Genomic DNA, 56,839 nt, shown 5'->3' with positions numbered 1-56,839 from the left:
GCCTCCCGGGCTTGCTGGAACATCCGCCAGGCCAGGTAGTCGCCGACGACCTGTTGTTGGTGAAACGGTGGATTGCACAGCACCACCTCCAGCGACTGGGGTTCCTGCCCGGCCAAGCCATCGCCCGCCCGCACGATCACCTCCCGCTCACCCAGCGTGGCGCGCCAGTTTTCGGCGGCCGATTGCACCGCCATAAAGGATTCATCGACCAGCGTGTAGCTTGCTTCGGGGTTTTGCAGGGCACTGGCGATGGCCAGCACGCCGTTACCGCAACCGAGATCGGCGACCCTTGCGCTGCCAAGGTTCCTTGGCAGGTGCGGCAAGAAGGCTCGCGTGCCGATGTCCAGGCCTTCACGGCAGAACACGTTGGCGTGATTGAGCAGTTCGATCGCAGGATCATCAAGTCGATAGCGGGTCGGGTAGGGCGACACGACGGCGGCTTTGGCTTGAGTCGTGGCGATCAACAGCCGGGCTTTTTTTACCGCCAACGAGGCCTGCACTGGGCCGATATAGCGCTCAAGCAGGTCGCCGGCCGCGCGCGGCAGATGCTTGATCATTGCCCCGGCAATCACCTGGGCGCCAGGAGTCAATTGGCCTTGCAGGCGGATCAGTTGTTCTTCCAGTAACGCCAGTGTCTTCGGCACCCGGATCAGCACCCGGTCGAACGGCCCCGTGAAGGGTTCACTGGCCGGCACGTGGGGTACGGCATCAAACGCCTGGCTATTACGGGCCAGGTTCTTTTCCAGCCCCTGTAAGGCCAGGAACGAATCGCCACTGCTGGTCACATTGACCTTGCCTGCCAGGCTGACGGCCAATGCGCCAAAACTGTCATTCAGCACCAGCACCCGCGTATTTGCCGTGGGCAGCTGTTCAGCCAGGTGATTGAGCAAGTACTCATCTGCAGCATCAAAGGCTTGCAGCGGTTCGTTCTGCTGTTCGGGCTGGCGGATCAGGTCGAGCTGGGCGAACGGGGTGTCGAGCAAGGGCATCGGGCAGGAGGCTCTGATAGATGGACGAGGATGTTCCGCGGCCCTGAGGCGTTGTTGCGGGCGGGACCGTCCGAGTGAACTGCGGCATGATGTTTTACACGTCATCACTCAAGAGGGGATGCAAATGGTACGTTTTTTTCTTTTGGATTACTCGCAGGTTTTGTGATCAGCGCAGCGCGTTGCTGCTGAGATAACCGGCCTTGACCGCGGCAATGACTGCCGAAATCTTGTTATTGACGCCCAGTTTCCCAATCGCACTCTGCACATGGAAATTGACGGTGCGTGCACTGAGATTGAGAATCCTGGCGCTCTCGAAGGCCGTCTTGCCATCAGCTGCGAGTTTCAACACGTCGATTTCCCGCAGCGACAAGTGCGTAGTAGCCAATTTTGGCGAGCGTTTTGGAAGCGATTGTGCAACCAGTGCATGCAGATGCCGTCCCATGAAGACGGAAAAGCCAAGATTCTCGTACAACTCAAACGCACTGATTGGACAATGGCTTCTGGCCAGGCTCAGGATGCTGCACAGACCGCTATCATCGTCCTGCACCGATTGCGACCAGCCATGCTGAATTCCTTGCAGCCCAAGCGCTTCCCACATCGATGGCACCTTGGAAAAGAGCTTTTCACTCCAAAGAACAGGCAGCATAGTTTGATTGCAATGAGCCACTATCGGGTCGATGTCTCTGAATTTTTTTTGTTCGTACTCGGTGTTCCAACTTGCAGGGTAATTGTTGAGTTTCAGGGTGTTTACTTGCTCCGATTCGGTTTTGTAAGTTGCTGAAAATTCGAAAAATTTATATCCGATGTTTTTCGCGAAACGCAGCGATACCTTATAGGCAGTGTCGATCTCCATTGCGCTGCCTAACTGCCTGAGTTGTGATTCCTTCCACCTTTCCATCTTTGAGCTCCCACTTGTATTAGCCTGGGTGTGTATGGATCCAATGTCCACTACGCACGGATTGTAGGATGTTTCATACGCAGTGGTGAGAATTTTTTGTTTTGTTTGAATTTCTTAATAAGGTTTATGGTTCTAATGTGATTGAGTTCAAAAGATGTATTGAATGTCGATGTTAATGTTATTGCGGGTGTCCTTTTTGTGTTAACTAAGTGGTTAGATATGCGTGAGGTCATTGGGGTATGTATGCATTCGATAGTGTTTGGCTAAAGACATTACAAATCGCCGGTGTTTATGGGAACCGCTTTGCGAGACACTGCGGTTATGTGTTGAAGGGAGCACCCCATGACCGCCAGTGAAGAGAAATTTACCCGTCAAACCTTACTCGACGTCCAGCCGTTGACGCCGAACCTGTTCACCCTGCGCACCACGAGGGACGCAGGTTTTCGTTTTCGCGCAGGGCAATTCGCCCGGCTGGGCGTAGTCAAGGCAGACGGCAGTACGGTGTGGCGCGCCTATTCCATGGTGTCTTCACCCTACGACGAGTTTCTCGAGTTCTTTTCCATCGTCGTACCCGGCGGCGAATTCACCAGCGAGCTCAGCCGGCTGGGCGTTGGCGACACGCTGTTGGTCGATCGACACGCGTTCGGGTACCTGACACTCGACCGCTTCGTCGACGGGCGTGATTTGTGGCTGTTATCCACCGGTACAGGTCTGGCGCCGTTTCTATCGATCCTGCAGGACTTCGAGGTCTGGGAGAAATTCGAGCGAATCATCCTGGTGTACAGCGTCCGGGAGTCCAGGGAGCTGGCATATCAGGCACTGATCGCCGGATTGGCGCAGCGCGACTATTTGAGGGAATTTGCCCACAAGTTGCAGCTTATCAACACCGTGACTCGCGAGTGGCACCCGGGCGCCCTGAACGGACGGATCACCACCTTGATCGAAAACGGCGAGCTGGAGCGGGCGGCTGGCGTTGCGCTGACGCCTGAACATTCGCGAGTGATGTTGTGCGGAAACCCGCAGATGATTGATGACACGCGCAAATTGCTCAAGCAGCGCGACATGCATCTGAGCCTCAGCCGGCGGCCCGGTCAGGTGGCGGTGGAGAACTTCTGGTAAAAAAAACGGCGCCTGGAAGGCGCCGTTGGATTCAGGGTCGATTGTTCTGGGTCTTGAGCAAGTCGCGAATTTCACCCAGCAACTCTTCTTCCTTGGTCGGAACCGGCGGCAGGGTGGGCGCCACGGCTTCTTCGCGCTTGAGGCGGTTGATGGCCTTGACCCCCATGAAAATCGCGAAGGCGACGATGACGAAGTCAATCAGGGTCTGGATGAATTTACCGTACGCCAGGACCACCGCCGGGGCATCGCCCTGGGCGGCCTTGAGCGTAATGGTCAAGTCGCTGAAGTCCACCCCGCCGATCAGCAAGCCGATGGGGGGCATGATCACATCGCCGACAAACGACGTCACGATCTTGCCGAAAGCAGCGCCGATGATGATACCGACGGCCATGTCCATCACATTGCCTTTGACCGCGAAGGCCTTGAACTCGTTTATCACGCCCATAGGTCATTTCCTTGTTACAGATGAGGTTGGTGAACGCAGTGTAAATCAGCAAATCGCTTCCTGCTCGAAACGACTGCGTGCGGGGTTCGCCTGCAAAGGACCTGACCTGTGGCAAAAAGTTTACAAAATGCCTCTCCTCCATGCGACATCATTACTTCGCAGCTGCCTCTCGGCGCTTGGCACCCTGGCGAGTTGAAGGCGAGAAAGTCGCAATGGGTAGCACTGTGTGATTTGATAAACAACTCAGTTGGAACTAAAAGTAGGTGGCTATATTCGTATGGCGATTTTCAAGAGGCTGTTGTTGTACGTCATGGAAGGTAGTGGTTAATGTTTGTACAGGTTTTTCTACAGTTGTTAAGGGGGGCTCAGGTGCTTTGGGTGTCTGTGTATAGATAACTTGTGTTTCGTTTTAGTGTTGAGCATGTGCTTTGTAGGTGTGTGTTGGAGTTCTGTTGGACAAGATTAGAAGTCTTCAGGTGTAACTATTCACTTGAGATAACCTGGTATCAATCGCGGCGTACCAAGACAGCTGACCTGAGCTATCATCGCGGTTTTTGCCGGGAGTTCAGATGGCCAAGGCCAAGCGCATGTACGGCTGCACTGAGTGCGGCTCAACCTTTCCAAAGTGGGCCGGACAATGTGGCGAATGCGGCGCCTGGAACACACTCACGGAAACCATGGTGGAAAGTGGCGGGGCAGCCGCACCCAGCGGTCGCACCAGTTGGACCGGCCAGCAGGCGCAGATCAAGACCCTGGCTGAAGTCAGTGTCGAGGAAGTCCCGCGTTTCTCCACGGCTTCCAGTGAGCTTGACCGGGTACTGGGTGGCGGCCTGGTGGACGGCTCGGTGGTGCTGATCGGCGGTGATCCCGGCATCGGCAAATCCACCATTCTGCTGCAAACCTTGTGCAATCTCGCCAAGAGCATGCCGGCGCTGTATGTCACGGGTGAAGAGTCGCAGCAGCAGGTGGCCATGCGCGCCCGACGCCTGGGGCTGCCACAGGATCAGTTGCGGGTCATGACCGAAACCTGCATAGAAACCATCATTGCTACCGCCCGGCTGGAAAAGCCCCGGGTCATGGTGATCGACTCGATCCAGACGATTTTCACCGAGCAACTGCAATCGGCACCAGGTGGTGTGTCTCAGGTTCGCGAAAGTGCGGCGCTGTTGGTGCGTTACGCCAAGCAAAGTGGCACCGCGATTTTCCTTGTGGGGCACGTGACCAAGGAGGGCGCCCTGGCTGGGCCCCGAGTGCTGGAGCACATGGTCGACACCGTGCTGTATTTTGAAGGCGAATCAGATGGGCGCCTGCGCCTGTTGCGGGCGGTAAAAAATCGTTTCGGCGCGGTTAACGAATTGGGCGTGTTCGGGATGACCGACAAGGGCCTGAAAGAAGTCTCCAATCCTTCGGCAATTTTTCTGACCCGTGCCCAGGAAGAAGTCCCAGGCAGTGTGGTCATGGCAACATGGGAGGGCACACGGCCGATGTTGGTGGAAGTGCAGGCGCTGGTAGATGACAGTCACCTGGCCAATCCGCGCCGGGTAACGCTGGGCCTGGATCAGAACCGACTGGCAATGTTGTTGGCAGTCTTGCACCGGCACGGCGGCATACCCACCCACGATCAGGATGTGTTTCTCAACGTGGTCGGTGGGGTGAAAGTACTGGAAACGGCATCTGACCTGGCATTGATGGCAGCCGTCATGTCCAGTTTGCGTAACAGGCCGCTGCCCCATGATCTGCTGGTGTTCGGTGAGGTCGGTCTGTCCGGCGAAGTGCGTCCGGTGCCAAGCGGTCAGGAGCGCCTGAAGGAAGCGGCCAAGCATGGCTTCAAACGTGCCATCGTGCCCAAGGGCAATGCACCGAAAGAGGCGCCGCCGGGTTTGCAGATCATCGCTGTCACTCGTCTGGAGCAGGCCCTCGACGCCCTGTTCGAATAACATCAAGCCCCTGTAGGAGCGAGCATGCTCGCTCCTACAGGGGTTCATTCAGATTTCGATGAGTGCGCCCAGTTCCCGCTCAAGCTCTTGCGGATCACCCAGATTGAATTCGATCAATCGCCGCAGACGTTCAATCGACTCCAGGCTGATATGCCTGCAAACGAAACCCAATTGTCCATGGTCTTCATGGGTCAACTGCACATCCATTTCGATGTAGATGTCTTCGCTCAGATGGATGTCGACAAAAAAGTCCTCCTGCGGATCGCCCAGCCAGGGTTCCGGTCGCTCGATCAGCAAGCCCTTGAGCGACAGATCGATCAGCTTCACCGGCCAGATGAACGCCCCCTGGCCCAGCTCGGTTCTGGCATCGAACGCAATACGTTTGAAACGGCGACGTTCGGCAGGGTGCTCGCTCATGGCAAGGTCCTCGGAAATGTACGCTGACTATAGACCGGCATTGCAAAAGGCTGCCAGCGCCGCCAGGTGTCTAGATCAATGTCGGGGTATGGCCTTTGCTGTCAGGCGAGCTAAACTCGAGGTGGCTGTCTTTCTTGTCCACTCTGGCTGGAATAATAAAATGAAAAATAATAATAGCCCGCTACGCCACTTACCCTGGCTGCTGCTGGCAATCGTTGGGGCGTGCGCCCTGGGCGTCGTGGCACTGCGCCGAGGTGAAGCAATCAACGCTTTGTGGATAGTGGTCGCTGCCGTGGCCATCTATCTCGTTGCGTACCGTTACTACAGTCTGTTCATCGCTAATAATGTCATGCAACTCGATGCTCGGCGGGCCACCCCCGCAGTGCTCAACAACGACGGTCTGGATTATGTCCCGACCAACAAGCACATTCTCTTCGGTCACCACTTCGCGGCCATCGCCGGCGCGGGGCCGCTGGTCGGCCCGGTGCTGGCGGCGCAAATGGGCTACCTGCCCGGCACGCTGTGGCTGATTGCCGGCGTGGTGCTGGCCGGTGCCGTGCAGGACTTCATGGTCCTGTTCATGTCCACCCGCCGCAACGGTCGCTCCCTGGGCGACATGGTCCGTGAGGAAATGGGCCGCATCCCCGGCACCATCGCGCTGTTCGGCTGCTTCCTGATCATGATCATCATCCTCGCGGTGCTGGCGCTGATCGTGGTCAAGGCCCTGGCCGAGAGCCCGTGGGGGATCTTCACGGTGATGGCGACCATCCCGATCGCGATGTTCATGGGCATCTACATGCGCTACATCCGCCCGGGTCGCATCGGTGAAATTTCCGTGATCGGCGTGCTGTTACTGCTGGGGTCGATCTGGCTCGGCGGGCAGATTGCTGCAGATCCGGTCTGGGCCAAGGCCTTTACCTTCACCGGTGTGCAGATTACCTGGATGCTGATTGGTTACGGTTTCGTGGCAGCCTCTTTGCCTGTGTGGCTGATCCTGGCACCCCGTGACTACCTGTCTACCTTCCTGAAAATCGGCACCATCGTGGCCTTGGCGATCGGCATCCTGATCACCATGCCTGAGCTGAAAATGCCGGCCCTGACCCAATTCGTCGACGGCACGGGACCGGTGTGGAAGGGCGGCCTGTTCCCGTTCCTGTTCATCACCATTGCCTGTGGTGCGGTCTCGGGTTTCCACGCACTGATTTCTTCCGGCACCACGCCGAAGCTGCTGGATAACGAGGTCAACGCCCGTTACATCGGTTACGGCGGCATGCTGATGGAGTCCTTTGTGGCCATCATGGCCATGGTCGCTGCCTCGGTGATCGAGCCAGGCGTGTACTTCGCCATGAACAGCCCGGCCGCCGTGGTCGGCGGTGATGTGGTGGCAGTGGCGACCGCGGTCAGCAACTGGGGCTTTGCGATTACCCCGGAGGCGCTGCAAGCGGTGGCCAAGGACATCGGTGAAACCACCATCCTGGCCCGTGCCGGCGGTGCGCCGACCCTGGCCGTCGGCATCGCGCAGATCCTGCACAGTGTGCTGCCGGGTGAAAATACCATGGCGTTCTGGTACCACTTCGCGATCCTGTTCGAAGCGCTGTTCATCCTGACCGCGGTGGACGCCGGGACCCGTGCCGGGCGTTTCATGCTGCAGGACCTGCTCGGCTCTTTCGTGCCGGCGCTGAAACGTACCGAGTCCTGGACTGCCAACCTGATCGCCACCGCCGGCTGCGTGACCATGTGGGGCTGGTTGCTGTATCAGGGCGTGATCGATCCGCTGGGGGGCATCAATACCCTGTGGCCGCTGTTCGGCATCTCCAACCAGATGCTGGCCGGTATCGCGCTGATGCTCGGCACCGTGGTGCTGATCAAGATGAAACGCCAGCGTTATGTCTGGGTCACCATGCTGCCTGCCGTGTGGCTGCTGATTTGCACCACCACCGCTGGCTTCATCAAACTGTTCGACGCCAACCCGGCGATCGGCTTCCTGGCCCTGGCGAAAAAATACAGCGATGCCCTGGCCAACGGTCAGATCCTCGCCCCGGCCAAGGACATCACTCAGATGCAGCACGTGATCTTCAACGCCTACACCAATGCCACGCTGACCGCGCTGTTCCTGTTCGTGGTGTTCAGCATCCTGTTCTATGCGCTCAAGGTCGGTATTGCCGCCTGGGGTAAAAAAGAGCGCACGGATAAAGAATCGCCATTCCAGGCGCTGCCGGATGCGTAACCAGAGGATTGCAGCATGTTCAATGACCTTAGTCGCCTCGGCAAATACCTCGGTCAGGCCGCGCGCCTGATGGTCGGCATGCCCGACTACGACAACTACGTCGAGCACATGCAAAGCAAGCACCCGGACAAACCGGTGATGAGCTACGAGATGTTCTTTCGGGAACGCCAGGAGGCTCGTTACGGTGGCAAGGGTGGGCCGAAGTGCTGTTGATGCACGGCAATTAGGCAAACATTGACTCTGTAGGAGCACGGCTTGCCGGCGATGGCGATCTTTAGGACGCCATCGCCGGCAAGCCGTGCTCCTACAGTTTTTTGCGCATGGGAGATTTCTATTTTGCTCACTCCAATCCCGGTAACGATCCTCAGCGGCTTCCTCGGCGCAGGTAAAACCACGCTGTTGCGCTACCTGCTCAAAGCCGAACATGGCCTGAAAATCGCCGTGATCGAAAACGAATTCAGCGACGCCGGCATCGACACCCAGCTGTTGGGTGACGAGCCGGTACAGGTCATGACGCTGTCCAACGGCTGCGTCTGTTGTACCATCCACACCGACCTGACCAAGGCCCTGTATCTGCTGCTCGAACGCCTCGACAGCGGTGACATCGCCTTCGACCGCCTGGTGATCGAATGCACCGGCCTCGCCGACCCGGCTCCGGTGGCACAAACTTTCTTCATCGACGAGGAGCTGCGCGAGCGCTACATCCTCGACGGCATCATCACGTTGGTGGACGCGGCACACGCCGAACAGCACCTGACCCAGACCATCGCCCAGGCGCAGATCGGTTTCGCCGATCGGCTGCTGGTGAGCAAGCGTGATCTGGTGGACGAACCTGCGTTCACGGCGTTGAGCGAGCGCCTGACCCGTATCAATCGTCGTGCACCGATCCGCGTGGTCGACCATGGCAAGATCGACCTGGCCGAACTGCTCGACGTGCGTGGGTTTAATCTCAACGCCGATCTGGGCGGCGGCGTGAGTTTGCGCCCAGTGGGCCAGGCCCCGTCCATCGACCGTATTTCCAGCCTGGTGCTGCGCACCGAAAAACCGCTGGATATCGACAAGCTCAGCGAGTTCATGAACGAGCTGCTGGAGGAGCACGGCAAGCAACTGCTGCGCTACAAAGGCGTATTGAACATCCTCGGCGAGCCGCGGCGCATGGTGTTTCAGGGCGTGCTGAAGCTTTACGGTTTCGACTGGGACACGGAGTGGGCGGCCGATGAAACCCGTGAAAGCGTGATCGTGTTCATTGCCGATGATTTGCCGCAAGAAAAGATTCGCCAGGGGTTCGCGCGAGTGGCGGCGAGCTAACCGGCAATACGATTCTGACTGGATAGCGGTTGAGCATTCAGCAATACCGCCTCCAGATGCTCCAGATGCTCCAGATGCCGGTTCAGTGACGTCACCGCCATCGCGGCATCCATACGCGTTAGCCTGTCTGCAGTTCGAAGCGGATTCAACTGCTGAGGTTGTCGTCCGGAATGTTCAGTTCGATGCCCATGCGCTGGCCTTCGCGCAAGATCAAGAAACCGTCGAGGTTGAACGAGTAACCGGTGGGAATAGACCGGTCTGACCGGTTGCGCTAGCTTATTAAAAAATCAAATCTTTACGACAGGCAAAAAAAACCGGCCATCACTGGCCGGTTTTTCATGCTGCAGATTTAACGTCGCAATTAAGCGCCGTATACCGGCAGCTTCTTGCAGATGGCTTTAACTTTCTCGCGAACGGCATCGATCACCGCTTCGTTGGAAAGATCTGCCAGGATGTCGCAGATCCAGCCGGCCAGTTCCTTGCACTCTGCTTCCTTGAAACCGCGAGTGGTCACAGCCGGAGTGCCGAAGCGCAGGCCGGAGGTGACGAACGGGGAGCGTGGGTCGTTTGGCACGGAGTTCTTGTTCACGGTGATGAACGCCTTGCCCAGAGCGGCGTCGGCATCTTTACCGGAGATTTCCTGCTTGATCAGCGACAGCAGGAACAGGTGGTTTTCAGTACCGCCGGAAACCACGTCGAAGCCGCGCTCGATGAATACGCTGGCCATGGCCTTGGCGTTTTTCACCACTTGTTGTTGGTAGGCCTTGAACTCAGGTTGCAGCGCTTCCTTGAAGCAGATCGCTTTAGCGGCGATCACGTGCTCCAGCGGGCCGCCCTGGGCGCCCGGGAATACCGCGGAGTTCAGCTTCTTCTCGATGTCGGCGTTGGCGCGAGCCAGGATCAGGCCGCCACGTGGACCGCGCAGGGTCTTGTGGGTAGTGGTGGTCACCACGTCGGCGAATGGCACCGGGTTCGGGTAGACGCCAGCGGCGACCAGACCGGCCACGTGGGCCATGTCGACGAACAGGTAAGCGCCAACCTTGTCAGCGATTTCACGGAAGCGCGGGAAGTCGAGGATCTGCGAGTAGGCAGAGAAACCGGCCACGATCATTTTTGGCTTGTGCTCGACCGCCAGGCGCTCGACTTCGTCGTAGTCGATCAGGCCGTTGGCGTCGATACCGTACTGAACGGCGTTGTACAGCTTGCCGGAGGACGAAACGCTGGCGCCGTGGGTCAGGTGACCGCCATGGGCCAGGCTCATGCCCAGAATGGTGTCGCCCGCTTGCAGCAGTGCCAGGTAAACGGCGCTGTTGGCTTGCGAGCCGGCGTGTGGCTGAACGTTGGCGTAATCGGCGCCGAACAGTTCTTTTGCACGGTCGATGGCCAGTTGCTCAACGACGTCGACGTACTCGCAACCGCCGTAGTAGCGCTTGCCTGGGTAGCCTTCGGCGTACTTGTTGGTCAGTACCGAGCCTTGAGCTTCCATCACCGCAGGGCTGGTGTAGTTTTCCGAAGCGATCAGCTCAATGTGCTCTTCCTGGCGCTGAGCTTCTTGCTCCATGGCGGCAAAGAGATCGGCGTCGTACTTGGCAATAGTCAAATCACGGCTGAACATGGCGGTCCTCAAGGATCGGGGGCAGAAAAGGGAGGCATTCTAACCCAATGGGTTTTGGAAGGCATATGAAACGACATCATGTCGCAGACAAGTGGGCTTCATGAGGGGATTAGCGGTGAATGTGCCGGCCTCATCGCGAGCAGGCTCGCTCCCACAGTAGATCTTCAGCGCTCCAAAAATCTTGTGTACACCCAGATCCCTGTGGGAGCGAGCTTGCTCGCGATAGGGCCATCAGCAGCAACGAAAAACTTCAGTCGAACATGAACAGCGCATCATTGCAGAACTGCCCTTCGAACTGACCCGCTGCCATCGGCCGGCCGAACAGGTAACCCTGGACCTCATCGCAACCGTGTTCCCTGAGGAAATCAAGCTGCTCCTGGGTTTCCACACCCTCGGCGATCACCGCCAGGTTGAGGCTGTGGGCCATGGCGATGATCGCCCGGGCAATCTGCGCATCCTGTTCACCCGACGGCAGGCCGTCGACGAAGGTGCGGTCGATTTTCAGTACGTCGATCGGAAACTGCTTGAGGTAGTTGAGCGATGAATAGCCCGTGCCGAAGTCGTCGACCGCGATGCTCAGGCCAAGGTTTTTCAACCCGGCGAGAATCTGCATGGCTTCGCTGACTTCGCGCATCAGGATACTTTCGGTCAGCTCCAGCTCAAGGCACGCCGGCGGCAGGCCGGTTTCCCTCAGGATGGTGGCAATCCGCGTGCCGAGCTGGCCGTCGGAGAACTGCCGGGTGGAGATGTTCACCGACACCTTCGGCACGCGCACCTTGGCCTGATGCCAGGTCTTGAGCTGACGGCAGGCCTCGCTGATCACCCAGTCGCCGACATCCACCACCAGGCCGAGCTCTTCGAGCACCGGGATGAAATCCCCCGGCGGTACCAGGCCACGGCGCGGATGACGCCAGCGCAGCAAGGCTTCGGCGCCGGTCAGGCGTTTGCCGTCGCCGCTGAACTGCGGTTGGTAATACAGCACGAATTCGTTTTGTTCCAGGGCATGTCGCAAGTCGCTTTCCAGTTCCAGGCGCTCCAGGGCGCTGGCGTTCATGTCCGCCTGATAGAACTGGAAGTTGTTCTTGCCGCGTTCCTTGGCGTGGTACATCGCGGTATCGGCGTTCTTCATCAACTGGCTGAGTTCATTGCCGTCCTGCGGGCTCAGGGCGATGCCGATACTGGCCGTGACGAAGAATTCGCGGCCTTCGAGCACGAAGGGTTTGACCAGGCTGGCGAGGATCTGCTCAGCCACGTGGATCGCCCGGTTCAAGGCGATTTCACGGTTGGCCCGCGGTTGCAGGAGCAAGGTGAATTCATCGCCGCCCATGCGCGCGACCGTGTCGTCGTCGTCGACGCAACCGAGCAGGCGCGTGGCCATTTCCTGGAGCATGCGATCACCGGCGGCATGGCCCAGGGAATCGTTGATCGGTTTGAAGCGGTCCAGGTCGAGGAACATCAACACCACCCAGGACCTCTGCCGTTCAGCCGCTTGCAACGCCGTGTGCAGGCGATCCTGGAACAGCGTGCGGTTGGGCAGGTGGGTCAGGGCGTCGTAGTAGGCAAGGCGGTGAATCCGTTGTTCACTGGCCTTGCGTTCGCTGATGTCGCTGAAGAAACACACGTAACTGGCCAGGTCGCCTTCGTCATCCAGTACCGCGGTAATGCCGACCCAGGCCGGATAATGCTCGCCATTGCGGCGACGCAGCCACACTTCGCCTTCCCAGGTGCTGTGCTGGTTCAGTTGCTTGAGCACGTAGCGCAAATGGGCTTCCTGCTGCTCGTCGACGGTGAGCATGTTCGGCAACTGGTCGAGTACCTGTTCTACGGCATAACCGCTGACACGACTGAACGCTTCGTTGGCCTGGACGATATAGCCGGCCGGGTCGGTGATGAGGATCGCCGAGGTCGAGTGTTCGAATACCGTGGCGGCCATTCGCAGGTCTTTCTCGGCCCGGCGTTGCTGGCTGATGTCGCGACCGACCCCCAGCACGCCTTCGAATGCACCGTGTTCGTCCCAGACCAGCACCAGCCGCAGTTCGATAGGAATCTTGCGTCCGTCGGCGCGCAGGCAGTCGAACAGAAACAGTTGGGTCTGCACCTGACTGCGTAACAAGGCCAGCTGTTCGGGTTTATCCAGCGCTTTGCTGACGCGATCCATCAGGCTGTAGATGCCGCTCAACTGTTGCGGATTGGCAATGGTCGATTGCCAGCCGTTCTGGAAAATCCAATCGACTTCGTAGCCCAGCACCGCCTGCACCGAAGGGCTGACATAGTTGAGCGACATGCGGCTGTCGGTGGAGAAAATCACGTCGCTGATGCTTTCGGCGAGCATTCGGTAGCGCTGCTCGCTGTCGCGCAGCGACTCACTGGCTTCGATCTGCTCAGTAACGTCCTTCGCCACGCCGATGATGCGGGTGACCTGGTCATGCTTGTCCCGCGCCAGTGCCTGCTCGCGAATGTCGAAACACCGCCATTCCCCGTCACGGTGGCGGAAGCGCAGCTGGCACTGCATCAATTGGCTGTAACCGCCTTGCCGCTGGCTCTGGCGCGAGCGGTGGTAATAGTCGGCATCGTCGGGGTGCAGGAGGATTTCCCAGAAGTACTCACCCATCTGTTGCAGTTCAGTGCGGTTGTAGCCCAGCGTCTGGCCCAGATGGTGGTTGCTGAAGAGCATTCGCTGGCTGATCACGTCTTGCACGTAAAGGTGATCGGGCACGGTCCGCACGACGTCGGACCAGAAACCTTCGCGCTCTTGCAGCGACAGCTCGATGAGCTTGCGGCTGGTGATATCGGTGATGCTCAGGATCACCGCCTTGAAGTCATCAGGGTTTTCCGGCAGGCGCAACACCAGCCACAGATGCTGGTCACGACCCGTGGCATCCTGGAGTTTGATTTCCAGTTCAAGCTGTTGCTGTTGCTTGTGCACCGCTTCGAGTACCTGATTGCCGATGGCGCTGCCCTCCACAGGGTCGCCATCGATCAGCAGTTTCCAGACTTGATCACAGGAATTGACGTTAAGCAGTTGCAAGGCGACCTGATTGACCTCGGTAATGCGCAGCTCCTGCAGCAACTGCCGGCGTTGTTCCGGAGCCGCCAGCCATGCTTGCAGTTGCTCGTCGCGCAGCAGCTGGGCCTTGTCGAACACGCTCCGTAGGCCGGACATGTCGAGTACGCACAGTGCCACGCCGGTGCCTTCGAAAATCTCCTGGTAGCGTCGGCGACCTTCGTGCAGCTGTCGCTGGCGACGGCGCATGTTCAGCAGGACGATGAACGGCAGCATGGAAAAGGCCAGGCATAGCAGGCATTTGCCGATGAAAGCCGGCAGCAGTTCTTCGAGCACTCGCTGGCGATCGAACAGCCCGCGTAGTTGCCAGTCGCTGCTGCTCAGCGCAACGGTCAGTACGCTGTTGGCCACATCGTCCTGGGTCAAGGTGCCTGGGTTGACCTGCGGCAACGCCTCCTCGCGGCTGATGATCTGGTGATTGAAGCGGTTTTCCACCAGCCACAGCGGGGCAGTGCCCGTTTCGTGCAGTTTGGTCAGTGAGGCGAAAAAAGTCGGTTTGAAGCGCAACGCCCAATAGCCGCGAGTACTGCCGCTTGCTTGATGCAACAGCAGGTGCACCCGCGAGCCGTCGATGGCGTTGCTGTAATAGTGGGGTTGGGCGCGACTGCGTCGGACCAGTTCCCCCAGATAGTCGGAATCGTCGCTGGTGCCAGCCGTGTCACTGAGGATTCTTCCCGAGGGGCTGAGCAGTGCCAGGCTTAGCAGGTCGGGCAAGGACTTTTGCAATTTGCGCAGCAAGTCCTGCAGCTCGTCAGCATTTTGCGGCTGCTCGACAATCGGTAGCAGGTTGAGGGCGATCTGGGCGTTGAGCGCCATGTTCAGGCTGACTTGTGCTGCCAGGTCGGCAGTGTGGTCGATGGTGGCCTGGCGCTGGCTCTTCTGGGTTTCCCGCAGCTGATCGAGCAGTTGCCAGAACAACAATGCGAGCAGCAGCAACACGAGCATCGCCAAAGCGCCCTTGAGTGTGCCGCGCATGGGCGAGCCGGGTGCAACAGTCGGTGCACGGGTGATCAGGGACGGAGGGACACTGGGCAAACTGTAATCCTGCGGTTTGGCTGGACTGGCGCGACGTGCACTATAAGCCGGACGCCCGAAGGGCAGCTAGCATGCCTTGAGTTGTGGCGAAGTGCCAGTCCCGCTCGGCTGGACTGCCATCTGTCATTAAGGTAGCTTTGCCGGTTACGCGGGAGCGTTCCAGCTCCTAGAATCAGACTTTTTCAGCGCATACGCATTGGCCTCGTCAAGCGTACGACGCGCATGGTCTGGCCGGGCATCGCCTGCGCTCTATTCATTCATCAGTCACTGACCCAAGGTTCTCCATGGCTCAATACGTATTCACCATGCATCGGCTGGGCAAAGTTGTGCCGCCGAAGCGGGAAATCCTGAAAAACATCTCCTTGTCGTTCTTTCCGGGCGCCAAGATCGGCGTACTCGGCCTCAACGGTTCGGGTAAGTCCACCCTGCTGAAAATCATGGCTGGCGTCGACACTGAGTTCGAGGGCGAAGCTCGTCCGATGCCGGAGTTGAACATCGGCTACCTGCCGCAGGAACCGATCCTGGACCCGACCAAGACCGTGCGTGAAGTGGTCGAGGAAGCGGTCAGCGTGATCAAGAACGCCCAGGCTCGCCTGGACGAGGTCTACGCGGCTTACGCTGATGAAGATGCAGATTTCGACAAACTGGCCGCTGAACAGGCCAAGCTCGAAGCCATCCTGCAAGCCAGCGATGGCCATAACCTGGAGCGCCAACTGGAAGTCGCCGCTGATGCACTGCGTCTGCCGGCGTGGGATGCCAAGGTCGAATTCCTCTCCGGTGGTGAAAAACGTCGTGTGGCCCTGTGCCGCCTGCTGCTGTCCGCACCGGACATGCTGCTGCTCGACGAACCGACCAACCACCTGGACGCCGATTCCGTTGCATGGCTGGAGCACTTCCTGCATGACTTCCCGGGCACCGTGGTAGCGATCACGCACGACCGTTACTTCCTGGACAACGTTGCTGGCTGGATTCTGGAACTCGACCGCGGCGCGGGCATTCCTTACGAGGGCAACTATTCGGGTTGGCTGGAAGCCAAGTCCGATCGTCTGGCTGCCGAATCCAAGCAGCAGTCGGCTCACGAAAAAGCCATGAAGGAAGAACTGGAGTGGGTGCGCAAAGGCGCCAAGGCCCGCCAGTCGAAATCCAAGGCACGTCTGCAACGCTTCGAAGAAATGCAATCGCAGGAATTCCAGAAGCGCAGCGAAACCAACGAGATCTACATCCCGGCCGGTCCACGCCTGGGCGACAAGGTCATCGAATTCAAGAACGTCTCCAAGGGCTATGGCGATCGCGTATTGATCGACAACCTGTCGTTCTCCATGCCTAAAGGCGCCATCGTCGGCGTGATCGGCGGTAACGGTGCGGGTAAATCGACCCTGTTCCGCATGCTGATGGGCAAGGAAACACCGGATTCTGGCAGCATCGAAGTTGGCGAAACCGTGCAGCTGGCTTGCGTGGACCAGAGCCGCGAGGACCTGGACGGCAGCAAGACCGTGTTCCAGCAAATCTCCGACGGTTCCGACCAGATCCGCATCGGCAACTACGAGATCCCGTCGCGCACTTACGTGGGCCGCTTCAACTTCAAGGGTGGCGACCAGCAAAAGTTCGTCAAGGACCTGTCCGGTGGTGAGCGCGGTCGCTTGCACCTGGCCCTGACCCTGAAAGAGGGCGGCAACGTCCTGCTGCTCGACGAACCGTCCAACGACCTCGACGTCGAAACCCTGCGTTCCCTGGAAGAAGCCCTGCTCGACTTCCCGGGCGCCGCCATTGTGATCTCTCACGATCGGTGGTTCCTTGACCGCGTCGCGACTCACATCCTGGCGTACGAAGATGATTCGCAAGCGGTGTTCTTCGAAGGTAACTACACCGAGTACGAAGCCGATCGTCGCAAACGCCTCGGCGAAGCGGCTGCCCAGCCGCACCGGGTACGGCACAAGAAACTGGCCTGATCTGGGGTTGGTTGCATGAAAAAGCGGAGCCTTCGGGCTCCGCTTTTTTTCGCGTTTTTTCCGATACACCGAGTTGCGGCCTTCGCGAGCAGGCTCGCTCCCACAGGGTAAGCATTTCACAATGTGGGAGCGAGCCTGCTCGCGAAGGCGGAGTCGTTGGTGGTGCAGAATCCGATATGTGAATCCCTGTTTAGGTGCAAGGGTGGCCGATAATCGGCCTGAATTTATATTCAATGCACCATTTAATTTCATAAATGCGACATTCCGCTCTGTTCCTGTGCGCGACTCGTTTGTTAAAGTCCGGCTCAATTTCTTCCAACGACAAAAATTTGCCGAGACTTTTCCATGATCGAATCCGTCGAATCCTTCCTTGCCCGCCTGAGAAAACGCGATCCGGACCAGCCTGAATTCCACCAGGCCGTCGAAGAGGTCCTGCGTAGCCTGTGGCCATTTCTTGAAGCCAATCCACACTATCTGACCTCCGGCATTCTTGAGCGTATCTGCGAGCCTGAACGGGCCATCGTGTTCCGCGTGTCCTGGGTCGACGATCACGGCAAGGTGCAGGTCAATCGCGGTTTCCGTATCCAGATGAACAGCGCCATCGGCCCGTACAAAGGCGGCCTGCGTTTCCATCCGTCGGTGAATCTGGGTGTCTTGAAGTTCCTCGCCTTCGAGCAAACCTTCAAAAACTCGCTGACTTCATTGCCCATGGGCGGCGGCAAGGGCGGTTCGGATTTCGACCCCAAAGGCAAAAGCGACGCCGAAGTCATGCGCTTCTGCCAGGCCTTCATGAGCGAGCTGTACCGTCACATCGGTGCCGATGTCGACGTGCCGGCCGGTGACATCGGCGTCGGTGCCCGCGAAATTGGCTTCCTGTTCGGTCAGTACAAGCGCCTGAGCAACCAGTTCACCAGCGTGTTGACCGGCAAGGGACCGAGCTATGGCGGCAGCCTGATTCGCCCTGAGGCCACCGGATTCGGTTGCGTGTACTTCGCCGAGGAAATGCTCAAGCGTCGCGGTGAAACCGTCGAAGGCAAACGCGTGGCGATCTCAGGTTCCGGCAACGTTGCGCAATACGCCGCGCGCAAGGTCATGGACCTGGGCGGCAAAGTGATTTCGCTGTCTGACTCTGAAGGCACGCTGTACTGCGAAAGCGGGCTGACCGAGGCGCAATGGCAGGCCGTGCTGGAATTGAAAAACGTCCAGCGCGGACGCATCAGCGAACTGGCGGGTCGATTTGGCCTGGAGTTCCTGGCTGGCCAGCATCCATGGGGGCTCAGTTGCGACATCGCGCTGCCGTGCGCCACGCAAAACGAACTGGATGCCGATGCGGCACATGCGTTGTTGCGTAATGGCTGTACCTGTGTGGCAGAAGGCGCGAACATGCCGACCACCCTCGAAGCCGTGGACCTGTTTATCGAGGCGGGCATTCTGTTCGCGCCGGGCAAGGCGTCCAATGCCGGTGGTGTTGCCGTCAGCGGTCTGGAGATGTCGCAGAACGCCATGCGTCTGCTATGGACCGGAGGTGAGGTGGACAGCAAGCTGCACGCCATCATGCAGTCGATCCATCACGCCTGCGTGCATTACGGTGAGGAGAGTGGCCAGGTCAACTACGTCAAGGGTGCAAACATCGCCGGCTTCGTCAAAGTCGCCGACGCGATGCTCGCTCAGGGCGTGGTTTAACCCGGTTCGATGCGGATGATTTCGATCAGTTGATCGCCGGCCGGGCGGTTCCATAGCACCTCGTCACCCAGTTGCGCCCCGAGCAACGCCCGGCCCAGCGGTGACCCCCAGTTGATCAGGCCGGCAGACGCGTCGGCCTGATCTTCACCGACCAGTTGCACGGTCAGCTCCGTGTCCTGTTCGTCGGCGAATGTCACTCGACTGCCGATCTGCACTTTTTCCGTTGAGCTGGCGGGCGGTACAACCTGAGCGCTTTGCAGGCGCTGGTTGAAATACCTCAAGTCGCGCTGAAGATCTGCTTCTCGCTGCTTGTTGGCCAAATCTCCCTGTGCGCTCCGTCCTCCCAGCAGGTTCTGCAACTCGGCGACCTTCGCTTGTAACTGGGCGAGGCCCGTGGGCGTAACGTAATTGGGCTGCGCGCTGACCTGTCGTTCGACCGGCTGATCGGCTTGCGCGGCGGCACTGTCTTCATTGACGAAAGCCCGGCTCATGGTTTTCTCCCGTTATAGGGTTTGGGCCATGCTCGCAGGCATTTGGTTGCACTGGATGTCTGAAAGCGACTTATGGCGAGCGATAGGCTCGTGCGGCGTCCTGATCCTTCTGTTGTTGCCAGGCTTTGTCACGGTCGTCCCAATGGCGATTGCGATAGTCGTCGCGGTCCTCGCTTTCGCGCATGGCCTGACATTGGCGGAATCCATCGCTCCAGCCTTCGGCGTAGTTTTTGTCCGTGAGATAGCGCGGGACGTTTTTGCGAAACTCGCCGGTGATGGCTCCGGCCGCTTGCCGGCCACTGCTGCAGCCGTCATCGAAACCATCGGCAAAGGCGGGTGGGTAACCCTTGGCGATCAGGTCCTCGTGGGTTGTCTGGCAACCTGCGATCAAGACCAACAAAAAAACCACGCCTGCACAACGCCACATCTTGGACTCCCAAGCCGCAATACGGCCTATAAGGGAAGTCTAGAAGCGGGTTCGTGAGCGGGATGTGAAAGAAAGATCAAAAGATCGCAGCCCCTGTAGGAGCACAGCTTGCTGGCGATGGCCTCCCCTCGGTATGTCTGAATGACCGCGTAGATGCCATCGCCAGCAAGCTGTGCTCCTACAGGTTATGGGTTAGTAGTGATACCACTTCACCTCAAGCATCACTTCATTCTCAGGCGTGGCCAGGTGGCTGAATTCGCGCTGGGCACTCAGGCGTAAACCGAGGTTGCGCGACAATTCCCACTGCTGATTCAGGCTCACGCTGCGGCGTACTTCACCATTGGTGAAGAAATCTCCTTTTGCTTCCAAGCTCAGATTGCCCAGCGGGTTTTTCCACAGCAGGCCTGTGTTGAAACCCGCCGCCGGAGATATGAATTCGGCGAAGTCATTGTTGTGTTCCACGCGCACGGTGCCCAGGGTAAAACCGAGCAGGTTGTCGGCCAGTTGCCAGGTTCCGCCGCCGCCGCCATTGACGTGGCTGACCAGGGTTTCGTCGTCATGCTTGCCCGGCACCCGCTCCAGGCCACCAGTGACCTGCCACGACAGCGGTTGCAGCAACTCGTTGCGCGGGGTCAGGGAGCGAATCGTCGCCAAGTCCAGTTGCTGCACTTGCCAGTCATTACCTTCGTACTGGCGCAGTTTCAGTTGCAGGATTTCGATCTGTGCGCCGAGAGGGAAGCTTTCGGCGTTGTCGTTGAGGTCGTGATAGGCCATGCGCAGGCCGTACTCGCCAAAGGCGCGGTCGCCGCGGGTGCCGACGCCGGCCTGCCAGGTGCGCGATTCGTGGCCATCCTCGGGCAGGCCAGGCTGCGGGATGTCCAGTTCCGGCGCGGGGTTCTGGTTGATCGCCCGCAGCAACTCAAAGCTGCGTTGAGCCCGTTGCGGGTCGCGTTCCTGACCATTGGCGCGATAGCGTTCCAGGCGATAGGCCGCATCGATGATCAGCGCCTGACGGTCACGGGGTTGTGCCTTGAATTCGGACGTTTGCAGTTGCTTCTGGTCGGCGCTGACTTTTAGTACCCACTGTTGTTCTTCATCGGTCAGAGGCTCGGCGCGGCTCAGCAGTTCGCGCTCGCGGGAAGGGCGGTACTGGATGGACTCCACCAAACCCGCCTCTTTCACGGCCTTGACGGTGTCGGTGGGAATGGCAGTCAGTGGGAATTGCTCGGTCAGGCGCAGGCTCGGACGCGCCACTTGCAGCAGTTCCAGCAGGCGATAGGAGCAGTTTTCGTCGAAGAAGAAATAGTCGAACTGAATCTGTTTCAGTTCCCAGACGTGCTCGACCATGCGCGCCGTTTCTTGCTGGGTCAGGTTCAGGCGGTACTCCCACAAGTCACGGTTTTCGAGACTGCGGTATTCCGAGAGTTTTTCCTGATAAGGCACCAGCGCAAACAGTCCCGGATATCCACCCATCAAGCCTTTCCAGGCGTACAGGATGCTGTTGTCGGAGCCCTCGATGTAAGCGCCGAAGTTGATCGCGTAACTGAGCAGCGAGGTCTTGTCGCTTTGTACACCGGCCTGATCAATGCGCAGCAACGTGTGGCCGAACATCGATGACGGGCTGTTCAGGTAGGCCGCCGGAAAGATCATCACCGCGCTGTGGGGCGAGACGTCCTTGAACCATTGCTTGAACTCGGCGCAGGCAAGCGTCGGCAGGTCGGTCAGATTGAGTTGCGCTTTGAGCCAGCGGGTACGTGCCGGGTAAACGCACTGCGCATGCTGTTCGCCAGCACTGGCTGGGGCGTACAACGCTTGCACAGTGGCCGCCAGTTCACGGTCCGGATGTTCGTTACCGTCGGCGGCGACGAAGAATTTTTTGTCGCTGACGTAGCTGCGCCAGCCACCGAGCTTGGCGGTTTCGTAATGACCCAGGGAAATCCAGAAGGGGTCGTTGGCCAGTTGCTGCAAACGTTGAGGATCGATGTGAGGCGCGGCGGACAGCGGGGCGCAGACACAGAGCGCCAGCCAGGCAAGACGTTTGAGCATAAGTGGCAACTTAAGTCGAAAGAAACAAAGACCCAAATTAGGGCAGTTCCAAAAAAACAAAAACCCGCTTCCCGAAAGAAGCGGGGCGGGTCGAGCTTAAGCCTGAGTTGCGTACTTGGCCAGACGAGGATCGCTCTTCAGAACGGCCAGGGTGTTGGTATGCACATCTTCCGCGGTCACGTCAGCCTTGCTGAAGATCTGCTGGAAGTGCTCGTGAGTGACGGCGGCGAAGTGCGCACGGTCTTCCGGCGCCACGCCCAGTACCACGGCGTAGGTGGTCAGCGCTTCGCCCTGACCTTTAGCCATGTCTTCGGACAGCTCGTTCATCATGCCATTCATGGCAATCCAGGATTTGCCGCCATAGGTCAGCGATGCGTTGGTCGAGCAACCGTTGGTACCGGAGGTCATACCAAAAGTTGCATTGCCGGAAGTGCCGTTGGTGGTGGATGCCAGGAAGTGAGCCGGGGTGCCACGCTGACCTTCGAACAGCATGTTGCCCCAACCGCAATCCGGGCCGCCTGGCGCCTGAGCCATGGCGTTGATGGATACAGCGGTGAAGAGAGTACCAAGAAGAATCCGTTTCATAGCTTTGTTCTCTTTATGTGCATACCAATGGACAAGGGTTCTGGCGCCTATCTCGCCAGTTTGGACCGGTTATTAATCCAGTCGCGCAGTTTGGAGTTTAGGCACGATCACAGGGTTCCGTGATTTTTTGCAAAAGATTCACCGCAAACATTGATTTGGCCCCGGCCCGCCTGGGGCTGGTGGTTTGTCTATGCTTTGCCTTTAGGCGCGCCTTGCAAGTGAGGCATGGGCAGCGCCAGAATGCCGCTATCTGCCCCGCCTGATTGTTAAGGAAGCCCGATGCCTGATCCTGTTGCTGCCAGCTTGCGTCTAGCGCCTGAAGCGCTGACCCGTCCGTTTTCCGCTGAACAGTTCAGCTTCTCTACCACCAATGATCTGGAGCCCTTTCGCGGTGTGCTTGGCCAGGAACGCGCGGTCGAAGCCTTGCAGTTCGGTGTGGCCATGCCACGCCCCGGTTACAACGTATTCGTCATGGGCGAACCCGGCACCGGTCGCTTCTCGTTCGTCAAACGCTACCTGAAGGCCGAAGGCAAACGCCTGCAGACTCCGGCGGACTGGGTCTACGTCAATAATTTCGATGAGCCGCGCGAACCGCGCGCCCTGGAGTTGCCGTCGGGCACCGCCGGTGCCTTCATCGGTGACATCAACATCTTGATCGACAATCTGCTGGCGACCTTTCCGGCGGTGTTCGAGCACCCGTCCTACCAGCAGAAAAAAAGCGCCATCGACCGCGCCTTCAATCAGCGCTACGACAAGGCGCTGGACGTGATCGAACGCCTGGCCTTGGAAAAAGAGGTCGCGCTGTACCGCGACAGCAGCAATATCGCATTCACTCCGATGCTCGAAGGCAAGGCGCTGGACGAGGCGGAATTCGCCCAGTTGCCGGAAGCCGAGCGCGAGCGCTTCCACGAGGATATTTCCAATCTCGAAGAGCGCCTGAACGAGGAACTCGCCAGCCTGCCGCAATGGAAGCGCGAGTCGAGCAATCAACTGCGCCATCTCAACGAAGAAACCATTACCCTGGCCCTGCAGCCATTGCTGTCGCCGTTGTCGGAGAAATACGCCGAGAACGCGGCGGTGTGCGGTTACCTGCAAGCGATGCAGGTGTATTTGCTCAAGACCGTGGTCGAGCAATTGGTCGACGACAGCAAGACCGATGCGGTCGCCCGCAAGCTGCTGGAGGAGCAATACGCGCCGAGCCTGGTGGTCGGGCATTCGGCCAGCGGTGGTGCCCCCGTCGTGTTCGAGCCGCATCCGACCTATGAGAACCTGTTCGGCCGCATCGAATACAGCACCGACCAGGGCTCGCTCTACACCACGTATCGGCAACTGCGACCGGGTGCGTTGCACCGGGCCAACGGCGGTTTCCTGATCCTTGAAGCGGATAAAATGCTCGGCGAGCCGTTCGTGTGGGACGCGCTGAAGCGTGCCCTGCAATCGCGCAAACTGAAAATGGAATCGCCACTGGGCGAGATGGGCCGTTTCGCGACCGTCACCCTGACGCCGCAGCACATTCCATTGCAGGTCAAAGTCGTCATCATCGGGGCCCGCCAGCTCTACTACACGCTGCAAGACCTCGATCCGGACTTCCAGGAAATGTTCCGCGTCCTGGTGGATTTCGATGAAGACATTCCGATGGTCGACGAGAGCCTGGAGCAGTTCGCCCAGTTGCTCAAGACCCGTACTTCCGAGGAGGGCATGGCGCCGTTGACCGCCGATGCGGTGGCGCGCCTGGCAACATACAGCGCGCGCCTGGCCGAGCATCAGGGACGGTTGTCGGCGCGCATCGGCGATCTGTTCCAGCTGGTCAGCGAGGCGGATTTCATTCGTCACCTGGCCGCGGATGAAATGACCGACGCCGGTCACATCGAGCGAGCACTCAAGGCCAAGGCCACCCGTACCGGACGCGTGTCGGCGCGGATTCTCGATGACATGCTGGCGGGGATCATCCTGATCGACACCGCGGGCGCGGCGGTCGGCAAGTGCAACGGCCTGACCGTGCTGGAAGTCGGCGACTCGGCCTTCGGTGTACCGGCGCGGATTTCCGCCACGGTGTATCCCGGCGGCAGCGGCATCGTCGACATCGAGCGCGAGGTCAACCTCGGTCAACCGATCCACTCCAAAGGGGTGATGATTCTCACCGGTTACCTGGGCAGCCGTTACGCCCAGGAGTTTCCGCTGGCGATCTCCGCGAGCATTGCGCTGGAGCAGTCCTATGGCTACGTCGATGGTGACAGTGCTTCCCTGGGCGAGGCGTGTACCCTGATCTCGGCATTGTCGAAAACCCCGCTCAAGCAGTGCTTTGCGATTACCGGCTCGATCAACCAGTTCGGTGAAGTGCAGGCCGTAGGCGGCGTCAACGAGAAGATCGAAGGTTTCTTCCGTCTCTGCGAAGCCCGCGGGCTGACTGGCGAACAGGGGGCAATTATTCCCCACGCCAACGTTGCCACGCTGATGCTAGACGAGAAAGTGCTGGCCGCCGTGCGCGCCGGTCAGTTCCACGTCTACGCCGTGCGTCAGGCCGACGAGGCGCTGAGCCTGCTGGTGGGCGAGCCGGCGGGCGAGCCGGATGAAAATGGCGAGTTCCCTGAAGGCAGCGTCAACGCACGGGTGGTGGAGCGCCTGCGGGTGATCGCGGAGATGATCAGCGATGATGATCTGAAAGAGGCCGAAAAGGAAATGGCGGTCGAGGCGCTGGTGGAGGCCAAGCCGGCCTGACATAAACCGCCGCCCCCTGTAGGAGCAAAGCTTGCTCGCGATGACGGACTGACATTCAAAAAATTATTATGAATGAGCGACCGCTATCGCGAGCAAGCTTTGCTCCTACAGGTTTTTGGGTGGTATCGAAATTCAAAAGTGCCATCACTCTGGCGCCAATATTCACACAGTGACCATTCGGCGCCTTCTAGTCTTACTTGACGTGCTAGTCAGACTTTTCCTCTATTCTCTGCTCAAGGATATCGACAGTATCACTGGATCGAGACAGCCTTCCCGTGAAGGCTGAATACCGGATCTACCGAGGGTCGCCGCCATGCCGCGCAACCTCTGCCTAACTCGTCAATGTCTAGGTCTTGTGACCCGTATCGAATGCGCCATCCGCCCCCTGGCGGGCGATACGGGGATGTGGACCTTGCTCTTCGCCGCCGGAATGGCCGGTGAACAACCTTCAGCCATTAAAGCCCAAGGCCCGTTTCATGGTCCTTTTGTGGCCGAATCCATCCTCGATACCATCGTTGAAAGCCTGACCCTGCACGGCTATGAACTGGCCGATGACCCGCAGATCTGGTGCCTGCATCTGCAAGCCCAGTTGCGGGAAATCAACGGTGGCCGTTGTCGTAACGTGGGTGGCTTCGAGTTCCGGCCCGAACACTGACAGCGCTATTGGGCCTGGCTGGACATGTCAGCCTTGTCGAGCTTGACCTCAAAACCGTATTGCACGGTGGCGAGGTCAGTTCGTTGATAGGTTTCCAGGCGCGTGGGTTGCCCGTAGAAGTAATGCACGGCGAATAACGCGGGGCCTTCTGTGCTCGCGTCATGGCTGACCGCAAGAATTTCCTTCAGATAATTGCCGCTGTCATCCTTGGCAAAAAAACGCCAGTCCTGATCGGGAAACACTTTCGAATCCACCACCAGTGCATTGCCCTTGAGTTCAAGCCCCTTGGGCAATCGATGGGCATCGAAGGTCTGCTTGTCGACGGTGGCCAGAAACAGCGGGATGGAACCGACCACAAAGGCCGGCGTTTGTGGAAACAGGTTCAGGTCGTAGGTGATGGTGCCGCGCAGGGGGTCGACCTCATATGCCTCTGTTGGCAATTCGATCGGCTCATCGCGGTTGCCGTTACTGTCTTCGGTGAAGAAGCTGACCGGGCTATCGCCCGGGTTGAAAGAGGTACCCAGCAGTTCATCATTGAAGCTGCGCAGGTGGGTGAACTCGACGCGCGCAGCGCTGGGGTCCTCGACCGATTGATTGATCCTGACACCTTTTTTCAACTGATCCTCTGTCAACGTCGCGCCCTTGAGCCAGGCCGGGGCGTTGTCGTCATACACCACCACCGGCAAGTCCAGCGGCTGGATGGTTTTCGCCGTGGTATGGCGGTCGAAGCGGCGTACCGGCAGGTCCAGATCCTTGCGGGTCAGGGTAACGCTGGAGAAATCCAGCAGGCTGATTTCAAGGGTTTCGATGGTCCCGTTGAAATACACCTTGGAGTAGTGGCGTTTCTGTTGTTTCTCGAAGGTTCGCTGCTCTTCATTGAGCTGTTTTTCCAGCGACTCGCTCCAGTGCGTCTGTTGCTGCATCTTCGTCAGCTGCTTCTGGTAGAAGGCAATTTGCGCGGCGGTCTCATTGATCGAGCCTGAGCGCGACAGAAACTGCCCGGTGGCATCCCTGGCCTGGACGATCAGCGGATTCAACGGTGTTTCAGCGATCTCGGGGGCCAGCGGTGCACTGTTGCTGAACTCGATTTCGGCGTAGTTGTCCGCAAGTTTCAATAAGGTGACGCTCAAATTATCATTGGTGCGGGTCTGGCCGATGTCCTTTTTCGTCAGGTCGAAGCTGTAGAGCCGGCGCGGTGCAATGACTTCCACCTTGCCTTGCAGGCTTACCGGTTGTGGCTGGTTCTTGATATCGACGTCCAGGCCTTCAATGAACGGATAGGTCACGGTCAGGTCGTCAGGGTTGGTCACGTTGGAGCTCGATGGGCTCAGTTGAATGCCTGGGTCGGTTTCCGACCATTCCGGCTGGAAGGGAATGACCCGTTTGTTGCTCAGGGTGACCGACTGCCATTGCAGGCCATGGGGGAACAGAAACGCCGCCGGGATGCTGAAGTTGAAGGGAAACACCGGTTGCAGGTCCGTCAGGTAGTCGGAGCTGGAGTCTTTGTGCAGGACGAACAGGCCGTTGATGTAGGTGTCGACCAGGGCCTGTGGCGTTGGGTAGTGTTTGAGCACGGCGAGGGCGTCTTCGCCGTACTCGGTTTCCACGGGTTTGCTGTCGAGTTTGAGTTGCGCGCGCTCGAGCAACAACAGCGAGCCGCCCAGTTCGGCCACCGCATCCTTGAGCTTCGGGTCCTCGATGGCATCCAGGGACTTCTCGAACTGCGCAGTCTTTTCCTCGAGGCTGACCTGACGCTTCTCGTCGCTGGGCGAGCAGGCGCTGATCAGCAGAGCCAGGCAAATCCCGGCACTCGTTAACGGCAATCGCCCATCCATTTCCAGTCTTCCTGTCCGATGTCATTTTGCTGTCAATGGCTTGGACACTAGCAGAAAAAATTGGACACACACGCGCAGGTGGCGGATTTTTCGATGGTTTTGGCTGTAACGGGCGGCTGTTATACTCGCGGCCATTTCCAGTCCACATGTGAGATTCAATGGAACGCTTTATCGAAAATACAATGTACGCCTCGCGCTGGCTGCTGGCGCCGATCTACTTCGGTCTGTCCCTTGGGCTGTTGGCACTGGCGCTGAAATTCTTCCAGGAAGTCTTCCACGTCATCCCCAACGTCTTTTCGATGGCCGAATCGGAGCTGATCCTGGTGCTGCTGTCGCTCATTGACATGGCGCTGGTAGGCGGTTTGCTGGTGATGGTGATGATTTCCGGCTATGAGAACTTCGTTTCTCAACTGGACATCGACGACAGCAAGGAGAAGCTCAACTGGTTGGGCACCATGGACTCGTCGTCGCTGAAAATGAAGGTGGCCGCGTCGATCGTGGCGATTTCGTCCATCCATCTGCTGCGCATCTTCATGGACGCCAAGAACGTCGATCCCGAGCATTTGCAGTGGTATGTCATCATCCACATGACCTTTGTGGTGTCGGCATTTGCCATGGGTTACCTGGATAAATTGACCAAGCACTAAACAACGGCTGTCCCGTTCTTGCGCTCCGCCCGTCTGTTGCAAAACAGACGGGCGGCGTCGTTTATGGCTTGTGCTTTGAGGCGCCGAGGCATATCCCTGTAAAGGTGTTGGCTGGTCACTGCGTGAGGTGCGTTCATGAACCTGCAAGAGTTGAATGCCTATGCCGTCGCCGGGAAGGTCGATGAGCTGAACCTGATCTCGATGGAGGGAGGTATCTACCTGCTGGAGGCGCGGATGCATGGCGCGGCGTATCCATTGAATGATGCGCATGGCCAAACGATGAGTCTGCGCTCCGTGGAGCATGCCCGTGATGTGCTGCGTTCCTTTCCCAAGTTGCACTTCAACCTGGTGCATACCGTGGTTCATGACGAAATGTGCGGGTTGGTTGCCGATCTCGAAGAAAACCTGAAGGTGCCGATCGCCTGACGCCTCTGATCAACGCCACGACAACTGTGCTAGTCTGCTGGCCCTTTTGGTTCCGGGCGCTCCGGGACGCGCTGTGCACGCACGGCCAGTTCCCGGGCCGTCCGCACAGCGGAGCAGTGTCATGTCCGAAGTAAATCTGTCCACCGACGAAACCCGCGTCAGCTACGGCATTGGCCGTCAGCTGGGCGACCAGCTGCGCGACAACCCGCCACCGGGCGTTAACCTTGACGCGATCCTGGCAGGCCTGACCGACGCGTTTGCCGGTCAGCCAAGCCGTGTTGGCCAGGAAGAAATGTCCGCGAGCTTCAAGGTGATTCGCGAAATCATGCAGGCCGAAGCTGCAGCCAAGGCTGAAGCGGCCGCTGGCGAAGGCCTGGCCTTCCTGGCTGAAAATGCCAAGCGTGATGGCATCACCACCCTGGCTTCCGGCCTGCAGTTCGAAGTACTGTCCGCCGGTGAAGGCGCCAAGCCATCCCGTGAAGACACCGTGCGTACCCACTACCACGGCACCTTGATCGACGGCACCGTGTTCGACAGCTCCTACGAGCGCGGCGAGCCTGCAGAATTCCCGGTCGGCGGCGTGATCGCTGGCTGGACCGAAGCCCTGCAACTGATGAATGCCGGCAGCAAATGGCGTTTGTACGTGCCGAGCGAACTGGCTTACGGCGCTCAAGGCGTTGGCAGCATCCCGCCGCACAGCGTGCTGGTGTTCGACGTCGAGCTGCTTGACGTTCTGTAACATCCGGCCCGATATGACATCGGGCTAATGTGGGCGAGCCTGCTCGCGATGCAGTCAACTCGGTTTTCCTGTGAAATCGAGGTGATGCCTTCGCGAGCAGGCTCGCTCCCACAGTTTTTTTTGTGCTTTCATATTTCGATCTTGTGATGCAGCTCACTGGTCGGGCGCAATGCCCGGGCATAGCAGAACAGAAACAGATTGCGCACCACTTCCTTGAGCACCACCGGCTCGCTGGAACTCAAGCCATTGACGTCCAGGTCACCCTGATCCTGCAATTCGTTCAAGGCTTCTTCTTCCAGCACCGCACAGACTTCCCCGGTTTCCCGATGCAGGATCCTGAGGTAGGGGTGTGGGCGGTCCAGCCAGGCATCGATCAAATAAGTCATGGGTTCTCATCTCCATTGATTGAGACCAATGAGAATAATTCTTATTCAGTAAATAGCAAGGGCCTATTGGCGGATCCGGGGTTTTTCCGGGCAAAGATTGCGCAAGGTCAAAACGGCTGGCGTTTGGCTATTGCGAGGATTCATTGGGCGAGGCGGGGTAGGGCGAAGCACCACCCCACGTCAGGGCGCGGGATGGCGTACAGCAAAATCAGACTTTTCTGACGAATTCGGATTTGAGCTTCATCGGGCCGATGCCGTCGATCTTGCAGTCGATGTCGTGATCGCCATCGCACAAGCGGATGTTCTTGACCTTGGTGCCGACCTTGACCACCAGCGACGTGCCCTTGACCTTGAGGTCCTTGATCACGGTGATGGTGTCGCCGTCCTGCAGGACATTGCCGACCGAATCCTTCTTCACCGCGTCATCGGACACCGCTTCGGCTTCACCGCTGGCGGACCATTCGTGGGCGCACTCGGGGCAGATCAGCTGGGCGCCGTCTTCGTAGGTATATTCGGAATTGCATTTCGGGCAGGGTGGCAACGTGCTCACTAAGGCTCCTTGGATTCAGGATCGCTAAAAAACGCACATTGTATAGGGTTTTTCCAGGGAGGGGCTAACGCTGTAGGAGCGAGCACGCTCGCGATGGACGTTAACGATGACGCGGGAAATCTGAATGCCCGCGTTTTCGTTAACGTCCATCGCGAGCATGCTCGCTCCTACAGAAAAGCGCTTAGTGCGTGCGGGCTACCGCAAACTCACTCAATTCAACCAACGCATCGCGATATTCACTGGCAGGCAGCGCATCGAGGCACTTGATCGCACGGGTCACGTAGTCGCGGGCCAGCTGTGCGGTGTACTCCAGCGAACCCGAGGCTTCCACGGCTTCGCGGATGTTTTCCAGGTCTTCGATGCCGCCTTTCTGGATCGCCTTGCGCACCAGGGCGGCCTGCTCAGGCGTGCCTTCGCGCATGGTGTAGATCAGCGGCAGGGTCGGCTTGCCTTCGGCCAGGTCGTCACCGACATTCTTGCCCAGGGTCTCGGCATCGCCTTTGTAGTCCAGCAGGTCGTCGACCAGTTGGAAGGCTACGCCCAGATGGTCGCCGAAGGTGCGCAGCGCTTCGCACTGCTCAGGCGTCGCACCGGCCAGGGCCGCCGCACTGTGGGTCGAGGCTTCGAAGAGCATCGCGGTCTTGCCGCGGATGACTTCCATGTAGGTTTCTTCGGTGGTGCTGGCGTCGCGGACCTTCGACAGCTGCAACACTTCGCCCTCAGCGATGATGCGCGTGGCTTGCGAAAGGATCTTCATCACCGGCATGGAGCCAAGCTCGACCATCATTTCGAAGGAGCGCGAATACAGGAAGTCGCCTACCAGCACGCTCGGCGCATTGCCCCACATGGCATTGGCAGTCGAGCGGCCGCGGCGCATGCCGGACATGTCGACCACGTCGTCATGCAGCAAGGTGGCGGTGTGCAGGAATTCGATGGTGGCGGCCAGCAGGCGCAGGTCGTCGCCCTCACGGCCGAGGGCCTTGCCACACAGCAGCACTAATAATGGACGCAGGCGTTTACCGCCAGCCGAGGTAATGTAATCGCCGATTTTCGATACCAGCGGCACTCGGGAAGTCAGCTGCTTCTTGATGATGCCGTCGACGGCGCTAAAATCGTCCGCCACCGCGCGGTAGAAAGCTTGGGGTTGCATCAGCGACAGTTGCTCCAGAAGGGTTGCGCGGCATGCTAGGACCCACGCCTGCAGGTGTCAAGGCGCGATGGACGGCCTATTGCACGGCGCTCGTGCCTTGCGTACAATCGCGCACCCTGAACTTCCTGGGCAGCACCTGCCTTACGCAATTGCAAGCGGGCCTCCAGCCCCATGCAGCCATGCCAGCCAATACCTCTTCTTATAAAGAGCTGGGTGAGCAGGATTATCGGAGAAATACCATGTCGTACGCAGTAATTGTTACTGGTGGCAAGCAATACAAGGTCGCCCCAGGTGAATACCTGAAGATCGAAAAACTGGAAATCGCTACCGGCGAATCCGTTACCTTTGATCGCGTTCTGTTGGTCGCCAATGGCGATGACGTGAACATCGGCGCTCCAGTTGTTGCCGGCGCTACCGTTGTGGCTGAAGTGATCTCCCAAGGTCGTCACGATAAAGTCCGCATCATCAAGTTCCGTCGTCGTAAGCACCACATGAAGCGCATGGGCCACCGCCAGTGGTACACCGAGATCAAAATCACCGGTATTCAGGCTTAATTTCAGCCTAATTCCTCACTAGGAGAATTGACTCATGGCACACAAAAAAGCTGGTGGTAGTACCCGTAACGGTCGCGACTCAGAAGCCAAACGCCTTGGCGTGAAGATGTATGGCGGCCAGAAAATCATTCCGGGCAACATCATCGTGCGTCAGCGCGGCACCCAATTCCACGCCGGTTACGGTGTTGGCATGGGTAAAGATCACACCCTCTTCGCGAAAATCGAAGGCGTGATCAAGTTTGAAGTAAAGGGCGCGTTCAACCGCCGTTACGTGAGCGTTGTCGCCGCTTAATTGCGCGATCGCTGGAAAAGCCCTGTCTCGCGACGGGGCTTTTTCGTTTGTGGGGTGAGTCTCTTGCAAAACTGTTTGTATGGGCTGTCGGCGTACGATGTAGGTCGTGGATTGGGGTCGCTGCGCTCATTTTTGCAAGAGTCTTATGTCTTGATTGTTTTTCGGCTCGTCCGTATGGCGAGAGGCGTTGGTTATGAAGTTTGTTGATGAAGTATCGATTCGCGTAAAAGCTGGCGACGGTGGCAACGGTGCCATGAGTTTCCGCCGGGAAAAATTCATTGAAAACGGTGGCCCTAACGGCGGTGATGGCGGTGACGGCGGTTCCATCTACATGATGGCTGACGAAAACCTCAACACCCTGGTCGACTACCGTTACACCCGGCACTTCGATGCCGAGCGTGGCTCCAACGGCGGCAGCACCGACTGCACCGGCAAGAAAGGTGAAGATCTGGTGCTGCGCGTTCCGGTCGGCACCACCGTGATCGACTCCGCTACCCAGGAAGTCATCGGCGACCTGACCAAAGCTGGTCAGAAGTTGATGGTTGTGCAGGGCGGCTGGCACGGTCTGGGCAACACCCGTTTCAAATCCAGTACCAACCGTGCGCCGCGTCAGACCACTCCGGGTAAGCCGGGTGAGCAGCGCGACCTAAAACTGGAAATGAAAGTCCTGGCTGACGTGGGGCTGCTGGGCTTGCCGAACGCCGGTAAAAGTACGTTCATTCGTTCGGTCTCGGCCGCCAAGCCGAAAGTCGCCGATTACCCGTTCACCACCCTGGTGCCGAACTTGGGCGTGGTCAGTGTCGATCGCTGGAAAAGCTTCGTGGTCGCGGACATTCCGGGGCTGATCGAAGGTGCTTCCGACGGCGCTGGCCTGGGGATCCGTTTCCTCAAGCACTTGTCGCGTACCCGTCTGCTGCTGCACCTCGTCGACATGGCGCCGCTGGATGACACCAGTGCTCCAGACGCTGCCGAAGTCATCGTCAACGAGCTGACCAAGTTCAGCCCGTCCCTGGCTGAGCGTGATCGTTGGTTGATCCTCAACAAGTGCGACCAGATCCTCGAAGAAGAGCACGATGAGCGGGTCAAGGAAATCGTCGATCGCCTGGAATGGACCGGTCCGGTCTACGTGATCTCGGCCATCGCCAAGCAGAACACCGAGCGGTTGTGCCACGACATCATGCGTTACCTGGAAGATCGTGCCGATCGACTGGCTAACGACCCGGCCTACAAGGAAGAGCTGGCCGATCTCGATCAGCGCATCGAAGACGAAGCCCGTGCCCAGCTGCAGGCGCTGGATGACCAGCGTGCCCTGCGTCGTAGCGGCGTGAAGTCGGTCCACGACATCGGCGACGATGATTGGGACGAAGAAGATGTGGATGACGAAGACGGTCCGGAAATCATTTACGTGCGTGACTGATTCGTTGCGATAAACTTAAGCGCCGCTCAATCGAGCGGCGTTTTAGTATCTGCAAATCGATCGTTGGTCACGAATAACCACGAATAACGTCACGGGCAGTGCCAGGTCGCGCTGCCCTCAAGCTAAGGTTGAAGATGATGCGGAGCAAGGTGACAGGTGCGCAGCGTTGGGTCGTGAAGATCGGCAGCGCTTTGCTGACGGCGGACGGCAAGGGCCTGGATCGCGCGGCAATGGGTGTCTGGGTTGAACAGATGGTGGCCTTGCATGAGGCGGGTGTCGAGCTGGTGCTGGTGTCCTCCGGGGCGGTGGCGGCCGGCATGAGCCGTCTGGGCTGGACCACTCGACCCAGTGCGATGCACGAGCTCCAGGCCGCTGCTGCAATCGGCCAGATGGGCTTGGTGCAGGCCTGGGAGTCGAGTTTTGCCGAGCATGGCCGGCACACTGCGCAGATTCTCCTGACTCACGATGACCTGTCCGACCGCAAGCGCTACCTGAACGCCCGCAGCACCTTGCGCGCGCTGGTCGAGCTGAAGGTTATCCCGGTGATCAACGAGAACGACACCGTGGTCACCGACGAAATCCGTTTCGGCGACAACGATACCCTGGCGGCGCTGGTGGCCAACCTGGTCGAGGCTGACCTGCTGGTGATCCTGACAGACCGCGATGGCATGTTTGACGCCGATCCGCGCAACAATCCTGATGCCCAACTGATCTACGAGGCGCGCGCCGATGATCCGGCGCTCGACGCGGTGGCAGGCGGTACCGGCGGTGCGCTGGGGCGCGGTGGCATGCAGACCAAGTTGCGCGCTGCGCGTCTTGCAGCGCGGTCCGGTGCGCATACGATCATCGTCGGTGGTCGTCTGGAGCGCGTGCTGGATCGCCTCAAGGCAGGTGAGCGCATCGGCACCTTGCTCTCACCTGAGCGCGGCATGTTGGCGGCGCGCAAGCAGTGGCTGGCCGGACATCTGCAAACCCGTGGCACCCTGGTGCTGGATGCGGGTGCGGTGACGGCGTTGTCCCAAGGCAACAAGAGCCTGCTGCCGGTTGGGGTGAAATTGGTCCAGGGTAGTTTCCGTCGCGGCGAAATGGTGGTGTGCGTGGCACCTGACGGTCGTGAAATTGCCCGTGGGCTGGCCAACTACAGTGCGCTGGAAGCACAAAAAATCATCGGCCAGTCGTCTGAAGCGATTGTCGGTCTCTTGGGTTATATGGCGGAACCGGAACTGGTTCATCGCGATAACCTGATTCTGGTCTGAAGGAATACCTGATGCGCGTGGTAAAAGGATTGTTAGGGTTGCTGTTAGCGATGCCGCTGTTGGCGTCGGCCGAGGAAATTGGTCAGGTGTCGACGGTGTTCAAGTTTGTCGGCCCGAATGATCGCATCGTGGTCGAGGCCTTTGATGATCCCAAGGTCGAGGGTGTGACGTGCTACCTGTCGCGCGCCAAGACCGGTGGCGTTAAGGGTGGGCTTGGATTGGCCGAGGATCGCGCGGAGGCGTCCATCGCCTGTCGCCAGGTCGGGCCCATCAGCTTCAAGGGTGAGCTCAAGGATGGTGATGAGGTGTTCAAGGAGCGTACTTCCCTGGTGTTCAAGACCATGCAGGTGGTGCGGTTCCTCGACAAGAAGCGCAATACGCTGGTGTATCTGGTCTACAGCGATCGTGTGATTGAAGGCAGTCCGCAGAATGCCGTCACCGCGATTCCGATTTTGCCATGGGCGAACGCCCAATAATCTGACGCAAATCGAACTCTGTAGGAGCAGCCGGTCGACGCTCGAATGCTCGCGAAAAAACCGAGAGCACCGCGGGGTGCCTGGTTTCACGCGTTATCGTTGACGACCATCGCGAGCATGCTCGCTCCTACAGGGATTTATGCGGTGATTGTTAAATCACAGGCAATAAAAAACCGACCCTGAGGTCGGTTTTTTAATGAGCGTGTCGCTTAGGCAGCAGCGGCAACGTTCAGGGCCTTTACGTGGCCATTCAGGCGGCTCTTATGGCGAGCAGCCTTGTTCTTGTGGATGATGCCTTTATCGGCCATACGGTCGATAACTGGCACAGCCAGAACGTAAGCAGCTTGAGCTTTTTCAGCGTCTTTTGCGTCGATGGCCTTAACTACATTCTTGATGTAGGTACGAACCATGGAACGCAGGCTGGCGTTGTGGCTGCGACGCTTCTCAGCCTGTTTTGCACGTTTTTTGGCGGAAGGTGAGTTGGCCACCGTCGAGCTCCTCGAAAGACTTTTTAGGAAATAGCAAACAAAATAGGCCGCGAATCATGCCGATGAGTTGAGGTCTTGTCAAGGGCGGTTGAGACGTTCCGCTAAGTGGTAGGTGCTACACCTCTGGATATTTCTTTCCAGCGTGCGACCTGTAAACTCGCGAGCTTTGGCTCTGTGCTGTTGCGGCGCGGAGTATCGCATAAGTAGGCGCGTAGTTCGCCTGCTGTTTATCGACAGGCACAAACTCTTTCAATGAATCTGCTCAAATCGTTGGCCGCCGTCAGCTCTATCACGATGCTTTCCCGGGTTTTGGGGTTTGTTCGTGACACTCTTATTGCACGTGCATTCGGCGCGGGAATGGCGACCGACGCCTTCTTCATCGCCTTTAAACTGCCCAATCTGTTGCGGCGGATTTTTGCCGAAGGGGCGTTTTCCCAGGCATTCGTACCGATTCTTGCCGAATATAAAAATCAGAAAGGCGATGAGGCGACGCGAACCTTCATTGCCTATGTTTCTGGCCTGCTGACGCTGGTGCTGGCGCTCGTCACGGCGTTGGGCATGATTGCCGCACCGTGGGTCATCTGGGTGACCGCCCCGGGTTTCATCGATACGCCGGAGAAGTTCGAGCTGACCACGAGTCTGCTGCGGGTGACCTTTCCTTACATCCTGCTGATTTCCCTGTCCTCATTGGCCGGCGCAATCCTCAATACCTGGAACCGTTTTTCGGTGCCGGCCTTTGTGCCGACCCTGCTTAACGTCAGCATGATTATCTTTGCACTGTTCCTGACGCCGTATTTCGATCCCCCGGTGATGGCGCTGGGCTGGGCGGTGCTGGCGGGCGGTCTGGCGCAGTTGCTTTACCAGCTGCCACACCTGAAAAAGATCGGCATGCTGGTCCTGCCGCGCCTGAATCTGCGCGACAGCGGCGTCTGGCGGGTGATGAAGCAGATGTTGCCGGCGATTCTCGGGGTGTCGGTGAGCCAGATCTCGCTGATCATCAACACCATCTTTGCCTCCTTCCTGGTTGCCGGCTCGGTGTCCTGGATGTACTACGCCGATCGCCTGATGGAGTTGCCGTCGGGTGTGCTGGGCGTGGCGTTGGGCACGATTTTGCTGCCGACCCTGGCCAAGACCTACGCCAGCCAGGATCGCCAGGAATATTCGCGAATCCTCGATTGGGGCCTGCGCTTGTGTTTCGTGCTGGTATTGCCTTGTGCCCTGGCGTTGGGAATTCTGGCCGAGCCGCTGACGGTTTCACTGTTCCAGTACGGTCAGTTCGATGCCCATGACGCGGCCATGACCCAGCGCGCACTGATTGCCTATTCGGTCGGTTTGCTCGGGATTATCGTGATCAAAGTGCTGGCGCCGGGCTTTTATGCGCAACAAAACATCCGCACGCCGGTAAAAATCGCGATTTTCACCCTCGTGGTCACCCAGTTGTTCAACCTGCTGTTGATCGGCCCGCTGGCCCATGCCGGCCTCGCGCTCGCCATCAGTGCCGGTGCCTGTCTCAATGCCGGGCTGCTCTTCTATCAACTGCGCAAACAGCAGATGTACCAGCCGCAACCGGGCTGGGCGAAGTTCGGCTTCAAGCTGGTGATCGCGGTGACGGTGATGTCCGCTGTATTGCTGGCCGGGATGCATTTCATGCCCGCCTGGGGCGATGGGCAGATGCTTGAGCGTTTCCTGCGCCTGGGCGCTTTGGTGATCGCCGGTGTGGTGGCGTATTTCGGCATGTTAGTGTTGATGGGCTTCAGGTTGCGCGACTTCAATCGCAGGACGCTAGGCTAAGGTCAGGGCCTGGATAAGCATGGGCGAGTCGGCGTTTTTGTCGGCTCGATTACTTTGGGATACGGTGTTGCCTGTCGTCGGCCGCCGGGTGTGGTTATAATCGACCACTTTATGAGCAAGAAGCGCGTTATGCAGCTGGTTCGAGGCCTCCACAATCTGCGCCCCCAGCATCGGGGCTGTGTCGCCACTATTGGCAACTTTGACGGTGTACACCGTGGCCACCAGGCTATCCTGGCGCGGCTGCGCGAGCGTGCATTGGAGTTGGGCGTGCCCAGCTGCGTGGTGATTTTCGAGCCGCAACCACGGGAATTTTTCGCCCCGGACACGGCGCCGGCCCGTCTGGCCCGGCTGCGTGACAAACTGCAGCTGTTGGCTGCCGAAGGGGTCGACCGGGTCCTGTGCCTGGCCTTCAACCAGCGTCTGAGCAAGCTCAGTGCCAGTGAATTCGTCGATACCATCCTGGTGGACGGCCTCGGCGTGCAGCACCTTGAAGTCGGCGACGACTTCCGTTTCGGCTGTGACCGGGTAGGGGATTTCGATTTCCTGCAACAGGCCGGCGTCATGCAGGGCTTTACCGTCGAAGCGGCGCAAACCGTCGAGCTCGATGGCATTCGCGTCAGCAGCACCCAGGTGCGTAATGCGCTGGCCGCCGCTGACTTTGCCCTCGCAGAGCGTCTGCTGGGTCGCCCGTACCGGATCGCCGGTCGCGTGTTGCACGGCCAGAAGCTGGCGCGGCAGTTGGGTACGCCCACCGCCAACATTCAACTCAAGCGTCGTCGCGTGCCGCTGACCGGGGTTTACCTGGTCAGCGTCGACCTGGACGGCAAGACCTGGCCAGGCGTCGCCAATATCGGCGTTCGACCCACGGTCCAGGGAGATGGCAAAGCCCACCTCGAAGTACATCTTTTAGATTTTGCCGGCGATCTGTATGACCGGCGTATGACGGTGGTTTTCCACCAAAAGCTGCGTGAAGAGCAGCGTTTCGCCTCTCTGGAGGCGCTTAAGACGGCGATCAATGCGGATGTCGCCGCCGCCCGTGCCCTGTCGCACCTAGCGCCAATCGCTAATGAAGAGCCTTAAATGACCGACTATAAAGCCACGCTAAACCTTCCGGACACCGCCTTCCCAATGAAGGCCGGCCTGCCTCAGCGCGAACCGCAGATTCTGCAGCGCTGGGACAGCATTGGCCTGTACGGTAAGTTGCGCGAGATTGGCAAGGATCGTCCGAAGTTCGTCCTGCACGACGGTCCTCCATACGCCAACGGCACGATTCACATCGGTCACGCACTGAACAAGATTCTCAAGGACATGATCATCCGTTCGAAGACCCTGTCGGGCTTCGATGCGCCCTATGTTCCGGGCTGGGACTGCCACGGCCTGCCGATCGAGCACAAGGTCGAAGTGACCCACGGCAAGAACCTGGGCGCGGACAAGACCCGCGAACTGTGCCGGGCCTACGCCACCGAGCAGATCGAAGGGCAGAAATCCGAATTCATCCGTCTGGGCGTATTGGGCGACTTCGCCAACCCGTACAAGACCATGGACTTCAAGAACGAGGCCGGTGAAATCCGCGCCCTGGCCGAAATCGTCAAGGGCGGTTTCGTGTTCAAGGGCCTCAAGCCCGTGAACTGGTGCTTCGACTGCGGTTCGGCCTTGGCTGAAGCGGAAGTCGAGTACGAGAACAAGAAGTCCTCGACCATCGACGTGGCGTTCCCGATTGCCGATGAAGCCAAGCTGGCTGCCGCTTTCGGTCTGCCATCGCTGGCCAAACCTGCTTCGATCGTGATCTGGACCACCACCCCGTGGACCATCCCGGCCAACCAGGCGCTGAACGTCCATCCGGAATTCAACTACGCGCTGGTTGATGTCGGCGACAAGCTGCTGGTACTGGCTGAAGAGCTGGTCGAGGCGTGCCTGGCTCGTTACAACCTGGAAGGTTCGGTCGTTGCGACCACCACCGGTAAAGAGCTGGAACTGATCAACTTCCGTCACCCGTTCTATGACCGCCTGTCGCCGGTATACCTGGCTGACTACGTGGAACTGGGCGCTGGCACCGGTGTGGTTCACTCCGCCCCGGCCTACGGTGTGGACGACTTCGTGACCTGCAAAAAGTACGGCATGGTCAACGACGACATCCTCAATCCAGTGCAGAGCAACGGCGTTTACGTGCCGGCGCTGGAGTTCTTCGGCGGCCAGTTCATCTGGAAGGCCAACCCGGTCATCGTCGACAAGCTGACTGAAGTCGGCGCGCTGCTGCACACCACCATCATCGAACACAGCTACATGCACTGCTGGCGCCACAAGACCCCGCTGATCTACCGCGCCACCGCGCAGTGGTTCATCGGCATGGACAAAGAGCCAGTCAGCGGCGACACCCTGCGTGTGCGCTCGCTCAAAGCCATCGAAGAAACCAGGTTCGTTCCGGCCTGGGGCCAGGCGCGTTTGCATTCGATGATCGCCAACCGTCCGGACTGGTGCATCTCGCGTCAGCGTAACTGGGGCGTGCCGATCCCGTTTTTCCTGAACAAGGAAAGCGGCGAGCTGCACCCACGCACCGTCGAACTGATGGAAATCGTTGCCAAGCGCGTTGAAATCGAAGGCATCGAAGCCTGGTTCAAGATGGACGCTGCCGAGCTGCTGGGCGATGAAGCGCCGCTGTACGACAAGATCAGCGACACTCTCGATGTCTGGTTCGATTCGGGTACCACTCACTGGCACGTGCTGCGCGGTTCGCACTCGATGGGCCACGAAACTGGTCCGCGTGCCGACCTGTACCTGGAAGGTTCGGACCAACACCGTGGCTGGTTCCACTCGTCGCTGCTGACCGGTTGCGCCATCGACAACCACGCGCCGTACCGCGAGTTGCTGACCCACGGCTTCACCGTCGATGAGTCCGGCCGCAAGATGTCCAAATCCCTGGGCAACGTCATTGCACCGCAGAAAGTCAACGACACCCTGGGCGCCGACATCATGCGTCTGTGGGTTGCTTCGACCGACTACTCCGGCGAAATCGCCGTGTCCGAGCAGATCCTGCAACGCAGTGCGGACGCTTACCGGCGGATCCGTAACACCGCGCGCTTCCTGCTTTCCAACCTGACCGGTTTCAATCCGGCCACCGACATCCTGCCGGCCGAAGAAATGCTCGCGCTGGACCGTTGGGCGGTGGATCGCACCTTGCTGCTGCAACGCGAACTGCAAGAGAACTACGGCGAGTACCGCTTCTGGAACGTCTACTCCAAGATCCACAACTTCTGCGTGCAGGAGCTGGGCGGTTTCTATCTGGACATCATCAAGGACCGCCAGTACACCACGGGTGCCGACAGCAAGGCCCGTCGTTCGTGCCAGACCGCGCTGTTCCACATCTCAGAAGCGCTGGTGCGCTGGATCGCCCCGATCCTGGCGTTCACCGCCGACGAGCTGTGGCAATACCTGCCGGGCGAGCGCAACGAGTCGGTGATGCTCAACACCTGGTACGAAGGCCTGACCGAGCTGCCTGAAGGCTTCGAGCTGGATCGCGCCTACTGGGAGCGGATCATGGCGGTGAAGGTCGCGGTCAACAAGGAAATGGAAATCCAGCGCGCGGCCAAGGCCGTCGGTGGCAACCTGCAAGCCGAAGTGACGCTGTTCGCTGAAGACGCGCTGGCCGCTGACCTGGCCAAGCTGAGCAACGAGCTGCGCTTCGTGCTGATCACTTCCACCGCCAGCGTTGCGCCTTTTGTTCAGGCGCCAGAAGACGCGGTAGTCACCGAAGTCAGCGGCCTGAAGCTGAAAATCGTCAAGTCGGCCTTCGCCAAATGCGCCCGTTGCTGGCACTGCCGTGAAGACGTCGGTGTGAACCCGGAGCATCCGGAAATCTGCGGTCGTTGCGTCGACAACATCAGCGGCGCTGGCGAGGTTCGTCATTATGCCTAACGCTGCTGGCCGTTTCGGACGGCTGAGCTGGCTCTGGTTGAGCTTGCTGGTCCTGGTCATCGACCAGGCCAGCAAGTTTTACTTCGAAGGCAAGCTTGAGATGTATCAGCAAATCGTGGTGATCCCCGATTTGTTCAGCTGGACCCTGGCCTACAACACCGGCGCGGCGTTCAGTTTCCTGGCCGACAGCTCCGGCTGGCAGCGCTGGCTGTTTGCCCTGATCGCCGTGGTGGTCAGTGCTGTGCTGGTGGTCTGGCTCAAACGCCTGGGACGTAACGAAACCTGGCTGGCCATCGCTTTGGCGCTGGTGTTGGGTGGCGCGCTGGGCAATCTGTATGACCGCATAGCCTTGGGCCATGTGATCGATTTCATCCTGGTGCATTGGCAGAACCGCTGGTATTTCCCGGCATTCAACTTTGCCGACAGTGCAATTACTGTCGGTGCCGTGATGCTGGCACTGGATATGTTCAAAAGTAAAAAGACCGGAGAAGCCGTTCATGACTGAACAGGTATTGGCTGAGCAACGCATCGGCCAGAACACGGAGGTCACCTTGCATTTCGCATTGCGCCTGGAGAACGGCGACACGGTGGACAGCACCTTCGACAAAGCCCCGGCGACCTTCAAGGTCGGTGATGGCAACCTGCTTCCAGGTTTCGAAGCGGCGCTGTTCGGTTTCAAGGCGGGCGACAAGCGTACCCTGAGCATCGAGCCGGAAAACGCGTTCGGCCAGCCCAACCCGCAAAACGTGCAGATCATCCCGCGTTCGCAGTTCCAGGACATGGACCTGTCGCCAGGTTTGCTGGTGATCTTCAACGATGCGGCCAATACTGAATTGCCGGGTGTGGTCAAAGAGTTCGATGACGCGCAAGTGACCATCGACTTCAACCATCCGCTGGCTGGCAAGACGCTGACCTTTGACGTGGAAATCATTTCCGTCAAAGCGCTGTAACTGACCTCATACGGTCATCTGTAGGAGCAAAGCTTGCTCGCGATAGCGTCATTTCAGTCGACATCATTGTTGACTGATCCACCGCTATCGCGAGCAAGCTTTGCTCCTACAGGTTTACGATCAATTTTCGCGCGCAAGACACGAGGCACAGCATGCAAATCAAACTCGCCAATCCCCGTGGCTTCTGCGCCGGTGTGGACCGGGCGATCGAAATCGTCAACCGCGCCCTGGAGGTTTTCGGGCCGCCGATCTATGTGCGCCACGAAGTGGTCCACAACAAGTTCGTCGTCGAAGACCTGCGTAACCGCGGGGCGATCTTCGTCGAGGAACTGGATCAGGTGCCGGACGACGTGATCGTGATCTTCAGTGCTCACGGCGTGTCCCAGGCCGTGCGTACGGAAGCCGCCGGCCGTGGCCTGAAAGTGTTCGACGCCACGTGTCCGCTGGTCACCAAGGTGCACATCGAAGTCGCCCGTTACAGCCGCGACGGTCGTGAATGCATTCTCATTGGCCACGCCGGTCACCCGGAAGTCGAAGGCACCATGGGCCAGTACGATGCCAGCAACGGCGGTGCGATCTATCTGGTCGAAGACGAAAAGGATGTCGCCGAACTGCAGGTGCACAACCCGGAAAAACTGGCGTTCGTCACCCAGACGACTTTGTCCATGGACGATACCAGTCGCGTCATTGACGCATTGCGTACGCGTTTCCCGGCCATCGGCGGCCCGCGCAAGGACGACATCTGCTACGCCACGCAAAACCGCCAGGACGCGGTCAAGCAACTGGCCGACGAATGCGATGTGGTGCTGGTGGTCGGCAGTCCGAACAGCTCCAACTCCAATCGCCTGCGCGAACTGGCAGAGCGCATGGCTACCCCGGCCTACCTGATCGATGGTGCCGAGGACCTGGAAAAGAGCTGGTTCGACGGTGTCGAGCGGATCGGCATCACCGCTGGCGCTTCCGCTCCGGAAGTCCTGGTGCGTGGCGTGATTCAGCAATTGCAGGCCTGGGGCGCTACCGGTGCCGATGAGTTGGCCGGTCGTGAAGAGAACATCACGTTCTCCATGCCCAAAGAACTCCGGGTCCGTTCGCTGCTCTGAGCCTTCAGCTCGCGCATAACGCCTGCGCGGTCTTGTCGCTGCGCAGGCTGATGCGACCGCTCGGGGCCAGCACCACCTGGTGTTGGCTCCGCGCTTCGCGTGCCGCGCAAACATGCAATGTCCCTGCTTGAAAACCTCCGGACACCGGCTCGCCCACTGGCCCGAATCGTACGGCAGTCCTGACATACTGATTGCCGAAAACCGCCACGCCAATGCCGCTGCGACGCTCGATCAGCAGCGGATTGCCGGGGTCCTCGTGCCCCTTGCCGCTGACATCCAGAATGATCCGCCAGCCTTGGCTCCAGTCGTCGTTTATGCCGTGAACGACCACGGCCTGACCGCGCGATATCGCTTCGCTCCTTGCACTGCGCAGACCGCTGACAAGTGACTTGGCCGCCTCCTCGCGATGGTTCGATTCTGTAAGCGCTGCGAATGCCGGACTGACCAGGTGCAGAACAATCCCGACAATCGCGAGTCCCATAAGCAATTCGATCAGACTGAAACCTTGCTCACGCATGAGATTTTCCTCCCTGGAATGTTCTAGCGTGTTGAAGCAGGTATAGCCGACGGCAGCGGAGGGCAACGATGGATCATCGTACAAAAGGTTTCACGCTGATCGAGTTGTTGGTTTCGCTGGCGATCTTCCTGGTCCTGATCACCCTGGCAGTCCCGGCGTTTATCCGTTCGACACAAGGCACCAAGGCCGACACCGAGATGGGGGATCTGCAGCGTGGCCTCAACTACGCCCGACTGGAAGCCATCGATCGCGGCGTGACCATTCGGGTACGACCCACGGCGGGAGGGAGTGTGTGGACAGGGGAGTTGTCGGTCTATGACAGTACCGGCACCCCGGCCAATGTATTGCGGGTTGTTCCAGCGATGAGCAGCGGTGCGACTCTGACGCTAACCTCGGGTGTGACGGCCATCGATTTCAATAATCTGGGCGGGCTGTCGTCACCCTCCACGGCAGTGGCGATCAGTTATGTGCTCGGAACGCAAAGCAGGACGCTGAATGTGTGTTTGAACGGACGAATTCTATTGGGTGGAAGTTGCGGATGAGTTCATGGAGCAAGCGTGCCCAGGAGGGCATGACGCTGATCGAAGTCCTGGTGGCGTTGCTGATTCTGGGCGTGGGCCTGTTGGGCGCGGCCGCCTTTCAATTGAATGCCTTGAAGTACACCGACAGTGCGCGCATGACCAGCCAGGCCAGTTTTATCGCCTACGACATGCTGGACCGCATTCGCGCCAATGCTGCCGCCGATTACACCGTTACACCGCCGACCTCGGGCAATCTCAACGTCGCCCGGGACCAGGACCTCTACGATTTCACCAATAACATTGTCAATTTCGGTGGCGCCACGGCGACCGGCAGCATCTCCCTGAATCAGCGGGTGTACACCATCACCATCACCTGGGACGACTCGCGGGCCGCCAACAGCGCCAACTCACGGCGCAGTTTCGTCCTCACCAGCCGCGCGACCGTCGACCCGGTGGCGACGCCATGAGCCGCTTCAATCGCGGCTTCGGCCTGGTCGAGTTGCTGATCGCCCTGGCATTGAGCCTGGTCGTGGTGCTGGGTGTGGTGCAGGTGTTCATCGCCGCGAAAAACACCTATATCAGCCAGAATGCCGCAGCGGCCATGCAGGAGGACGCGCGTTTCGTGCTGAGCAAAATGATTCAGGAAATCCGCATGGTCGGCATGTTCGGCTGCCTGGGGACGATCACCGATGCCAGCACCGCGGGTGACTTCAATGCCAGCCAGATAACGCCGATCAGTTGGGACAACGCCAGTCTCAAGCTGACCCTGGTGACAGCGGATGTCGGCAATAATGGCGGGACGCCGGCCTGGACGGTGGTTTCCGATTGTCGAAACAGCGCGACGGCTTATTCCGACTTGCGCGCACCTGCTTCGGGGCAACTGGCATTTCCCATCCGGCGATTGATCTACAGCCTGAAGAACGGTCAGCTGACGCTGGGTGTAGGCAGGGGGACGCCGATGCAGCAAGTGCTGGTGGATAACGTCAGTGCCTTCAACGTGAGCTTCGGCCTCGCCAGCTCGGCTTCCGATTCGGCGGCTTCCAGTTACAGCAGGAACCCGTCGGATCCGGCACGCATCCGTAGCGTACGCCTGAGCCTGACCCTCACCGACCCGAATAATCGGGTAAGCAACCAAACCTTCAACGTGGTTGCCGCCCTGCGCAACCGCTTGCCATGAAGGTCGGGCCGATGAGTGTATCCCCTGGTTCCCAACGCGGCATGGCGCTGCTGGTCAGCCTGGTGTTCCTGTTGCTGCTGACGCTGATCGGCATTTCATCGATGCAAAACGCCACCCTGCAGGAAAAAATGGCGGGTAGCCTGAGCTTGCGCAATCAGTCGTTCCAGGGTGCCGAAGCGGTGTTGCGCGTGGGTGAAAGCGCGGTGCAGCTCGACAGTTATTCGTTGCCAGTGTGCAGCGGCACTCTCCAGTGCGCACCGCCTGCCGAATCGGCGACCCTCAAGGCGGCCGGGTTCAATTCCACCTCGGGGGTGACCTGGATCGCGTCCGGCAACGGCTTCTATGGCGTGCAGAACATTGGCACCACCCTGACGGCAGTGAACGTGCCGAGCAACACCGCGGCAACGTTGTACCGGGTGACCGCCGTGGGCATTGCGGGCAGCTCGCGCAGTGTGGTGGAGAGCATTTATGCGAAGTATTGAAAGGCGCGCGCAGCTGTGGAGGTTGTTGAGCGGGGCCGTTTGCGCCTTGTTCCTGGCAGCTCCGGCCCATGCTTTCACGCCTTCGGATTCGCCCTTGTTGTGCACCGCGGCGCTGTCCCCGGCGCTGTCCTCTACCCTGAGCGGCATGACTTCCAAGGCCGGCTCCGGCGGCAGTGGTGTCGCCAGCGACACCCGCTATTTCCAGACCAGTTACGACCCCTGGGACTGGCGTGGCACGATCAAGTCCCACGGCTTCACCGCCAGTGGCGCGGTCAATAGCGCATCGGTGCTGTGGTCCACCGATACCGCCATCGTGCCGGGCGCTACGGCACCGACCTATCAATCATGGAACAGCCAGACCAACAGCGCCGTGACATTGGCCTTCGCCAACTTGTCCGCGGCCCAGCAAGCCGTTCTCAACCAGGGCTTGCCCAGCGGTATTACGGGCCACGATCTGGTGGAGTGGAGCAAGGGCACCAACAAGACTGGCCTGAAAGCGCGCAGTGTGTTGCTGGGCGATATCGTCAACTCACCGCTGGTCCTGGCGGCACCTTCGGATAAAACCGCATCGGACTTGTCGGGAGACACCACCTACAGCACTTACCTGGCCACCAAGGCCGCAAACATGAATGCCAGTCTGGTGGTCAACGCCAACGACGGGTTCGTCAGCGTCATCAATACCGGCAACGGTACCCGGCGCTACGCCTACATACCCTCCAGCGTGGTGCCGTCTTTGCGTTACATCGCCGATACCGCCTACATCAACGGCGTCAGCCACAGGTTTCTGGTGGATGGGCAGGTGGGCGTGTTCGATGCTCAGTTGAACAGTGCCTGGAAAACCCTCGCACTGGGCGGAACAGGGGCGGGCGGGCGAACCTTCTATGCGCTGCAGCTGTTCGACGCGTCGGCGGGGAATGTTACGAGGGCCTTGTGGGAAATCAGCGCGCCGGCCACTGCCAGTGCGGCGAACGCTTTCAATGATCTGGGTTATGCCTACGCCCGTCCGGAGGTGGCACGCTTGGCCGATGGACGCTGGGCGGCGTTCATTGCCAACGGTTATGGCAGTTATTCAGGGTTGGCGGCGTTGTACGTGGTGGACATTCGCGACGGCAGCCTGATCAAGAAAATCGTGATCGACAGCAGCGAAACTGCTAACGGGTTGTCTTCGGTGAAACTCAGGGTGAACTCGCAGAATGTGGTGCAGGCCGCCTATGGCGGTGACCTCAAGGGGCGGCTCTGGAAGTTCGACCTGAGTGGCGCCACCCCGGACACCTGGGGCCTGGCATTTGCCGGCAAGCCGTTGTTTACCACCGCCGGTGGCGCTACCCAGCCTATCACCGCGCAGCCGTTGCTGGCGGACAATGCCCTGGGTGGCAAGATGGTGTTTTTCGGCACCGGCAAATTCAACGAGACGGCAGACAAGACCAACAGGGACCTGCAGGCGTTCTACGCGGTGTGGGACGCGGAGGGTGGCTCCGGGCAGATCACTACCTCCAGCCTGCAGGCCCAGGCAGTGACCGGGGTGTCGGCGCAGTCCATCACCACCAGTCAGCACGAGGTGAACTACCCGACGCAAAAGGGCTGGTATTTGCCACTGCTGTATAACAGCGCGCTGACCGGTGAGCGGGTGATCAACCAGGCCAGCCTGGTGCTCGGACGGATCGTCTTTACCACGGCAAACGTGGATGCCACGGATCTTTGCGCCAGCTTCGGTACCGGCAAACTGGTCGAACTCGATGCGTTCAGCGGTAATATGCTCAATTACGCGGTGCTCGATACCAACGGCGACGGAGTGGTCGACAGCACCGACACACTGTCCAGCGGCGTTGTCTTTACCGGCGGGATTCCGACCCTGAACGCCATCGTCAATGGCGCGACCCGCAAGATCGTGAACGATTCCAGTGGCGGTATCACCACGCTGGTGGAAAAATCCGGCGGCGGCAGCCGTCGCATCATGTGGCGACAAATACAGTAAGTGAGAATTGAGGCATGCGCAGATCCAACCGCGGTTTTACCCTGATCGAAATCATGATCGTGATTGCGATCATCGGGATCGTCATCACCATTGGCTATCCGAGTCTCACCGAGTACGTGCAAAAAGGTCGTCGCACCGAAGTCGCCGGTCTGCTCTCCGAACAGGCGCAGATCCTTGAGCGCTTCTATTCGAAGTCTAACGTCTACACCAATGCCAACGGCCTTAGCGCCGGCAACGACTATTACAGCATCACGCCGACCCTGACCGACCAGACGTTCCTGCTGACGGCAACACGCAAGAGCGGTAGTGCCATGGCCACTGACAAGTGTGGGGATTTCACCCTCACCAACACCGGGGTCAGAAGCATGGTCAATGCTACGGCCGGCCTGACCACCAAGGATTGCTGGGGTCGCTGAGTTTCCTTTTCCGGCGCTCTTTGCGCCTCTGTCTATTTAACGGTTGGATCAGAACATGACCAGGCAACAGCAAGTGGTGATTGTCGGTGGCGGGGTAATCGGCCTGCTGACGGCATTCAATCTCGCGTCCCAGGTGCAGAGTGTGGTGCTGCTGGATCGATCGAACGTCGGCCAGGAATCGTCCTGGGCGGGCGGCGGCATCGTTTCTCCGCTCTATCCATGGCGCTACAGCCCTGCGGTGACCGCGCTGGCGCATTGGTCCCAGGATTTTTATCCACAGCTGGGCGAGCGCTTGTTTGCTGCTACCGGGATCGATCCCGAGGTGCATACCACAGGCCTGTACTGGCTGGACCTGGACGATGAAGCCGAGGCGCTGGCCTGGGCCGCGCGTGAGGGCCGTCCGCTGCGGGCTGTGGATATCTCGGCGGCCCACGATGCGGTGCCGGTGCTCGGTGGTGGCTTTTCTCGAGCGATCTACATGGCCGACGTGGCCAACGTGCGCAACCCACGGCTGGTGAAGTCGCTCAAGGCGGCATTGCAGGCGCTGCCGAACGTGACGATTCATGAGCAGTGCGAAGTCAGCGGGTTTATTCAGCAAGACGAAAAAATAGTCGGTGTGCAGACCTCCACAGGCGCGATCCATGGCGATCAAGTGGTCCTGACCGCTGGCGCCTGGAGCGGCGATTTGCTCAAGAGCCTGGGCCTTGAGTTGCCGGTCGAACCGGTGAAAGGGCAGATGATCCTCTACAAGTGTGAGGCGGATTTCCTGCCGAGCATGGTGCTGGCCAAAGGGCGTTATGCGATTCCGCGGCGCGATGGGCACATCCTGATCGGCAGTACCCTGGAGCATGAAGGCTACGACAAGACGCCTACCGAATCGGCACTGGAAAGCCTCAAGGCCTCGGCCGTGGAGTTGATTCCGGCGCTGGCCGACGCCGAGGTGGTGGGGCATTGGGCCGGGTTGCGGCCAGGCTCGCCGGAGGGCATTCCCTACATTGGCCGGGTGCCGGGGTTTGACGGTCTCTGGCTCAATTGCGGGCACTACCGCAATGGGTTGGTACTGGCGCCAGCGTCCTGTCAGTTGTTTGCCGATGTGATGTTGGGCAGGGCGCCGATCATTGATCCGGCACCGTATGCGCCGGCCGGGCGGATCTGATTCGAGGTTTTTGGTGCCTGTCAGATTGCTATCGCGGGCAAGCCATGCTCCTACAGAGAGTACGACGCAAAACCTGTAGGAGCAAAGCTTGCTCGCGATGAGGCCCTCAATCCAATCCGAGTTTTTTGAGCCTGTAGCGCATCGATCTAAACGACAGATTCAACCGCTGAGCCGCCGCCGTGCGGTTCCAGCGGGTCTCTTCCAGAGCCTGGAGAAGCAGTTGGCGTTCAACGTTTTCCAGGTACGCCTCCAGGTTATCGATCTGCGTGAGGTCCGGCACGCCCACTTCGGCGGCACAGTTACCTTCGGCCAGGCGCAGGTCGCTGGCCTCGATCTGCTTGTTTTCGCATAAGGTGTGAGCCCGTTCGAGCATGTTCTCGAGCTCGCGCACATTGCCCGGGAAACGGTAGCTTTTCAGGGCGTCGAGGGCATTGGGGTGGAGTTTTGCCGCGGGCTGCCCAGTGTCTGCAGCCAGGCGCTTGAGCACGTGGCTGGCCAGCGGCTCGATGTCGTCACGGCGTTCGCGCAAAGGTGGAACCCGCAGCTCGATCACGTTCAGGCGGTAGTACAAGTCCTGGCGAAAACGTTCAGCAGCGACTTCGGCGCCAAGGTCTTTGTGGGTGGCGCACAGTATGCGCACATCGACCACCACCTCCAATTGCCCACCGACGCTGCGTACAGCTTTCTCCTGGATAGCCCGCAGCAGTTTGACTTGCATCGGCAGAGGCAGGTCTGCCACTTCGTCGAGAAACAGGGTGCCGCCGTGGGCTGCCTGGAACAATCCGGGTTTGTCCTCGATGGCGCCACTGAAGCTGCCTTTGCGATGGCCGAAAAACTCGCTTTCCATCAGCTCGGTCGGAATCGCGCCGCAATTGACCGGGACAAAGGGTTGGTGAGCCCGTGGTCCTCGCTCATGAATCAGTCGGGCGACCAATTCCTTGCCACTGCCGGATTCGCCACTGATGTACACCGGTGCCTGGCTGCGGGCCAGTTTGTCGATCTGCTTGCGCAGATTGCGCATGGGTAGCGAGTCGCCCAGCAAGCGGCGATCGATGGCGTTGCCAGGGGCGGGCAGCAGCAAGGCACTGGTCACCAGTTCCCGCAGGCGGGTCAGGTCCACTGGCTTGGTCAGAAAATCGAACGCACCGGCCTTCAGCGCATTGATCGCCGTGTCGAGGTTGCCATAGGCCGTGATCATGGCCACCGGGACTTGGGGGTAGCGTTGCTGGATGTGTTGCACCAGCTCGAGGCCGCTGCCGTCCGGCAAGCGCATGTCGGTCAGGCACAGGTCGAACGTCTCGCGCTGGAGCAGGGCCAGGGCCTCGCCAGCGTTGCGGGCGCTGTAGGTATCGAGTTTCATCCGTCCCAGGGTGATGTCCAGGAGTTCGCGGATGTCCGGTTCGTCGTCGACGATCAGGACTTTTTGCCGTGGGCTCATGTTCAACCTTGTTTGCGTCCGTGAGCAAAGGTGATGCGAAAGCAGCCGCCGCCTTGGCGTGATTTGAAGTCCAGGCGGGCCTGGTTGCTTTCGCACAGCTCACGGGACAGGTAAAGCCCCAAGCCAGTGCCCCGGTGGCTGGTGGTGAAGAAAGGCTCGAACAATTGCGCTTGATGCTCCGGGGCCACGCCGGGGCCGTCGTCGAGGATTTCGAGGATCGGCAGCTGGCTGTCGGGATCGGTGAACAACTCAAGCCAGACCTGTGCCTGGTCGTGGTTCAGGGCGCTATGGCGCCATGCATTGCGTATCAGGTTGTCGAGAATCTGCTCCAGCTGGTTCGGGTCCATCAAGGTCTTGAGGTCACCGGAAGCAATGTGTAAATGGATCTTCTGGCGCTCGCTCGCCTGCTCGCGGGTTGCCATCACGAACTGTTCCAGCCACGGCTTCAAGTCGAGTCGTTGGGCCACGGTTTGCTGGCGGCGGGACAGTTGCAGAACGTTTTCGATAACCCGATTCATGCGCTGAGAGTGGTCTTGAATAATCTGCGTCAGACGTCGGTCCGCGGCATTCAGTTCCTCCGATTCTCGCAATAGCTGCGCGGCGTGACTGATGGCGCCCAACGGATTGCGGATTTCATGGGCGATACCGGCGGTCAGGCGGCCGAGGGCGGCGAGCTTCAGTTGCTGAGCCTGTTGAGTGATCTGTGCGAGGTCTTCGAGAAAGACCAGTGTCTGGTGATGCGGGCTGGGGTTCAGGGCAATGAAGCTCGGCTGCAGTTCAAGGCCACTGCTGGCGATCTTCAGGCTTTGCGGGCGCAGCGTCGGGTTGTTGATCCACAGTTGCAGACGCTCGACCAGGGAAGGGGTGTGTTCGTCAATCCGTCGGCCTTCGAGGCGCTCGCAGCCAAGCAGGGTCAAGGCGCTATGATTGGCCAGTTGTACGCGCCATTGGTCGTCAAGCACCAGGATGCCAGTGCGCATGCGTTGCAGGATCAGGGCATTGAGGGCTTCCAGGCCGACGACTTCGCTGGCCTTCTGCTGCGCCAGGGTTTCGCTGACTTCCAGTCGTCGGACCAGGCCTTGTACCAGCAGCGCAGCGGCAAAACACAGGGCTCCGAGCGTGCCGACCTGCAAGTAATCATTGGGGCTGGCGCGATGGCTGAAATGCAGCAGGAAACTCGAACCCAGGATGCCAAGTGCGCTGATGGCGGCAATCAGCAGGCCGATGCGTCTTCGCAACAAGGTATTGCTGATGGCCACCGAGACGATCAGTAAGTTGCCAATAGCGCTGGCCACTCCGCCGCCGGCATAGAACAACGCGCAAAGCAGCAGGACGTCGACCAGCGCCAGGCTGAACAGTTGCGCCGGGCGGCGGGTGTTCTCGAAGAACACCACCAGCAGGATATTCAGCACCAGATACAACCAGCTGCCGCTGCGCAGCAGGTCGTCATTGGCGGACGTCAGCAACCGGTTGTCCATGTTGCTGGAAATCAGCAGCACCAGGGTGATGCCGATGCTTAAACGGTAGAGGTGATAAAGACGCAGCAGTCGCTGGGCCTGTTTGTCGCCGGGACTGGACGTCTCAGCGATCACTTGAGCCGGGGCCTTGCTCAAGGTGAGCCTGGCTGCAATACCACTGTTGTTGAAGTCTCAGTGCGCGGTCGCGGGGTAGGTGCACGCCGCAATGGGCGCAGCGGACCATGGGAGCTGCTTCCAGCTCGGCGGAGGACTTGGGTGCAGAAGCCTGGCCCTTGTACTTGCGCCAGAGCCAAACAGCGGTGGCAATCACGGCGATCCAGAATAATAAACGAAGCATGGTGAGCTGCTTTATGACGGATGAATCGCCAGTTTAGCCAAGGACATGGCAGGCGCACAGCGTATTCGCGCCGCATAAAAACGGCGCAATAAAAAAGGGAGACTCAAAAGTCTCCCTTTCTGCACCGCCGGTCGTATTAGTCGAATACGCCGAAGGTCATGTAGCTGAACCACGAGCGGTCTTCATTATTGCCTTCCGCTTCGTGTTCCTCTTCCTCGATCACATCGCCGTTGCTGTCTTTAGGCTTGAGCTCGCTCGGAATCGCGTCCTTGGCGTCCTGGAACTGCTTCTGCACGTCCTGGTTGGCGCGGGTTTCTCCCGGCGGCAGCGGAGCACTGGATTCGATCAGGCCCAGGGTGGCCTTGCTCAGCCACGAACGGTTGTCGGCTTCGTCCATCGACGGTACGAACTGACCGTCCACCAGGCTTGGGTGGTTCGGGTAGTTGAGCTTCAGGGTTTCGAGGCTGGTGGCAGCCAGTTCGTCCAGGTGCAGGCGCTGGTAGGCCTCGGTCATCACCGCCAGGCCGTCGCCGACCGAAGGGGTTTCCTGGAAGTTTTCCACCACGTAGCGACCGCGGTTCGCGGCGGCGACATAGGCCTGGCGGGTCAGGTAATAGTCGGCCACGTGGATTTCGTAGGCTGCCAGCAGGTTGCGCAGGTAGATCATGCGCTGCTTGGCGTCCGGCGAGTAGCGGCTGTTCGGGAAGCGGCTGGTCAGTTGGGCGAACTCGTTGTAGGAGTCGCGAGCGGCACCCGGGTCACGCTTGGTCATGTCCAGCGGCAGGAAACGCGACAGCAGGCCAACGTCCTGGTCAAACGAAGTCAGGCCCTTGAGGTAGTAGGCGTAATCGACGTTCGGATGCTGGGGGTGCAGGCGAATGAAGCGCTCGGCAGCCGCCTTCGCGGCTTCTGGTTCGGCGTTCTTGTAGTTGGCATAGATCAGCTCCAGTTGAGCCTGATCGGCATAACGACCGAACGGATAGCGCGATTCCAGAGCCTTCAGCTTGGCAGTGGCGCTGGTGTAGCTGTCATTGTCCAGATCGGCTTGAGCCTGTTGGTACAACTCGACTTCGCTCAGGTTTTCGTCTACGACTTCCTTCGAAGAGCAAGCAGCGGTCAATGCGAGGATGGCGATCAGCAGCAGGTGTTTCACTTGCATGGCGGCTTGCGTCCCTATGACGGCCGCTGTCTTGGGCGAGGCCGTCCTGTTATGATGAGCGCCCCGTTGAATAGCCTCGGGGCAAAAGACGCCGTATTTAACCACAAGCGCGCAGCCGAAACCAAAGGCTGTGCCGACGCCCAGTCCGAGCATGTCCGATAAAATTGAACTTCGCGCAGAGGTGCCGTCCGAATTGGGCGGCCAACGCCTCGATCAAGTCGCCGCACAATTATTCGCTGAGCACTCGCGCTCGCGCCTTTCCGCCTGGATCAAAGACGGCCGCCTGACTGTGGATGGGGCGGTTGTCCGCCCGCGAGACATCGTTCACGGTGGCGCCATTCTTGAACTCACTGCCGAGCAGGAAGCTCAGGGCGAATGGGTCGCTCAAGACATCGCCCTGGACATCGTCTACGAAGACGACGACATCCTGGTGATCAATAAACCCGCGGGCCTGGTGGTGCATCCGGCCGCCGGCCACGCTGATGGCACCTTGCTCAATGCCTTGCTGCATCACGTGCCGGACATCATCAATGTGCCCCGCGCCGGGATCGTGCATCGCCTGGACAAGGACACCACCGGTCTGATGGTGGTGGCCAAGACCATTCAGGCGCAGACGCAGCTGGTGACACAGTTGCAGAGCCGCAGCGTCAGCCGGATCTACGAGTGCATCGTGATCGGCGTGGTGACGGCTGGCGGCAAGATCAACGCGCCAATCGGTCGTCATGGCCAGCAACGCCAGCGGATGGCCGTGATGGAAGGTGGCAAGCAGGCCGTCAGCCATTACCGCGTGCTCGAGCGTTTCCGTTCCCACACCCACGTGCGGGTGAAGCTGGAAACCGGTCGTACGCACCAGATTCGCGTGCACATGGCGCACATCAACTTCCCGTTGGTCGGAGACCCTGCCTATGGCGGTCGTTTCCGGATTCCGCCGGCAGCCAACCCGACCATGGTCGAGTCGCTGAAGAACTTCCCGCGTCAGGCGCTGCATGCGCGGTTCCTGGAGCTGGATCACCCGACCACCGGTATCCGCATGAGCTGGGAGTCGCCGCTGCCGGAAGACTTCGTCTGGTTGCTGACCCTGCTCAAGCAAGACCGCGAGGCGTTTGTCGGATGAGTGACTGGCTGATTCCTGACTGGCCCGCGCCGGCCGGGGTCAAAGCCTGTGTGACCACCCGTGCGGGCGGCGTCAGTGTGGCGCCGTTCGACAGCCTCAATCTTGGCGATCACGTCGATGACAGCCCCGAAGCTGTCGCCGAAAATCGCCGTCGTCTTACCGAACACTTCTCCATTCAACCGGCCTGGCTGCAGCAGGTCCACGGCATTGTCGTGGCGCATGCGGACCCGAGCCGGGTGGTGACTGCCGACGCCAGTTGGACGGCAACTCCCGGTATCGCCTGTGCGGCGATGACTGCCGATTGCCTGCCCGCACTGTTTTGCGACCGTGCCGGTACCCGCGTTGCAGCGGCCCATGCCGGTTGGCGCGGATTGGCGGCGGGTGTGCTGGAAGCCACGCTCGACACGCTGGCATTGCCATCAGATGAAGTGCTTGTCTGGTTGGGCCCGGCCATTGGCCCGAAAGCGTTTGAAGTCGGCCCGGAAGTGCGCGAAACATTCGTCGAGCAACTGCCCGAAGCTGCTCAAGCTTTTGCGCCGAGTCACAGCGCCGGCAAGTTCATGGCCGACATCTATATGCTCGCGCGCTTGCGTCTGGCGGCTCGCGGTGTAACGGCTGTCTATGGTGGCGGTTTCTGTACCGTGACCGATCCCCGCTTCTTTTCTTACCGCCGAAGCCCGCGAACTGGTCGGTTTGCCTCCCTTATCTGGCTCGACCGCTAGACTTGCCTGACCTGCATCAACGCCTCGACGCTTGAAACTCCCAGAATCGACCGCATCTATTGTGGTATCTGGCAGGTTTCTTCATTCAGGATGTTTTATAGGTCCGGCCTGCTCAAAAGGAAGGTGACCCATGCGTATAGACCGTTTAACCAGCAAATTGCAGTTAGCGTTGTCCGATGCCCAATCCCTGGCCGTCGGTCTCGATCATCCGGCCATCGAGCCGGCGCATTTGATGCAAGCCCTGCTCGAACAACAGGGCGGCTCGATCAAGCCCCTGTTGATGCAAGTGGGCTTCGACGTCAACAGCCTGCGTAAAGAGCTGACCAAAGAGCTCGACCAGCTGCCGAAAATCCAGAATCCGACCGGCGACGTGAATATGTCGCAGGATCTGGCGCGTCTGCTCAACCAGGCCGATCGCCTGGCCCAGCAGAAGGGCGACCAGTTCATTTCCAGTGAGCTGGTGCTGCTCGCCGCCATGGACGAGAACAGCAAGATCGGCAAGCTGTTGCTCGGCCAGGGTGTGAGCAAGAAGGCCCTGGAGAACGCGATCAACAACCTGCGCGGTGGCGAGGCGGTCAATGACCCTAACCACGAGGAAGCACGCCAGGCCTTGGACAAATACACCGTCGACCTGACCAAGCGTGCCGAAGACGGCAAGCTCGATCCGGTGATCGGGCGTGACGATGAAATTCGCCGGACGATTCAGGTGCTGCAACGCCGCACCAAGAACAACCCGGTGCTGATCGGTGAGCCTGGCGTGGGTAAAACCG

General features: G+C 59.3%; 52 protein-coding genes and 1 pseudogene (2 of these 53 only partly in view). 33 read left to right on the top strand and 20 right to left on the bottom strand.

The features are described from left to right. Both ACA058_RS26960 and ACA058_RS26955 read right to left on the bottom strand, forming a co-directional pair. A protein-coding gene (locus ACA058_RS26960; protein WP_497636662.1) for a methyltransferase crosses the window boundary here: on the bottom strand, window positions 1–989 show its 5' portion. It extends 136 nt beyond the left edge of the window; 989 of the gene's 1,125 nt are visible here — the first part of the coding sequence; its start codon is at window positions 987–989; its stop codon lies beyond the left edge, outside the window. A gap of 166 nt (window positions 990–1,155) precedes the next feature. Further along, entirely contained in the window at window positions 1,156–1,887 is a 732-nt protein-coding gene (locus ACA058_RS26955) for a helix-turn-helix transcriptional regulator (protein ID WP_497636661.1), read from the bottom strand. A 342-nt stretch (window positions 1,888–2,229) separates the two neighbouring features. Here ACA058_RS26955 and ACA058_RS26950 point away from each other — a divergent pair, with 342 nt between their 5' ends. Then, on the top strand, window positions 2,230–3,006 hold the full coding sequence (locus ACA058_RS26950) for a ferredoxin--NADP reductase (RefSeq protein ID WP_497636660.1): 777 nt from the start codon (window positions 2,230–2,232) through the stop codon (window positions 3,004–3,006). Between the two features lie 31 nt (window positions 3,007–3,037). Here ACA058_RS26950 and mscL read toward each other — a convergent pair whose 3' ends face one another. After that, window positions 3,038–3,451, bottom strand: a complete 414-nt coding sequence (gene mscL / locus ACA058_RS26945) for a large-conductance mechanosensitive channel protein MscL (protein WP_497636659.1) — start codon at window positions 3,449–3,451, stop codon at window positions 3,038–3,040. 569 nt (window positions 3,452–4,020) lie between these two features. Between mscL and radA the strand changes: the two genes are divergently transcribed. Continuing rightward, a complete protein-coding gene (gene radA / locus ACA058_RS26940) occupies window positions 4,021–5,388 on the top strand; it encodes a DNA repair protein RadA (protein ID WP_497636658.1) in 1,368 nt (455 codons plus the stop codon). Window positions 5,389–5,436: 48 nt separating this feature from the next. On the opposite strand, the gene ACA058_RS26935 is transcribed toward radA, so the two are convergent. Continuing rightward, the gene (locus tag ACA058_RS26935) at window positions 5,437–5,805 is read right to left on the bottom strand and encodes a PilZ domain-containing protein (RefSeq protein WP_497636657.1); all 369 of its coding nucleotides are present in this window, start codon (window positions 5,803–5,805) and stop codon (window positions 5,437–5,439) included. A gap of 160 nt (window positions 5,806–5,965) precedes the next feature. Here ACA058_RS26935 and ACA058_RS26930 point away from each other — a divergent pair, with 160 nt between their 5' ends. From ACA058_RS26930 to yjiA, 3 genes are all read left to right on the top strand, one after another. Further along, a complete protein-coding gene (locus ACA058_RS26930) occupies window positions 5,966–8,032 on the top strand; it encodes a carbon starvation CstA family protein (protein ID WP_497636656.1) in 2,067 nt (688 codons plus the stop codon). A gap of 15 nt (window positions 8,033–8,047) precedes the next feature. After that, the gene (locus ACA058_RS26925; RefSeq protein WP_008052036.1) at window positions 8,048–8,245 is read left to right on the top strand and encodes a YbdD/YjiX family protein; all 198 of its coding nucleotides are present in this window, start codon (window positions 8,048–8,050) and stop codon (window positions 8,243–8,245) included. 123 nt (window positions 8,246–8,368) lie between these two features. Continuing rightward, window positions 8,369–9,340, top strand: a complete 972-nt coding sequence (gene yjiA / locus ACA058_RS26920) for a GTPase (protein WP_497636655.1) — start codon at window positions 8,369–8,371, stop codon at window positions 9,338–9,340. Between the two features lie 361 nt (window positions 9,341–9,701). On the opposite strand, the gene glyA is transcribed toward yjiA, so the two are convergent. Continuing rightward, complete coding sequence (gene glyA, locus ACA058_RS26915) at window positions 9,702–10,955, bottom strand: serine hydroxymethyltransferase (RefSeq protein ID WP_497636654.1); 1,254 nt, start codon at window positions 10,953–10,955, stop codon at window positions 9,702–9,704. 250 nt (window positions 10,956–11,205) lie between these two features. Next, entirely contained in the window at window positions 11,206–14,994 is a 3,789-nt protein-coding gene (locus ACA058_RS26910; protein ID WP_497640012.1) for a sensor domain-containing protein, read from the bottom strand. Window positions 14,995–15,338: 344 nt separating this feature from the next. Here ACA058_RS26910 and ettA point away from each other — a divergent pair, with 344 nt between their 5' ends. Together ettA and gdhA are read left to right on the top strand one after the other, a co-directional pair. After that, entirely contained in the window at window positions 15,339–17,003 is a 1,665-nt protein-coding gene (ettA, locus tag ACA058_RS26905; RefSeq protein ID WP_497636653.1) for an energy-dependent translational throttle protein EttA, read from the top strand. 345 nt (window positions 17,004–17,348) lie between these two features. After that, the gene (gene gdhA, locus ACA058_RS26900) at window positions 17,349–18,686 is read left to right on the top strand and encodes an NADP-specific glutamate dehydrogenase (RefSeq protein WP_497636652.1); all 1,338 of its coding nucleotides are present in this window, start codon (window positions 17,349–17,351) and stop codon (window positions 18,684–18,686) included. Here the strand turns inward: gdhA and ACA058_RS26895 are convergent. The 4 genes from ACA058_RS26895 to ACA058_RS26880 form a co-directional block, all read right to left on the bottom strand. Further along, on the bottom strand, window positions 18,683–19,177 hold the full coding sequence (locus tag ACA058_RS26895; RefSeq protein ID WP_497636651.1) for a GreA/GreB family elongation factor: 495 nt from the start codon (window positions 19,175–19,177) through the stop codon (window positions 18,683–18,685). The two genes, gdhA and ACA058_RS26895, sit on opposite strands and share 4 nt — an antisense overlap. Window positions 19,178–19,247: 70 nt before the next feature. Beyond that, window positions 19,248–19,604 (bottom strand): hypothetical protein, encoded by a 357-nt coding sequence (locus ACA058_RS26890; RefSeq protein WP_497636650.1) that lies wholly within the window; start codon window positions 19,602–19,604, stop codon window positions 19,248–19,250. A 192-nt stretch (window positions 19,605–19,796) separates the two neighbouring features. Continuing rightward, a complete protein-coding gene (locus ACA058_RS26885; RefSeq protein WP_497636649.1) occupies window positions 19,797–21,650 on the bottom strand; it encodes an Lnb N-terminal periplasmic domain-containing protein in 1,854 nt (617 codons plus the stop codon). Window positions 21,651–21,746: 96 nt separating this feature from the next. Then, the gene (locus ACA058_RS26880; protein WP_497636648.1) at window positions 21,747–22,235 is read right to left on the bottom strand and encodes a DUF3015 domain-containing protein; all 489 of its coding nucleotides are present in this window, start codon (window positions 22,233–22,235) and stop codon (window positions 21,747–21,749) included. Between the two features lie 279 nt (window positions 22,236–22,514). On the opposite strand from ACA058_RS26880, the gene ACA058_RS26875 reads away from it, so the two are divergent. Together ACA058_RS26875 and ACA058_RS26870 are read left to right on the top strand one after the other, a co-directional pair. Then, window positions 22,515–24,953 (top strand): Lon protease family protein, encoded by a 2,439-nt coding sequence (locus tag ACA058_RS26875; RefSeq protein ID WP_497636647.1) that lies wholly within the window; start codon window positions 22,515–22,517, stop codon window positions 24,951–24,953. A 313-nt stretch (window positions 24,954–25,266) separates the two neighbouring features. Continuing rightward, a complete protein-coding gene (locus tag ACA058_RS26870; protein WP_497636646.1) occupies window positions 25,267–25,608 on the top strand; it encodes a PA4575 family protein in 342 nt (113 codons plus the stop codon). A gap of 5 nt (window positions 25,609–25,613) precedes the next feature. On the opposite strand, the gene ACA058_RS26865 is transcribed toward ACA058_RS26870, so the two are convergent. Then, window positions 25,614–27,443 (bottom strand): hypothetical protein, encoded by a 1,830-nt coding sequence (locus tag ACA058_RS26865; RefSeq protein ID WP_497636645.1) that lies wholly within the window; start codon window positions 27,441–27,443, stop codon window positions 25,614–25,616. Window positions 27,444–27,601: 158 nt separating this feature from the next. On the opposite strand from ACA058_RS26865, the gene ACA058_RS26860 reads away from it, so the two are divergent. From ACA058_RS26860 to bamJ, 3 genes are all read left to right on the top strand, one after another. Beyond that, window positions 27,602–28,090 (top strand): TIGR00645 family protein, encoded by a 489-nt coding sequence (locus ACA058_RS26860; RefSeq protein ID WP_497636644.1) that lies wholly within the window; start codon window positions 27,602–27,604, stop codon window positions 28,088–28,090. 135 nt (window positions 28,091–28,225) lie between these two features. Next, the gene (locus ACA058_RS26855) at window positions 28,226–28,516 is read left to right on the top strand and encodes a DUF6482 family protein (RefSeq protein WP_046815724.1); all 291 of its coding nucleotides are present in this window, start codon (window positions 28,226–28,228) and stop codon (window positions 28,514–28,516) included. 121 nt (window positions 28,517–28,637) lie between these two features. Next, window positions 28,638–29,255, top strand: a complete 618-nt coding sequence (bamJ, locus tag ACA058_RS26850; RefSeq protein ID WP_497636643.1) for a BamJ family beta-barrel-assembly machinery protein — start codon at window positions 28,638–28,640, stop codon at window positions 29,253–29,255. Between the two features lie 128 nt (window positions 29,256–29,383). Here the strand turns inward: bamJ and ACA058_RS26845 are convergent, their stop codons facing one another. The 3 genes from ACA058_RS26845 to ACA058_RS26835 all read right to left on the bottom strand — a co-directional run bounded on the left by ACA058_RS26845 (window position 29,384) and on the right by ACA058_RS26835 (window position 31,341). Beyond that, the gene (locus ACA058_RS26845; RefSeq protein ID WP_497636642.1) at window positions 29,384–29,641 is read right to left on the bottom strand and encodes a PA4570 family protein; all 258 of its coding nucleotides are present in this window, start codon (window positions 29,639–29,641) and stop codon (window positions 29,384–29,386) included. A 208-nt stretch (window positions 29,642–29,849) separates the two neighbouring features. Further along, entirely contained in the window at window positions 29,850–30,191 is a 342-nt protein-coding gene (locus ACA058_RS26840; protein ID WP_020798653.1) for a zinc ribbon domain-containing protein YjdM, read from the bottom strand. 181 nt (window positions 30,192–30,372) lie between these two features. Then, window positions 30,373–31,341, bottom strand: a complete 969-nt coding sequence (locus ACA058_RS26835; RefSeq protein WP_497636641.1) for a polyprenyl synthetase family protein — start codon at window positions 31,339–31,341, stop codon at window positions 30,373–30,375. A 239-nt stretch (window positions 31,342–31,580) separates the two neighbouring features. Between ACA058_RS26835 and rplU the strand changes: the two genes are divergently transcribed. From rplU to ACA058_RS26810, 5 genes are all read left to right on the top strand, one after another. After that, window positions 31,581–31,895: a 50S ribosomal protein L21 gene (gene rplU, locus ACA058_RS26830; protein WP_003176051.1), complete on the top strand. Its 315-nt coding sequence runs from the start codon at window positions 31,581–31,583 to the stop codon at window positions 31,893–31,895. Between the two features lie 34 nt (window positions 31,896–31,929). Beyond that, on the top strand, window positions 31,930–32,187 hold the full coding sequence (gene rpmA, locus ACA058_RS26825) for a 50S ribosomal protein L27 (RefSeq protein ID WP_003176049.1): 258 nt from the start codon (window positions 31,930–31,932) through the stop codon (window positions 32,185–32,187). A 193-nt stretch (window positions 32,188–32,380) separates the two neighbouring features. Then, window positions 32,381–33,604 carry an Obg family GTPase CgtA gene (gene cgtA / locus ACA058_RS26820; protein WP_497636640.1) on the top strand — a complete coding sequence of 408 codons (1,224 nt, stop codon included), beginning with the start codon at window positions 32,381–32,383 and terminating at the stop codon, window positions 33,602–33,604. Window positions 33,605–33,741: 137 nt separating this feature from the next. Continuing rightward, entirely contained in the window at window positions 33,742–34,860 is a 1,119-nt protein-coding gene (gene proB / locus ACA058_RS26815; protein WP_497640011.1) for a glutamate 5-kinase, read from the top strand. 11 nt (window positions 34,861–34,871) lie between these two features. Then, window positions 34,872–35,336, top strand: coding sequence for a CreA family protein (locus tag ACA058_RS26810; RefSeq protein ID WP_497636639.1), 465 nt, complete (start codon window positions 34,872–34,874; stop codon window positions 35,334–35,336). 209 nt (window positions 35,337–35,545) lie between these two features. On the opposite strand, the gene rpsT is transcribed toward ACA058_RS26810, so the two are convergent. Beyond that, a complete protein-coding gene (gene rpsT, locus ACA058_RS26805) occupies window positions 35,546–35,824 on the bottom strand; it encodes a 30S ribosomal protein S20 (RefSeq protein ID WP_020798646.1) in 279 nt (92 codons plus the stop codon). A 252-nt stretch (window positions 35,825–36,076) separates the two neighbouring features. Between rpsT and murJ the strand changes: the two genes are divergently transcribed. From murJ to ispH, 6 genes are all read left to right on the top strand, one after another. Beyond that, window positions 36,077–37,615 (top strand): murein biosynthesis integral membrane protein MurJ, encoded by a 1,539-nt coding sequence (murJ, locus tag ACA058_RS26800; RefSeq protein ID WP_497636638.1) that lies wholly within the window; start codon window positions 36,077–36,079, stop codon window positions 37,613–37,615. A gap of 129 nt (window positions 37,616–37,744) precedes the next feature. Continuing rightward, window positions 37,745–38,695 carry a bifunctional riboflavin kinase/FAD synthetase gene (ribF, locus tag ACA058_RS26795; RefSeq protein ID WP_034148228.1) on the top strand — a complete coding sequence of 317 codons (951 nt, stop codon included), beginning with the start codon at window positions 37,745–37,747 and terminating at the stop codon, window positions 38,693–38,695. Then, the gene (ileS, locus tag ACA058_RS26790) at window positions 38,696–41,527 is read left to right on the top strand and encodes an isoleucine--tRNA ligase (protein ID WP_497636637.1); all 2,832 of its coding nucleotides are present in this window, start codon (window positions 38,696–38,698) and stop codon (window positions 41,525–41,527) included. Further along, a complete protein-coding gene (gene lspA / locus ACA058_RS26785; protein ID WP_090179761.1) occupies window positions 41,520–42,032 on the top strand; it encodes a signal peptidase II in 513 nt (170 codons plus the stop codon). Before ileS ends, lspA begins: the two co-directional genes overlap by 8 nt. A 7-nt stretch (window positions 42,033–42,039) precedes the next feature. Continuing rightward, window positions 42,040–42,477, top strand: a complete 438-nt coding sequence (gene fkpB / locus ACA058_RS26780; RefSeq protein WP_172668667.1) for an FKBP-type peptidyl-prolyl cis-trans isomerase — start codon at window positions 42,040–42,042, stop codon at window positions 42,475–42,477. A 152-nt stretch (window positions 42,478–42,629) separates the two neighbouring features. Then, entirely contained in the window at window positions 42,630–43,577 is a 948-nt protein-coding gene (gene ispH / locus ACA058_RS26775) for a 4-hydroxy-3-methylbut-2-enyl diphosphate reductase (protein WP_497636636.1), read from the top strand. 4 nt (window positions 43,578–43,581) lie between these two features. Here ispH and ACA058_RS26770 read toward each other — a convergent pair whose 3' ends face one another. Further along, entirely contained in the window at window positions 43,582–44,094 is a 513-nt protein-coding gene (locus ACA058_RS26770) for a GspH/FimT family pseudopilin (protein WP_497636635.1), read from the bottom strand. Window positions 44,095–44,162: 68 nt separating this feature from the next. Here ACA058_RS26770 and ACA058_RS26765 point away from each other — a divergent pair, with 68 nt between their 5' ends. The 7 genes and pseudogenes from ACA058_RS26765 (at window position 44,163) to thiO (ending at window position 49,821) form a co-directional block, all read left to right on the top strand. Further along, window positions 44,163–44,636 (top strand): GspH/FimT family pseudopilin, encoded by a 474-nt coding sequence (locus ACA058_RS26765; RefSeq protein ID WP_497636634.1) that lies wholly within the window; start codon window positions 44,163–44,165, stop codon window positions 44,634–44,636. Further along, window positions 44,633–45,082, top strand: coding sequence for a type IV pilus modification protein PilV (gene pilV, locus ACA058_RS26760; RefSeq protein WP_497636633.1), 450 nt, complete (start codon window positions 44,633–44,635; stop codon window positions 45,080–45,082). The genes ACA058_RS26765 and pilV overlap by 4 nt, the downstream gene beginning before the upstream one ends. Then, window positions 45,079–45,792: a PilW family protein gene (locus ACA058_RS26755; protein WP_497636632.1), complete on the top strand. Its 714-nt coding sequence runs from the start codon at window positions 45,079–45,081 to the stop codon at window positions 45,790–45,792. The genes pilV and ACA058_RS26755 overlap by 4 nt, the downstream gene beginning before the upstream one ends. Window positions 45,793–45,803: 11 nt before the next feature. Then, window positions 45,804–46,274 (top strand): pilus assembly PilX family protein, encoded by a 471-nt coding sequence (locus tag ACA058_RS26750; RefSeq protein WP_497636631.1) that lies wholly within the window; start codon window positions 45,804–45,806, stop codon window positions 46,272–46,274. A 103-nt stretch (window positions 46,275–46,377) separates the two neighbouring features. Further along, window positions 46,378–48,249, top strand: a pseudogene (locus ACA058_RS26745) (pilus assembly protein); the annotation flags it as partial. Between the two features lie 14 nt (window positions 48,250–48,263). Further along, window positions 48,264–48,665 carry a type IV pilin protein gene (locus tag ACA058_RS26740; RefSeq protein WP_497636630.1) on the top strand — a complete coding sequence of 134 codons (402 nt, stop codon included), beginning with the start codon at window positions 48,264–48,266 and terminating at the stop codon, window positions 48,663–48,665. Between the two features lie 55 nt (window positions 48,666–48,720). Then, the gene (gene thiO, locus ACA058_RS26735) at window positions 48,721–49,821 is read left to right on the top strand and encodes a glycine oxidase ThiO (RefSeq protein ID WP_497636629.1); all 1,101 of its coding nucleotides are present in this window, start codon (window positions 48,721–48,723) and stop codon (window positions 49,819–49,821) included. 106 nt (window positions 49,822–49,927) lie between these two features. Here the strand turns inward: thiO and ACA058_RS26730 are convergent, their stop codons facing one another. The 4 genes from ACA058_RS26730 to ACA058_RS26715 form a co-directional block, all read right to left on the bottom strand. Then, the gene (locus ACA058_RS26730; protein ID WP_497636628.1) at window positions 49,928–51,259 is read right to left on the bottom strand and encodes a sigma-54-dependent transcriptional regulator; all 1,332 of its coding nucleotides are present in this window, start codon (window positions 51,257–51,259) and stop codon (window positions 49,928–49,930) included. A 2-nt stretch (window positions 51,260–51,261) separates the two neighbouring features. Then, window positions 51,262–52,851 carry a sensor histidine kinase gene (locus tag ACA058_RS26725; protein WP_497640010.1) on the bottom strand — a complete coding sequence of 530 codons (1,590 nt, stop codon included), beginning with the start codon at window positions 52,849–52,851 and terminating at the stop codon, window positions 51,262–51,264. Beyond that, window positions 52,841–53,074, bottom strand: coding sequence for a PP0621 family protein (locus ACA058_RS26720; RefSeq protein WP_497636627.1), 234 nt, complete (start codon window positions 53,072–53,074; stop codon window positions 52,841–52,843). Before ACA058_RS26720 ends, ACA058_RS26725 begins: the two co-directional genes overlap by 11 nt. 136 nt (window positions 53,075–53,210) lie before the next feature. Continuing rightward, on the bottom strand, window positions 53,211–54,233 hold the full coding sequence (locus ACA058_RS26715) for an outer membrane protein assembly factor BamD (protein WP_497636626.1): 1,023 nt from the start codon (window positions 54,231–54,233) through the stop codon (window positions 53,211–53,213). A gap of 151 nt (window positions 54,234–54,384) precedes the next feature. On the opposite strand from ACA058_RS26715, the gene rluD reads away from it, so the two are divergent. The 3 genes from rluD to clpB all read left to right on the top strand — a co-directional run. After that, complete coding sequence (gene rluD / locus ACA058_RS26710; RefSeq protein WP_497636625.1) at window positions 54,385–55,347, top strand: 23S rRNA pseudouridine(1911/1915/1917) synthase RluD; 963 nt, start codon at window positions 54,385–54,387, stop codon at window positions 55,345–55,347. Then, window positions 55,344–56,069: a peptidoglycan editing factor PgeF gene (gene pgeF / locus ACA058_RS26705; RefSeq protein ID WP_497636624.1), complete on the top strand. Its 726-nt coding sequence runs from the start codon at window positions 55,344–55,346 to the stop codon at window positions 56,067–56,069. The genes rluD and pgeF overlap by 4 nt, the downstream gene beginning before the upstream one ends. Window positions 56,070–56,199: 130 nt before the next feature. After that, on the top strand, window positions 56,200–56,839 hold the 5' end (the start) of the coding sequence (clpB, locus tag ACA058_RS26700) for an ATP-dependent chaperone ClpB (protein ID WP_497636623.1). It continues 1,925 nt past the right edge of the window; only the first 640 of its 2,565 coding nucleotides appear in the window; the start codon lies at window positions 56,200–56,202; its stop codon lies beyond the right edge, outside the window.

The sequence above is a fragment of the Pseudomonas sp. LBUM1649 genome, from assembly GCF_059716155.1.
The sequence above is the reverse complement of the archived record's forward strand: the minus strand, read 5'-3'. Positions and strand labels throughout refer to the sequence as shown.

Excerpts from the sequence above, each read along its gene's own strand:
- ACA058_RS26895 (WP_497636651.1), bottom strand. The coding sequence starts at position 19,177 with ATGAGCCGGGCTTTCGTCAATGAAGACAGTGCCGCCGCGCAAGCCGAT.
- ACA058_RS26810 (WP_497636639.1), top strand. The coding sequence starts at position 34,872 with ATGCGCGTGGTAAAAGGATTGTTAGGGTTGCTGTTAGCGATGCCGCTG.
- ACA058_RS26910 (WP_497640012.1), bottom strand. The coding sequence starts at position 14,994 with ATGCGCGGCACACTCAAGGGCGCTTTGGCGATGCTCGTGTTGCTGCTG.
- ACA058_RS26870 (WP_497636646.1), top strand. The coding sequence starts at position 25,267 with ATGCCGCGCAACCTCTGCCTAACTCGTCAATGTCTAGGTCTTGTGACC.
- thiO (WP_497636629.1), top strand. The coding sequence starts at position 48,721 with ATGACCAGGCAACAGCAAGTGGTGATTGTCGGTGGCGGGGTAATCGGC.
- ACA058_RS26955 (WP_497636661.1), bottom strand. The coding sequence starts at position 1,887 with ATGGAAAGGTGGAAGGAATCACAACTCAGGCAGTTAGGCAGCGCAATG.
- rplU (WP_003176051.1), top strand. The coding sequence starts at position 31,581 with ATGTCGTACGCAGTAATTGTTACTGGTGGCAAGCAATACAAGGTCGCC.
- ACA058_RS26880 (WP_497636648.1), bottom strand. The coding sequence starts at position 22,235 with ATGAAACGGATTCTTCTTGGTACTCTCTTCACCGCTGTATCCATCAAC.
- ACA058_RS26740 (WP_497636630.1), top strand. The coding sequence starts at position 48,264 with ATGCGCAGATCCAACCGCGGTTTTACCCTGATCGAAATCATGATCGTG.
- ACA058_RS26935 (WP_497636657.1), bottom strand. The coding sequence starts at position 5,805 with ATGAGCGAGCACCCTGCCGAACGTCGCCGTTTCAAACGTATTGCGTTC.
- pgeF (WP_497636624.1), top strand. The coding sequence starts at position 55,344 with ATGAGTGACTGGCTGATTCCTGACTGGCCCGCGCCGGCCGGGGTCAAA.
- ACA058_RS26855 (WP_046815724.1), top strand. The coding sequence starts at position 28,226 with ATGAACCTGCAAGAGTTGAATGCCTATGCCGTCGCCGGGAAGGTCGAT.
- rluD (WP_497636625.1), top strand. The coding sequence starts at position 54,385 with ATGTCCGATAAAATTGAACTTCGCGCAGAGGTGCCGTCCGAATTGGGC.
- ACA058_RS26755 (WP_497636632.1), top strand. The coding sequence starts at position 45,079 with ATGAGCCGCTTCAATCGCGGCTTCGGCCTGGTCGAGTTGCTGATCGCC.
- bamJ (WP_497636643.1), top strand. The coding sequence starts at position 28,638 with ATGTCCGAAGTAAATCTGTCCACCGACGAAACCCGCGTCAGCTACGGC.
- ACA058_RS26930 (WP_497636656.1), top strand. The coding sequence starts at position 5,966 with ATGAAAAATAATAATAGCCCGCTACGCCACTTACCCTGGCTGCTGCTG.
- cgtA (WP_497636640.1), top strand. The coding sequence starts at position 32,381 with ATGAAGTTTGTTGATGAAGTATCGATTCGCGTAAAAGCTGGCGACGGT.
- proB (WP_497640011.1), top strand. The coding sequence starts at position 33,742 with ATGCGGAGCAAGGTGACAGGTGCGCAGCGTTGGGTCGTGAAGATCGGC.
- ileS (WP_497636637.1), top strand. The coding sequence starts at position 38,696 with ATGACCGACTATAAAGCCACGCTAAACCTTCCGGACACCGCCTTCCCA.
- ispH (WP_497636636.1), top strand. The coding sequence starts at position 42,630 with ATGCAAATCAAACTCGCCAATCCCCGTGGCTTCTGCGCCGGTGTGGAC.
- ACA058_RS26890 (WP_497636650.1), bottom strand. The coding sequence starts at position 19,604 with ATGTGGCGTTGTGCAGGCGTGGTTTTTTTGTTGGTCTTGATCGCAGGT.
- ACA058_RS26835 (WP_497636641.1), bottom strand. The coding sequence starts at position 31,341 with ATGCAACCCCAAGCTTTCTACCGCGCGGTGGCGGACGATTTTAGCGCC.
- ACA058_RS26885 (WP_497636649.1), bottom strand. The coding sequence starts at position 21,650 with ATGCTCAAACGTCTTGCCTGGCTGGCGCTCTGTGTCTGCGCCCCGCTG.
- ACA058_RS26770 (WP_497636635.1), bottom strand. The coding sequence starts at position 44,094 with ATGCGTGAGCAAGGTTTCAGTCTGATCGAATTGCTTATGGGACTCGCG.
- ACA058_RS26720 (WP_497636627.1), bottom strand. The coding sequence starts at position 53,074 with ATGCTTCGTTTATTATTCTGGATCGCCGTGATTGCCACCGCTGTTTGG.
- radA (WP_497636658.1), top strand. The coding sequence starts at position 4,021 with ATGGCCAAGGCCAAGCGCATGTACGGCTGCACTGAGTGCGGCTCAACC.
- glyA (WP_497636654.1), bottom strand. The coding sequence starts at position 10,955 with ATGTTCAGCCGTGATTTGACTATTGCCAAGTACGACGCCGATCTCTTT.
- ACA058_RS26765 (WP_497636634.1), top strand. The coding sequence starts at position 44,163 with ATGGATCATCGTACAAAAGGTTTCACGCTGATCGAGTTGTTGGTTTCG.
- murJ (WP_497636638.1), top strand. The coding sequence starts at position 36,077 with ATGAATCTGCTCAAATCGTTGGCCGCCGTCAGCTCTATCACGATGCTT.
- ACA058_RS26860 (WP_497636644.1), top strand. The coding sequence starts at position 27,602 with ATGGAACGCTTTATCGAAAATACAATGTACGCCTCGCGCTGGCTGCTG.
- ettA (WP_497636653.1), top strand. The coding sequence starts at position 15,339 with ATGGCTCAATACGTATTCACCATGCATCGGCTGGGCAAAGTTGTGCCG.
- ACA058_RS26845 (WP_497636642.1), bottom strand. The coding sequence starts at position 29,641 with ATGACTTATTTGATCGATGCCTGGCTGGACCGCCCACACCCCTACCTC.
- ACA058_RS26925 (WP_008052036.1), top strand. The coding sequence starts at position 8,048 with ATGTTCAATGACCTTAGTCGCCTCGGCAAATACCTCGGTCAGGCCGCG.
- pilV (WP_497636633.1), top strand. The coding sequence starts at position 44,633 with ATGAGTTCATGGAGCAAGCGTGCCCAGGAGGGCATGACGCTGATCGAA.
- ribF (WP_034148228.1), top strand. The coding sequence starts at position 37,745 with ATGCAGCTGGTTCGAGGCCTCCACAATCTGCGCCCCCAGCATCGGGGC.
- ACA058_RS26750 (WP_497636631.1), top strand. The coding sequence starts at position 45,804 with ATGAGTGTATCCCCTGGTTCCCAACGCGGCATGGCGCTGCTGGTCAGC.
- rpmA (WP_003176049.1), top strand. The coding sequence starts at position 31,930 with ATGGCACACAAAAAAGCTGGTGGTAGTACCCGTAACGGTCGCGACTCA.
- gdhA (WP_497636652.1), top strand. The coding sequence starts at position 17,349 with ATGATCGAATCCGTCGAATCCTTCCTTGCCCGCCTGAGAAAACGCGAT.
- lspA (WP_090179761.1), top strand. The coding sequence starts at position 41,520 with ATGCCTAACGCTGCTGGCCGTTTCGGACGGCTGAGCTGGCTCTGGTTG.
- ACA058_RS26715 (WP_497636626.1), bottom strand. The coding sequence starts at position 54,233 with ATGCAAGTGAAACACCTGCTGCTGATCGCCATCCTCGCATTGACCGCT.
- ACA058_RS26730 (WP_497636628.1), bottom strand. The coding sequence starts at position 51,259 with ATGAGCCCACGGCAAAAAGTCCTGATCGTCGACGACGAACCGGACATC.
- mscL (WP_497636659.1), bottom strand. The coding sequence starts at position 3,451 with ATGGGCGTGATAAACGAGTTCAAGGCCTTCGCGGTCAAAGGCAATGTG.
- ACA058_RS26950 (WP_497636660.1), top strand. The coding sequence starts at position 2,230 with ATGACCGCCAGTGAAGAGAAATTTACCCGTCAAACCTTACTCGACGTC.
- ACA058_RS26865 (WP_497636645.1), bottom strand. The coding sequence starts at position 27,443 with ATGGATGGGCGATTGCCGTTAACGAGTGCCGGGATTTGCCTGGCTCTG.
- ACA058_RS26875 (WP_497636647.1), top strand. The coding sequence starts at position 22,515 with ATGCCTGATCCTGTTGCTGCCAGCTTGCGTCTAGCGCCTGAAGCGCTG.